This window comes from Streptomyces sp. JJ66 (assembly GCF_019303495.1).
In the GTDB taxonomy this organism is placed as follows: Bacteria; Actinomycetota; Actinomycetes; order Streptomycetales; family Streptomycetaceae; genus Streptomyces.
Genome location: NZ_JAEVFI010000015.1, coordinates 81,659 through 139,329 on the forward strand (window position 1 = coordinate 81,659; position 57,671 = coordinate 139,329).

Genomic DNA, 57,671 nt, shown 5'->3' on the forward strand with positions numbered 1-57,671 from the left:
CCGGCGCCTGCGGCCGTATGCGCAGCACCTCCTGGCGGATCTGGGCGAGCAGGTCCTCCTCACGGTTCTCCTCCAGGGCCTGCTCGACGGCCTCGTGCTCGGCCCGCTCCACCCGGGCCCGCTCGGCCCGGTCCCGCTTGGCCCCGGAGGCCGCCGCGGGCTGGGCCTCCTCTGCCTGGGTGTCTGTCTGCGCGTCCCGCGCCTCGCGGTGCGCCCTGGCCACCTCCAGTACCAGCTCCCGCTCCCGCTCGGCACGCTCGCGGGCCCGCTGCTTGAGGATCTGCCGGGTGCCCCGGCTGAGCGCGAGCGGCTGGAGCAGCGGCAGGCTGTCGGCCACGGCGTCCGGCCCCAGCACCCCCACCGCCGCCCGCACCGCCCGCTCGGCGCCGGCGCGGAGCCCGAACGTCGTCAGCAGCTGGGCGACGTCCATGCGCAGGCTGATGTCCCCGGCCGCGATCTCCCCGCCACGCAGGTCGGTCAGGAAGACGGCGCCACCGCCGTCCACCAGCAGCGCCGAGCCGCCCAGCCTGCGGTGCGCGATACGCCGCGACTGCAACGCCCGCACCTGCTCCCACGCGGCCCGCATCAGCGCGTCGGTGACCTCCTCGTCTGGCAACCCGTCCAGCGGACGGCCGCCGATGTGCTCGTAGACGAGCATCACCGCGTCCGGTCCCAGCTCGGAGGTGGCGATCAGCTTGGGCGCGTTCGCCCCGGCCGCGATCGCCGCGTAGGCCAGCAGTGCCTCCTGCTCCAGCGCCTGCCGCAGCGACTGGAGCTGCCGCCGCTGGGTGATGCCGCGCAGCGCCAGCCGCCGCCAGGCCCGGTAGAAGTAGCCGTGCGCCTGCTGCTCGCGATCGACGATCGTGACGTCCAGCGGCGGGCCGGTCTCCAGCGTCACCAGGTAACGGCGACCCCGGTCGCTGTCGGTCACCCCGTCCTCGGCGCGCACCGCCGACACCGGCGCGAACCCGACCCGGCGCAGGCCCGCGAGCAGGTTCTGCCCCGTCGGCCGGACGTTGGGCGAACCGACGGCGTACACCGTCCCGTAGGCCACGCTCCAGCCGATCAGCACCGTCAGCACGATGGCCAGCGAGGTGGTGTAGCCGCTGATCAGCACCGCGAGCGCGTCGGTCAGCAGCACCACCCACAGCAGCACCCGCCAGCGCGGGCGGCGCGCCATGCCGACGGCCGTCATGTAGGCGATGACCGGGCCGAGGTAGTTGTGCACCGGGTCGGTCAGACCGCCACCGGGCGCCACCTTGGTGAACGCGTCCTGGATCGGCGCCGGAGCCGCCTCGGCGATCCACAGCGCGGCGGTGAGCGAGACGCCGTGTGCCAGGACGGCGGCCAGCACGCCGTCAGCGATGCGCAGTCCGTCGCGTTTGATCAGCCGCTCGATGGCGAAGGCGACGGGCACCAGCAGCACCGCGATGCTGGAGACCACCCCGGCGATGCTGATCACCAGCGGCGGTGCCTGGTCGGCGCCCTTGCCGATGTCCTGCTCGATCCCGGCGGTCGTCGCGTGCGCGAAGTAGGCGATGCCCAGGACGACGACGATGCCGAACGCGCCGAGCAGCATGCGCAACAGGTCCGAGGGGCGGTGCACGCGGGCCGACAGCAGCGGCTCGTCGCTCTCCAGCTGCTCGGCCTGGTCCGGATCGTCTGCCTCGTGCGGGCGTACCGCCGTGCGCAGCCGCCGTCTGCGGGCGAGCGGGCTGTGCCGGGGTCCGTCCACCGGGGCGGGCTGCTGGGCGGGGCGTTCGCCGGGGCGGCCTTCGGCTCCGGACGCGGCGGGCTGGTCGGCGCTCTCGCAGACGTCCCCCGGGGCCTCACCGGGAGACGCGGCGCCGGTGGGCGCGGGAGGCTCAGCCGGTGACGGGGCCGGAGCAGGGCCGTCGGCCGGGGTGCGGGGAGTGTCGCCGTCCGCCGTGTCGGGGTGCGCGGCACCGGCCGGGGGACTCTCCCCCTGAGGGGACGTTCCGCCCGGCTGATGCCCGGATTGCTCTTCTCGATCCCGTATCACGCGTCACCGCCCGAACGATGGTGGCATGCGTGCGCCGTCCGGGGCCGCATCAGGGTCCCCCTCCCGCCGGGGGTGTGATGTTCCCGACGTCCGGGTACCCCGCTGCGGCTGGCTCCGGTGCGGTGGGCGGGGCGCGGATGTCCGAGGCGTGCGGCACGATGACCGCCATGGATGACGCGGCTGAGGACCACCAGGCGGCGGGCGGCCACGAGGGGCGCGGCCGGGCGGCGGTACGCCGCCAGGCGGCGGTACGCGGCCACGACGCGGCGTCCGGCGTCGAGCGGCTGCCGGAGTACGCCGAGCGGGTGCTGGAGCTCGCGGAGCTGATCCCGCCCGGCCGGGTGCTGACCTACGGCGACGTCGCCCGGCTGCTGCGCGAGGAGCAGGCCGAGCGGGACGGCACGCCGTACATACCCGGCGCCCCCGTGCCCCCCGGCTCCGGCGGGCCGCGCCAGGTCGGCACCGTCATGGCCCGCTACGGCTCCGCGGCGCCGTGGTGGCGCGTGGTGCGGGCCGACGGCGTGCTGTTGCCCGGCAGCGAACAGCGGGCGCTTGGCCACTACCGCGCCGAGGGCACCCCGCTGCGCGCCGCCGCCGTCCACGGCGCACCGCCCCGGCTCGATCTGCGCCGGGCCCGCTGGCAGGGCGCGCACGCGGGCGCGCCGGAGCGGGGCCGCCGCTGAGCGCACCGCACGGCGGAGCGCGCGTCGGCCACGGGGGCAGGAGCCGTTCACACTGACCAGCTTCCGTCATGGCGCGCCGGAGCCTGCGGCGCGCGGGCGGCGTGGGAGACCCAGCAGGAGGCCCAGGGGGCCACGGAGACCACCGGGACCGCCTGCGGCTCGGGTGCCCCGTGGCGTACCGTCTGCACCACCCAGCACAGACCCCAGGACCGGCCATCCACGTGAGTTCCTCCCACAAGTCCGATACGTACCGTCTGGTGCGCACCCCGCCGGGCCGGGTGCGTGTCCCTGCCTTGGACGCAGGCCAGCGCGGCGTGGTTGACCACGACCGGGGCCCGCTGCTGGTCCTGGCCGGGCCGGGCACGGGCAAGACGACGACGCTGGTGGAAGCCGTCGCCGAACGCGTGCGCCGTGGCGCCGACCCCGAACGCGTCCTGGTGCTCACCTTCAGCCGCAAGGCCGCCGTCGAGCTGCGCGACCGCATGGCCGCCCGGCTGCCCGGCACCGCGCCCCAGGCCACCACCTTCCACTCCTACTGCTACGCCCTCGTCCGCGCCCACCAGGACGCCGAACTGTTCTCCCAGCCGCCGCGCCTGCTCACCGGCCCGGAGCAGGACCTGCACATCCGCGACCTGCTGGCCGGGCACGCGGAGGGGCTGGTACCCGGACCGGGCTGGCCGCGGGAGCTGCGCGCCTGCCTGACGACGCGCGGCTTCGCCGACGAGGTGCGCGCCGTGCTCGCCCGCAGCCGCGAACTGGGCCTGGGACCCGCCGCGCTGGCCGCCTTCGCCGAGCGTGCGGGCCGCCCCGACTGGTCCGCCGCCGCCCGCTTCCTCGCCGAGTACCTCGACGTGCTCGACCACCAGGGTGTCCTGGACTACGCCGAACTGGTGCACCGCGCCGTCCTGCTCGCCGAGGACACCGGCCCGCAGGGCGCCGCCGCCCACCTCGCCGGTGCCTACGACGCCGTGTTCGTCGACGAGTACCAGGACACCGACCCGGCGCAGGTCCGGCTGCTGCGCGCGCTCGCCCCGCCCGGCAGCCCGCGCACGCTCGTCGCCTTCGGCGACCCCGACCAGTCGATCTACGCCTTCCGTGGCGCCGACGTGAACGGCATCCTCGACTTCGCCGCCGCCTTCCCCGGTGCCCGTACCGCCGTGCTGCGCACCAACCGCCGCAGTGGCGCCGACCTGCTCGCCGCCACCCGCCACGTCACCGCCCGCATGCCGCTGCCCCGGCTGCCCGCCGCCGCCGTCCGCGCCCACCGCGAACCCGTGGCCGCACGCCCCGGCGGCCGGGTGGAGGCCCACGCCTACGGCACCCCGGGCGCGCAGACCGCGGGCATCGCCGACCTGCTGCGCCGCGCCCACCTGGCGGACGGCGTGCGGTGGTCGGACATGGCCGTCCTGGTACGGGCCGGTGCCGCGCTGCCCGGTCTGCGCCGCGCGCTCACCTCGGCCGGTGTCCCGGTCGATGTCTCCGGCGACGATCTGCCCCTGCGCCGGGAACCAGCCGTCGCCCCCCTGCTGACCGCCCTCCGCACCGTCGCCACCACCCCGGCGCCGGGGACGGCTGCTACCGCGCCTGACACCTCCGGAGCGTCCGGCGAGGGCGCGTTTGACGACGGCACCTTCAACGCCGACGCGTCCGGCGAGGCCGCCTGGCGGCTGGACCCCGACACCGCACTCACCCTGCTCAGCTCACCGCTGGGGGGCATGGACGCCGCCGACCTGCGCCGCCTGGGCCGCGCCCTGCGCGAGGAGGAACGCGCGGCAGGCCGTGCGGTGCCGCGACCCTCCGGCGTGCTGCTCGCCGAGGCGCTGGCCGAACCGCAGCGCCTGGTCGCCCACGACCCCGCCTACGCCGCCGGTGCCCAGCGGCTCGGCCTGCTGCTGCGCAAGACGCGCGAACTGCTCGCCGGAGGCGGCACCGCCGAGGCCGCCCTGTGGGAGCTGTGGGACGGAACGCCGTGGCCGCAGCGGCTGGAACGCGCCGCCCAGCGCGGTGGCGCCGCGGGCCGCCACGCCGACCGTGACCTGGACGCGGTGTGCGCCCTGTTCGACGCCGCCGCCCGCGCCGAGGAACGCACCGGCGGCCGGGGCGCGCTGAACTTCCTCGCCGAACTGGAGTCCCACGACATCGCGGCCGACACCCTCGCCGGCCGCGCCGTCCGCCCCGACGCCGTGCGCCTGATGACCGCGCACCGCAGCAAGGGCCTGGAGTGGCGGCTCGTCGTGGTCGCCGGTCTCCAGGAAAGGCTCTGGCCCGACCTGCGGCGGCGTGGCTCCCTGCTGGAGGCCGACCGCATCGGCCGCGACGGCCTGGCCGAACCGCTCCCGCCCGGCGCGCTGCTCGCGGAGGAGCGGCGGCTGTTCTACGTCGCCGCCACCCGCGCGAAGGAACGCCTGGTGGTCACCGCCGTCCAGTCCGCCACCGACGATGGCGACCAGCCGTCCCGGTTCCTCACCGAACTCGGCGTCACCCCGCGCGAGATCCAGGGCCGCCCCCGGCGCCCGCTGTCGGTCGCCGGGCTTGTCGCCGAGCTGCGCGCCACCACCGTCGATCCGGCCGCGAGCCCCGCCCTGCGGGAGGCCGCCGCCCGCCGCCTGGCCCACCTGGCGTCGCTGCGGGACGACGACGGCGCCCCCCTCGTGCCCGCCGCGCACCCCCAGCGCTGGTGGGGCCTGGCCGAGCCGACCCACTCCCCGGTGCCGCTGCGCGACCCGGAGCAGCCCGTCGCCCTGTCCGGCAGCGCGCTCGGCCAGCTCGCCGACGGCTGCTCCCTGCAGTGGTTCCTCGGCCGCGAGGTGAAGGCCGACGCTCCCGCCACCGCCGCGCAGGGCTTCGGCAACGTGCTGCACGTCCTGGCCGACGAGGTCGCCTCCGGCACCACGCCCGCCGACCTGGACGTGCTGCTCGCACGCCTGGACTCGGTGTGGGACGCGCTGGCCTTCGAGGCCCCGTGGAAGTCGCGCCAGGAGAAGGACCACGCCCGCGCCGCGCTGGAACGCTTCCTGCGCTGGCACGTACTCGACCGTGGCGGGCGGACACCGGTCGCCAGCGAACACGGCTTCGACGTCACCCTCGGCGCCGGGGACATCCGCGTCCGGGTGCGCGGCAGCGTGGACCGCGTCGAGCAGGACGCCGAAGGCCGCCTCTACGTCGTTGACTTCAAAACCGGCCGCGCCAAGCCGACCGGCCGCGAGGTCGAGCGGCACCCGCAGCTGGCCGTGTACCAGCTCGCGCTCGGCGAGACCGGTACCCCCGGCGGGGCGGAACTGGTGCACCTGCGCCTGGGCGCGCCCCAGGCGCAGGGCGGCGAGGCCCTGCCCACCGTCCAGCGCCAGCAGCCCCTGCCAGAGCCGGCGCCCGACACCTGGATCGCCGACCTCCTGGCCACCGCCGCCGGACGCGTCCTGGACGAGCGCTTCACCCCGTCCCCCGGCCGCCACTGCACCACCTGCGCTTTCCGCCCCGCCTGCACCGCCCACCCCGAAGGCCGCCACCTCGTGGAGTGAGCCGCACGCCAGGATGCCCGTGGCCCCCACGCCCCACAGGGCGGGAGCGGGCGCCCGGCGGGTCAGCGGCAACCGCTAGCGTTCTCCTCCGTGACCGCACGGCTCGACCACCCCACCCAGCTCACCGACCTGCTCGGCATCCCCTTCACCGCCGAGCAGCTGGCGTGCGCCACCGCGCCCCTGGCCCCGCAGGTCATCGTTGCCGGAGCCGGCTCCGGCAAGACGACGGTGATGGCCGCCCGCGTCGTCTGGCTGGTCGGGACCGGCCAGGTCGCACCCGACCGCGTGCTGGGCCTGACATTCACCAACAAGGCCGCCGGTGAGCTGGCCGACCGCGTCCGCCGCGCCCTGACCCGCGCCGGTGTCCTGGACCCCGACCCCGCCACCGGTGCGGACGACCCGGGCGAGCCGGACATCTCCACCTACCACGCCTTCGCGGGCCGCCTGCTGACCGAGCACGGCCTGCGCCTGGGCGTCGAACCCACCGCGCGCCTGCTCGCCGACGCCACCCGCTTCCAGCTCGCCGCCTCCGTCCTGCGCGCCGCGCCCGGCCCGTTCCACGCGCTCACCCAGAGCCTCAGCGCACTCGTGGAAGGCGTGCTCGCGCTGGACGCCGAACTGTGCGAACACCTCCTGCCGCCCGAGCGGCTGCGCGCACACGACACCGGACTGCTCGCCCGCCTCGACGGCGTCCCGCTGACGAACGCCGCGCTGCGCGCCGTCCCGCAGGCCGCCCGCGGACGCCTGGAGCTGCTGGACGTGGTGGAGGCGTACCGCGCCCGCAAGCGCGAGCGCGACCTCGTTGACTTCGGCGACCAGATCGCCCTCGCCGCCCGCCTGGCCCGCGACTTCCCCGAGGTCGGCCGGGCGCTGCGCGAGAGTTACGCGGTGGTGCTGCTGGACGAGTACCAGGACACCTCCGTCGCCCAGCGCGTGCTGCTCGCGGGCCTGTTCGGCGGCGGCACCGGGCACCCCGTCACCGCCGTCGGCGATCCGTGCCAGGCCATCTACGGCTGGCGCGGCGCGTCCGTCGCCAACCTCGACGACTTCCCCGAGCACTTCCCGCACCCCGACGGCCGCCCGGCCGCCCGGTACGCGCTGAGCGAGAACCGGCGCAGCGGCGGCCGGCTGCTGACGCTCGCCAACACCCTGGCCGCCCCGCTCCGCGCCCGGCACGACGGCGTCCACGCGCTGCGTCCGGCCCCCGGCGCCGAGCTGGCGGGCCGCGTGCGCTGCGCCCTGCTGGACACCCACGCCGGGGAACTGACCTGGCTGGCCGACTCCCTCGCCCACCTGGTCGCCACCGGTACCCCGCCCGGCGAGATCGCCGTACTGTGCCGCGGCGCCGCCGACTTCGCCCCGCTGCACGCCGCGCTCGTCGCCCGGGAGCTGCCGGTGGAGGTCGTGGGCCTGTCCGGCCTGCTGCACCTGCCGGAGATCGCCGACCTCGTCGCCACCTGCGAAGTGCTCCAGGACCCCACGGCCAACGCCGCGCTCGTCCGCCTGCTCACCGGCCCGCGCTGGCGCATCGGCCACCGCGACCTGGCGCTGCTGGGCCGCCGCGCCCGCCTGCTGACCGGCCGGGGCCGTCCCCCCGGGGAGGGTGACGCCGACGCCCGGCTGGCCGCCGCCGTCGAAGGCACCGACCCGGCCGAGACCATCTCCCTGGCCGACGCGCTCGACACCTTCCTCGACTCCGGCGGCACCGACGACGGCCAGCCGTTCTCCGCCGAGGCCCGGGTGCGCTTCGCCCGGCTCGCCGCCGAGATCCGCGACCTGCGCCGCTCGCTCGCCGACCCGCTGATGGACGTGCTGCACCGGGTGCTGGCCGTCACCGGTCTGGAGGTGGAACTGGCGGCGTCCCCCACGGCGCTGGCCGCCCGCCGCCGCGAGACGCTGGGCACCTTCCTCGACCTGGCCGCGGGCTTCGTCTCCCCGGACGGTGAGACGACGCTGCTGGCCTTCCTCGCCTTCCTGCGCACCGCCGTCCAGTACGAGAAGGGGCTGGACAGCTCGCTGCCGGGCGGCGAGAACACGGTGAAGGTGCTCACCGCGCACAAGTCCAAGGGGCTGGAGTGGGACGTCGTCGCCGTGCCGGGCCTGGTCAAGGGCCAGTTCCCCAGCGAACGCGGCCAGGACTCCTGGCTCACCCAGCCAGCCGTGCTGCCCCACCCCCTGCGCGGCGACGCTGCCACCCTGCCCCAGCTCACCGGCTGGACGGCCAAGGACCGTACCGCCTACGACGCCGCCGCCAAGGATCACCAGGCCACCGAGGAACTGCGCCTGGGCTACGTCACCTTCACCCGGCCCCGCTCGCTGCTGCTGGCCTCCGGACACTGGTGGGGGCCCAGCCAGAAGAAGCCCCGCGGCCCGTCGCGGTTCCTGAGCGCCGTCCGCGAGCACGTGGAGGCCGACCCGGCGCACGGCGAGGTGGAGGCGTGGGCACCGCCGCCCCAGGACGGCGCGCAGAACCCGGCGCTGGCCGCACCGCAGGAGGACCTGGTGTGGCCGCTGCCGCTGGACGAGGCCGCACTGGCCCGCCGCCGCGCCGCGGCCGACACCGTGCGCGCCCACCTCACCGGCTCCCCGGCCGTCCCCGCCCAGGCCACCGCGCCCCCACCCGGGGACGGCGCACCCCCCCGCCCCGTCCCCGCCCAGCCCGGGCCGCCCGAGCCCGAGGCCGGGCTGACGCCGCAGGAGCGGCGGCTGGCCGCGTCCTGGGACCGCGACGCGGCCGCGCTCACCGAAGAACTGCGCCGCGCCCGCCGCACCGTGCGCGAGGTGGAACTGCCCGCCACGCTCACCGCCTCCCAGCTGCTGCGCCTGGCCGCCGACCCCGCCCAGTTCGCCCGCGACCTGGTGCGTCCCATGCCGCACCCGCCCCGGCCCGCCGCCGCCCGGCGCGGCACCCGCTTCCACGCCTGGGTCGAGTCCCGGTTCGAGTCCCGGTTCGAGGAGCAGGCGCTGCCGATGCTGGGCCCCGAGGACCTTCCGGGCACGGGCGACGAACCGGGCGCCGAGATCACCGACGAGCGCGACCTGGCCGCGCTGAAGGAAGCCTTCGACCGCACCCCCTACGCCCGGCGCACCCCCCACCGGGTGGAGGCACCGTTCCAGCTGGAGCTGGGCGGGCGCGTCATCCGGGGCCGCATCGACGCCGTCTACCAGGACGCCGACGGCTTCGAGATCATCGACTGGAAGACCGGCCGCAGCCCGGACGCCGACCCACTCCAGCTCGCCCTCTACCGCCTGGCCTGGGCCGAACAGCACGGCCTGCCACCCGACGCCGTACGGGCCGCGTTCCTGCACGTGCGCACCGGCCGCATCGTTCGCCCCCACCCGCTGCCCGGCCGGGCCGAGCTGGAACGCCTGCTCCTGAGCGACGACGTCTCCCGGGAGGCGTCCGCGCGGGCCGGTGAGCGGCCTCGATAGGCTCGTAGGCATGAGTCCCGCCCCGGACAGCGCCGTCCGCGATCACGTCGCAGCTCACGCCACCGCCTTCCTGGCCGACCTCACCGACTGGCTGCGCATCCCGTCGGTCTCCGCCGAGCCCGAGCGGGCCGGGGACGTGCGGCGCAGCGCCCAGTGGCTGGCCGAGCGCCTGCGCGCGACGGGTTTCCCCGTGGCAGAGGTGTGGGAAACCCCGGGCCTCCCGGCCGTCTTCGCCCAGTGGCCCTCCGCCGACCCCGACGCCCCCACCGTGCTCGTCTACGGCCACCACGACGTGCAGCCCGCCGACCGCGCCGACGGCTGGACCCACGACCCCTTCGACCCCACCGAACGCGACGGCCGCCTCTACGCACGCGGCGCCGCCGACGACAAGGGCCAGGTGTGGATGCACACCCTGGGACTGCGCGCGCACCTCGCCGCCACCGGCCGCACCGCCCCGGCCGCCGACCTGCGCGACGTCCTGGACGCCCCGGTCCTCTTCCTCGGCGTTTCCGTACCCTCGGACGGCTGGCACGCCCCGAACGAGAAGGCCGAGCTGGCCCTGCTGCGCAAGGGCGCCGAAGCCGTCGCCCACCTGTGGGACGACCTCCCGCGCCACTGGCAGCCCGCCCGCACCGGGCCTACCGGGGCAGCCTGACCCACCGGGCACGGCCCCGCCCACGCCGACACCGTCTTCAACCCCAAGGAGCACCGAGCAGCGTGACGATCTGGACCGAGCAGCAGGCCGAGCGCCCCGTGACGCTTTCCGCCACCGGCGGCCTCGACCGTGGCGCGCACCACCGGCTCGATGAGGCGTGGCTCGCCGTCGCGTGGAGCCACCCTTCCACGCGCTGCTTCGTGGTCTGCGGCGGCCAGGCGCTCGTGGTGGACACCGACGACGGCCGCACCGAACTGGTCACCATGCCGACGTTCGACGCCCCCATCACCGAGGCCCACCGCTACTTCCTCGGCACCGACACCGAAGGCGTGCGCTACTTCGCGCTGCAAAAGGACGCCCTGCCCGGCCGCATGGACGACCTGGCCCGCCCCGCCGGACTGCGCGAGGCCGGCGCCCTGCTCGGCGAGCGCGACGCCGCGCTGCTGGTGCACGCCGTGGCACTGGAGAACTGGCAGCGCCTGCACCGCTTTTGCTCCCGCTGCGGAGAACGCACGGTGATCGCCGCCGCCGGGCACATCCGGCGCTGCCCGGCCTGCGGAGCCGAGCACTACCCGCGCACCGACCCGGCCGTCATCATGCTCGTCACCGACGACCAGGACCGGGCGCTGCTCGGCCGCCAGGTGCACTGGCCCAAGGGCCGCTTCTCCACCCTCGCGGGCTTCGTCGAACCCGGGGAGTCGCTGGAGAACGCGGTGCGCCGCGAGGTCTTCGAGGAAGCGGGCCTGCCCGTCGGCGAGGTGGAGTACCTCGCCAGCCAGCCGTGGCCCTTCCCCTCCAGCCTCATGCTCGGCTTCACCGCGCAGGCCACCACCTCACGGCTTCAGGTGGACGGCGAGGAGATCGAGGAGGCCCGCTGGTTCTCGCGCGAGGAGCTGCGGGCCGCCATCGAGGCAGGGGAGGTGCTGCCCCTCACCGGCATCTTCATCGCGACCCGCCTCGTCGAACGCTGGTACGGCGGCCCCCTCCCGAAGGCCCCCGCAGCCTGACACACCGCGCCCCGGCACCAGCGCGCCCAGCGCCAGCGTGCCACAGCGCCAGCGCCCGCCACGGCACCGCACCTCACGGCGTCAACGCACCGCGCGCTGACGCCTCACGCGGCGAGTGCCTGCTTGACCTGCGCCAGGCTCGGGTTCGTCATGACGACCTCCGAGCCGCCACCCTCGGGCACCACCAGCACCGTCGGCACCGTCTGGTTGCCGCCGTTCGCCTTCTCCACGAAGGCAGCCGACTGAGGGTCCTGCTCGATGTTGATCTCGGTGTACGCGATGCCCTCGCGGTCCATCTGCCCCTTCAGACGGCGGCAGTAGCCACACCAGGTGGTGCTGTACATCGTCACGGTTCCCGCCATGGGCCCGGCGCTCCTTCACGTAGTCGGACGTTGCCACCCTGACCAACGCGACCGGCCCCACCCAGATTCCCGGCCCCGGTATGACGATTCGCACGCCCTGTGGACCACCAGCACCAGCCCCACGCGGGGACCTGGCAGCATGGCGGGGTGACAGCGACGCACTCCACCCTCTTCCCGCCGGTGCCCGACACGGCCGACGCGGTGCTTGACGGGCTTGACCCCGAGCAGCGCGAGGTCGCCACCGCCTTGCACGGCCCGGTGTGCGTCCTGGCCGGGGCGGGCACGGGCAAAACGCGCGCGATCACCCACCGCATCGCCTACGGGGTCCGCTCCGGCGTGCTGCCCCCGGCCGCCGTGCTCGCCGTCACCTTCACCAACCGCGCCGCCGGAGAGATGCGCGGACGGCTGCGCCAGCTCGGCGCCGACGGCGTCCAGGCCCGCACCTTCCACTCCGCCGCCCTGCGCCAGCTCCAGTACTTCTGGCCCCGCGCCGTCGGCGGCGAGCTGCCCCAGCTGGTGGACCGCAAAGCCTCGCTCGTCGCCGAGGCAGCCACCCGCACCGGCCTGCGGCTGGACCGCGCCGAACTGCGCGACGTCACCAGCGAGATCGAGTGGGCCAAGGTCACCCAGATCATCCCCGACGACTACCCGGCCGCAGCGGCCCGCGCCGCCCGCCAGCTGCCCCGCGACGCCGCCGAGACCTCCGGCGTCTACGCCGCCTACGAGGACCTCAAACGCGAGACGGGCCGGATCGACTTCGAAGACGTACTCCTGCTGACCGTCGGCATCCTCCAGGACCGTCCGGACGTCGCCGAGCGCGTCCGCGCCCAGTACCAGCACTTCGTGGTGGACGAATACCAGGACGTCAGCCCCCTCCAGCAACGCCTGCTGGAGCTGTGGCTGGGGGAGCGCGACACCCTGTGCGTCGTGGGCGACGCCAGCCAGACGATCTACTCCTTTACCGGCGCCAGCCCCGACCACCTGCTCGACTTCCGCACCCGCCACCCGGCCGCCACCGTGGTGCGCCTGGTACGCGACTACCGCTCCACGCCCCAGGTGGTTCACCTGGCCAACGGCCTGCTGGCTCACGCTACCGGCCGCGCCGCCCAGCACCGGCTGGAGCTGGTCTCCCAGCGCGAACCGGGCCCCGAACCCACCTACGCCGAGTACACCGACGAGCCGGGTGAGGCCCAGGACACCGCGCGCCACATCCGCGACCTCATCGCCTCCGGCGTCCCCGCCAGCCAGATCGCCATCCTCTACCGCATCAACGCCCAGTCCGAGGTCTACGAGCAGGCCCTCACCGACGCTGGCGTGCCCTACCAGGTACACGGAGCCGAGCGCTTCTTCGACCGGCCGGAAATCCGCCAGGCCGGAGTGCTGCTGCGCGGCGCCGCCCGGGCGGGGGCCAACGACCCGCGGCTGGCCGCGGCCGAGGGCCTGGCCGCCCAGGTGCGCGCAGTGCTCGGCGGGGCCGGCTGGGAACCGAGGCCGCCAGCGGGCTCGGGCACCGCCCGGGACCGCTGGGAGTCGCTGGCCGCCCTGGTCCGGCTGGCCGAGGAGGTGGCCAAGGCCCGCCCGAGCGCCACCCTGACCGACTTCGTCGCCGAACTGTCCCAGCGCGCCGCCGCCCAGCACGCCCCGACCGTGGAGGGCGTCACCCTGGCCTCCCTGCACGCCGCCAAGGGCCTGGAGTGGGACGCCGTCTTCCTCGTCGGCCTGGCCGACGGGGTGCTGCCGATCAGCCACGCCCGCACGCCCGCGCAGGTGGAGGAGGAACGGCGGCTGCTGTACGTCGGCGTCACCCGGGCCCGGCGGCTGCTGCGGCTGTCGTGGCCGCTGGCCCGCACCCCCGGCGGCCGCCCCCCGCGCGAGCCCAGCCGCTTCCTGGCAGGGCTGCGCCCGGGCTCGGCGGCGGCCCACCCCCGCCCGGGCACCGCGCCGGGCAGCGGCGGGGTGGAGCGCGGCCCGGTGCCCCGCCCGGCGCGGCGCCGCTCGGTGGTGCGCTGCCGGGTATGTGGCCGCACGCTGACGGACGCGGGCGAGGTCAAGCTGACCCGCTGCGAGAGCTGCCCGTCCGACCTCGATGAGGAGCTGTACGAGCGGCTGCGCGCCTGGCGCGCCCGCCAGGGCCGGCTCATCGGCCAGCCCGAGTACTGCGTTTTCACCGACAAGACACTCATGGCCATCGCCGAGGCCGTGCCCGGTGACGCGTCCGGGCTGCGCGCCATCGCCGGGGTCACCGCCCGCAAGATCCGTGCCTTCGGCCCCGAGGTCCTGGCCCTGTGCGCGGGCGAGACCATCGGCGGGGAACCGGACGCCGGGACTGACGCTGCGGCCCCCACCGGGACCGAGGTCAAGCCGGGTGCCGGCCCGGACGGCGGCCAGGGTGCGGAACCGGCAGGCCAGGACGAGGACGCGGCCTGAGCGGGAAACGGAAGGAAAGCCTCCGGGCGAGCCCTCAGCCACCGCCCCAAAACTTCCCACAGAACTTCCCGGAAAATAGTTTGCGCGCGCTGCCACCAGCGCCATAGCCTTCCAGACGTGGAGAGACGGGGCTTCCCGCTCCAGTCGCTTCATGCTGCACTCAACCCTGAACATGTTCGGGCCCGGCTCTGCCGGATCACCCGACCGAGACGCCGAGAGGAGGCGAGACCAGTGATCGGAACGCTCAACACCACCAACGCAGTGACCGAGCGCTCGGTCGTTGCCTCCTGCCTGCTCGGCGGCTCGCTGTGCGGCACCGGCCTGTCCGGCGTCCGCATCAGCGATGAGCGACCGACCCAGGCACCCGCAGTAGCAGCGACGGCACAGGCCAACGCCTATGTCTTCACCGCCGCGGCAGCGGGTGCCGGCCTTGGTCGCCAGAAGAAGCAGCACCACACGATGTGGGCCTTCCGTGGGCCTGAACCCTGGAGAGATCCAGCCTGATCGGCGATCAGGTCGGCACCTTCCAGGGCCGCGGAACCCACACCGGGTACCGCGGCCCTTCTGTTTGCCCAAGCAGCCCGGTCACCAGCCGGACCGACAACGACAGACGAGGAAGTCACCCGTGCAGACGCAGACGCACACCCCGTCACAGACCGACCTGAACCCGCCCGATACCCCGGAGGACTCCTTGTTCCCCCTCACCACCCTCACCGAGCTGGACGACGCCATCGACCGGCTCGGCGCCGCCGTACCGTGCCGCTCGTACGACCCGGAGGTCTTCTTCGCCGAGGCCCCGGCCGACGTCGAGTACGCCAAGTCCCTGTGCCAGACCTGCCCGCTGCGGGAGGCATGCCTCGCCGGCGCCAAGGACCGGCGTGAGCCCTGGGGCGTGTGGGGCGGCGAGCTGTTCGTCCAGGGGGTCGTCGTCCCTCGCAAGCGGCCGCGTGGCCGCCCGCGCAAGAACCCGGTCACGGCATGAACACGCCAGGCACGATCGACCGTCCGTCCGCACACGGACCCGCCCAGCAGGACTCCATGACCGCCACACTCTTTCCCGTGGCCCGGCCCGGCACGCCCGAACGCTCGGCCACACCGCAGAACAGGAACCGAGACATGCAACTCATGCCAGAAACCCTGAGCCGTGCCCGAATGCAGGATTTCCTGCGCGAGGTGGACTCCGAGCGGGTCGCCCGCCGAGTGGTGACCGCCCGGCGGATGCAGCGCAAGGCCGAACGCGCCTCGTTGCGCGCCCGGCGCGCCCTGGCCAGGACCGTCATGTACTAGAAGAGAGCAGGAGATGTTCGTGATCCGGCGCCGTCGCAACGGTGACGACGGCCACGCGACCTGACCGCAGCCGCGACCTCACCACACCCATCCACTCAGGAGCCGGGGCCCCGCGCCCCGGCTCCACCGTGTGCGGCCACCTGTTCCGCCTGCTCCTCCCCGGCCGTGAATCCCGGGAGCCAGCCCGCCAGTTCGTGCCGCATGCGCACCCGGGCGCCGAGCTGGCACAGCACACCGATAGTGCTCAGCGTGACCCGGTGGATCAGCAGGTAGGAGGGCGGCAGATTGAGCTGCTTGCCCAACTGGTGTGCTGGCGAGCGCGGGTCGGCTATCCGTGCGCCCTGCTCCCGTATCCACTCCCGGGAGAAGTGGAACTCCTCCTCCTGGGCCGGTTCGATCATCGGCAGCAGGTACTCAAGTACCGCTCCCGGCTCCAGCTCGGTGTCCGGCTTGATGAACCCCTCCTCGCACAGCAGGGTGTACACGTCGTCGGCTTGTCCCTCCAGCGTCATCCGCAGCGTGACGCCGATGGGCTCCGGCAACCCGTCCGGCAACCGGTTCACCGTGCCGAAGTCCATGACCCCCAGCCGGCCGTCGGCCAGCATCCTGAAGTTCCCGGGGTGCGGGTCGGCGTGCAGCAGGCCGGTGCGGGAGGTGCCGCTGAACAGGAACCGGGCCAGCAGCTGCCCCGCGCGGTCCCGCTCGCTCTGGCTGCCGTCGCGTATGACCTCGGCCAGCGGTGTGCCCGTCATCCACTCGGTGACCAGCACCCGCTCGTACTGGTGCACCACCTGCGGCACCCGCACGTCCGGGTCGTCGGCGAACTCCGTGGCGTAGACGCGCTGCGCCGTGGCCTCCAGACCGTAATCCAGTTCCTCGGCCACCCGGTCGCGCAGCTCGGTGATGAGCGGCTTGACGTCCATACCGGGGACCAGCGGACCCAGCACTCTCGCGAACCGGCTCAGCTGGGCCAGGTCCGACAGCAGTGCCTCGCCGGCGCCCGGGTACTGGACCTTCACCGCCACCTCGCGGCCGTCATGCCACACCGCACGGTGCACCTGGCCTATGGACGCCGCGGCGGCGGGCTTATCACTGAACTCGGTGAACAGCTCGCGCCAGCCCTCGCCCAGCTGCTCGGTGAGCACTTGGTGCACCGTGGCCGACGGCATCGGGGGAGCGGCGTCCTGCAGCTTGGTGAGCGCCGCCCGGTACGGCCCCGCCACCTCCTCCGGCAACGCCGACTCGAACACCGACAGCGCCTGTCCGAACTTCATCGCCCCGCCCTTGAGGGACCCCAGCGTGGCGAACAGCTGCTCGGCCGTGCGCTGTTGCAGCTCGCTGGCGATCATCTCGGCCGGACGGCCGCCGATGCGTTTACCGATGCCGAGCGCCGTCCGGCCCGCGAAGCCCAGGGGCAGCGCGGCCAGCTTGGCCGTCCGGGTCACGGCCTTGCGCGGAAGATCCGACATGCACCCCTCCAACTTGCGGACAACTCACCTGGCTCCACGCCGACGCAGCTAGGACGCCACGGTCGCCGGCGAGGCGGACCCCGACGGCGTCCGTGCGCCGGGTCCACCGGCAGCGGCACCGCACGGACACGTGCTATACGGTCGCACAGCCTCCTCTTCCCGGCGCAGCCCGGGGAGGACGAAGGAGGTGCGCACACCGGCCTGCGCCGCACCGTCCCCGTCGAGAAAACTCAGTACCAACGACGCCGTGGCCCCGGCCACCACCGCGGCCAGCGCACCGTCGCACGCGACCGCACCCGTGCGCCGGGCCTGCCGCCACTGCCCCACCATCAGCGGCCACGCCGGCTCCCGCACGGTGCGCTCCAGCAGCGCGCACTCCGCGCAGGCCGAGACCCCCGGGAGGACCAGCGGCCCCACGAACCCGGTGGCCTCCACCACCCCGGTGTACAGGTGCGGCCGGCCGGCACGGACCAGCTCGCGCGTCGCCTCCGGGTCGGGAGCGTAGGCGGCGAGCCCGTCCCGTGGGGCGAACACCACCAGGCCCGGGTCCTCGCCGGCCGCACGAGGCGGGGCCGCCGGGCGCCGCGCCCACGGTCTGACCCGGCGCACCACCTTGCGCAGCGCCGCGTCCCGGCGTTCCCCGACCTGGTCACCGCGCAGGCCGCCCGGTGCCGTGTCCGCCGCTGTCACACAGCCGCCATCGACCGTCTCCACCGTGCCCACCCCGGCCGCCGAGAGCAGGGCCGCCAGCGTTCCACCCACGCGCCCGGCACCGCGGACCTGCACCCGCGCCGCACGGCGCGCCGCGAGGATACGGGCCGCGGCACCGGGTTCGGGGTGCAGGACCGACAGCGAGCCCAGGTCGGGACGGAGCCGCTCGCCCGCCGCGGAGACCACCGACCGCTGTGCCGTGACGTCGTCCACCAGGCCCGCCCGGCTCAGCTGCCGCACCAGCCGGTCGGCCGTCGCGGCGCCGAGGCCGATGACGTGGGCCGCCTCCCGCAGCTGCGCCATGCTGCGCGTGCCGTCCAGCAGGTCGAAGAAGCTGCCCGTCGGTTCGTCCACCGGGCCCAGGAGCACCGCGTGCGCGGGCGCCACCCCGTACTGCACGGTGTCCCGGTCCCGCCAGCTCCGGCGCAGCGCCGGTTTGATCGTCGGATGCATGTCCGAGCCCCCTCGGGTCGTGAAACGTCTCGTGTGGAACCTCGCGCGCCGGGCGCGACGCGGCTCAGCCGCCACAGGCGGTGATGGTGTGGTCACCGGCGACGGACCAAGCATCGGGGAAATCCGCGCGCCGTGCGTTGAGTTGTCCACAGGGGGTGGGTGATCGTCGGATGAGCGGACTGCGTGGTGCCGCTGGGCCTCTCGGCAGTCCACCCCGCGGGCCGGTACCGTCATGCCGTGTCCGCCGAATCCCTGAACAGCGCTCCGCCCTCCGCCCCGACGAGCACGCCGGGTGCCGGGGCCGCCGATGCCGGGCTTCCTGCCCGGTCCGTTCCGCCCACGGCCGACGCCGGGCCGGGACGGCACGGACCGGTCGAGGTGCGGCGCAGCGCCCGGCGTCGCCGCACCGTCTCCGCCTACCGGGAGAACGGGCGGACGATCGTGCTCCTCCCGGAGCGCATGTCGGCCGCGGACGAACGGCACTGGGTGGGCGTGATGCTGGACAAACTCGCCGCGCAGGAGAGCCGCCGCCTGCTGGCGCGGGGCGAGCTGGCGGACCGCGCCGTGCGGCTGTCGCAGGAGTACCTTCAGGGCCACGCCCGTCCCGCGTCGGTGCGCTGGGTCACCAACCAGAACACCCGCTGGGGTTCGTGCACCCCGGCCGACGGCACCATCCGGCTCTCCCACCGGTTGCAGGGCATGCCGGACTACGTGATCGACTACGTCCTGCTGCACGAGTTGGCGCACCTGCTCGTGCCCGGTCACGGCCCGGACTTCTGGCGCCTGCTGGAGTCCTACCCGCGCACCGAACGGGCCCGCGGGTACCTCGAAGGAGTGGCGTCGGCACCGCGACTGCCACCGACCCGTGACCCCCGCGGCGGCTGACTTCCCTCCCCCAGCCGTTAGCCTGACGCGCAGCAAGCTCCAGCCACGGATGGGGGACGTGCGTCACGTATGGCCAGGCAATTCCAGCGCGGTCACAAGGCCAAGCTCAGCGACCTCACAGCAGGAACGGATCTGTACGTCGGCGTGCGGATCGGCGGACCCACACTGACCTTCGACATCAGCTGTTTCGGGCTCGACGCCGACGAGAAGCTCTCCGACGACCGCTACTTCGTCTTCTACAACCAGCCGAAGTCCCCCGAGGAGGCGATCCAGCAACTCGGTGCCCAGGCGGGCGACACCGAGTCGTTCCGGGTCACCTTCGACCGCGTGCCCCAGCACGTGCACCGGCTGTCCTTCACCGCGACGCTTGACGGCGAGGGGCAGATGTCGCAGATCGGTCCCGGCTACCTGCGCATCGTGGCCGGTGGCGAAGAGGTCGCGCGCTACACCTTCGACGGGTCGGAGTTCACCACCGAGCGCGCCGTGATGCTCGGGGACTTCTACGTCAAGGACGGCTGGCGGTTCGCCGCGATCGGGCAGGGCTTCGACGGCGGTCTGGCCGCGCTGCTGCGGCACTTCGGCGGCGAGGTCGCCGAGGAGGAGACGCCACCGGCCGCGCCACCGGCCCCCGCTGCCCCGGGGTTCGCCCCGCCCGCCGACGCGCCGCCCGCTTTCGCGCCTCCCGCGTTCTCGCCCCCCGGCGGACAGCCGCCACCCCCCACCGCCCCGCACGCTCCGCCCCCGGCGCCCCAGCCGACGCACTCCGCGCCGACCATGGCCGCACCGCTGAGCCCTCCGGCGGCCCCGCCCGCCCCGCCGCAGCAGCCGCCCGGCCCCTACGCCCCGCCCCCCGTGCCGCAGCAGACGGCCCCGCCCGGCTACACCCAGCCGCCCGGTGCCCCGTTCGGCGCCCCGCACGCTCCCGGCGCACCGCCTGCCCCGGGTGGCGGCCCGGCCTACGGCGTGCCGCAACAGGGCGGGAGCGGCCTGCGCGTCAGCCTGGAGAAGTACCGTGAGGCCCCGGTGGGGCAGCGCTGGACGGCGCAGAACCACCAGCTGGTGCGCGCGGACCTCGGCACCGGCCAGCAGCCCGTGCTGGCCCGCCAGGGCAGCATGGTGCTCTACCAGGGCGAGGTGGACTTCGGCTACAAGGGCGCCGGGCTCGTCGGCCGCGTCGTCGGCAACGCCACCGGTCAAGAGATGCGGCTCATGCGCTGCACGGGCCGTGGCCAGGTGTTCTTCGCCGACCAGAGCAGCTACCTGCACCCCATCGAGCTGCAGGGCGACGCGATCTGCGTGTCCGCCCAGAACGTGCTCGCCTTCGACGAGTCGCTGAGCTACGAGGTGCGCCGCATCGAAGGGCACGGCATCCCCGGCGGTGTGATGTTCACGTTGCGGTTCCAGGGCACCGGCACCGTCGTCGTCACCACGCGGGGCACCCCCGTGGTGCTGCCGGTCACGCCGATGACCTTCGCCGACGCGCAGGCCGTGGTCGCCTGGTCGGCGGCCGCGCAGGTCATCGTCTCCACGCAGGTGCGGTTGCGGCGTCACGCCTACCCGGGGCACAGCGGAGAGAGCGTGAACCTCCAGTTCCGTGGCGCCCCGGGAAACTTCATCGTCGTCCAGCCCTACGAGGTTTGAGGGAGCCCGTCATGAACCAGTCACCGCTCGCGGGTTTCGCCCCGACCGCCCCGGCCACGCGCATGGAGAACCACGGCGCGCACATGGTGAAGATCGCCATGGCCAGTGGCCAGGACGTTCTCGCCCGCACCGGATCGATGATCGCCTACGAGGGCTTCGTGCAGTACGAGCCCAACCCGCCGGCCGTGCGGCAACAGGCCGCGCAGTGGCTCACCGGAGAGGGCGCGCCGCTGATGCGCTGCCACGGCGACGGACTGCTGTACCTCGCCGACTACGGAGCCGACGTCGTCATCCTGCACCTGGCCGAGGACTCCCTGTCGGTCAACGGCACCAACGTGCTCGCCTTCGACGCGCACCTGAGGTGGGGTGTCGAGCGGGTCAAGGGCCTGGCCAAGTTCTCCGGACAGGGCCTGTTCAACGTCACCCTCGCCGGTACCGGCTGGGTGGCGCTCACCTCGCGCGGGCTGCCCGTCGTCGTTGACTGCGGCCGGGGCGAGGACGAGACGTACGTGGACCCGGACGCACTCGTGGCCTGGTCAACCCAGCTGAAGGTCAAGGGCAAGCGCAGCTTCACCGCGTCCGCACTGATCGGGCGCGGCAGCGGTGAGGCGTACCAGCTCGGCTTCTCGGGGCAGGGCTTCGTCGTCGTCCAGCCCAGCGAGGACAGCGCCGACCGGCTGCGCGTGCGCGGCTGAAGGGGAGAAACACCATGCAGAGCCCACTTTTCGCCCACACCGAGGCGCAGACGGCCGAGCCGTTCGCGCTGCAGAACGACCAGCTGCTGCGCGTACAGCTCAGCGGTCACCGCGACGTGCTGGCCCGCAAGGGCGCCATGGTCGCCTACCAGGGCCGGGTCGGCTTCGACGCCGAGTACCGGCCGCGCGGCTCCCGCGCCCGGGGCGGCCACGACGCGCTGGACCTGATGCGCTGCACCGGGGAGGGCACCGTCTTCCTCGCCAACCTCGCCCAGGACGTGCACATCGTCGATGTCCCCCACGAAGGGCTGACCGTTGACAGCGCGTACGTGCTGGCGCTGGACTCCGCGCTGCACTGGGAAGTCATCAGCGTTGACAGCCAGTACGGCATCTCCGGCACCGGCAAGTACAGCCTGCTGATCACCGGGCAGGGGCAGATCGCGCTCATGACCTCCGGCAAGCCGCTGATGCTGCGGGTGACGCCCGAACGCTACGTCAGCGTGGACTCCGACGCCGTCGTCGCCTGGTCCACCGGCCTCACCGTGCAGCTGCAGGCGCAGACCTCCAGCTCCGGCGTGTGGCGCAGGCGCGGCAACACCGGCGAGGGCTGGGAGCTGAACTTCATGGGCACCGGCTTCGCCCTCGTCCAGCCCAGCGAGCTGCTGCCGCCGCAGAACGCGCAGCTCGGCGGCGGGGTGCGGGGCCAGTTCGGGATGGACCGGCCCACCGGTGGCACCATCTTCACCAACTGAAGACCGGCAACACGGCCGGACTCAAGCCGGGTCGCGGCTACAGCAGCGCCCGGGCCCGCTCCGCCAGCCGCACCACCGAGGCGTCGGCGACGTCGGCCACCTGCCCGAAGCCGAACCAGCGCACCTCAAGCGACTCCTCACTGGCCGCTTCCACCGCGTTTGGCGGCGCCAGCGCCACGTACTGGGCGTCCAGGTGCCACGCGCACGGAGTGAGGTGCTGGTCCAGCCGGGCCGGGCCGCCCGGCAGCAGCTCCAGGCCGACGACGCCGGACTCCTCGGTGGCCTCCCGCAGCGCGGCCCCGGCGAGCGTGGCGTCCTGCGGCTCACAGTGGCCGCCGGTCTGCAGCCACCTGCGCAGCTTGCGGTGCAGCGTCAGCAGTACGCGCCCGCCAGCGGGGTCCACGACCAGGGCACTGGCGGTCAGGTGGCCCGGTGCGCAGCTGCGCCACATCGCGTCGCGGTGGCCCAAGAGGTGGTCGAGGTAGGCGTGGCGCAGGGCGTCCTGGCCAGGGTGCGGTGCGGACCACTGCCGGAGCGACCGCACCGCGTCCGCGTGCAGGCTCACGCGTCCCCGTCCCGGCCGCCACGGCCCCGGTCGTCGTCCCGGCCGCCACGGCCCCCCTCGTCGTCCCGGCCGCCGTCGCCGGGCACGGAGCCGTCCGCTGGGGAGCCCTCCGCTGGGGAGCCGCCCTCCCGGGAGCTGTCCGGCGCGGCACCGTCCTGCGCGTCACCGCGTCCGGCGGCGGCCCCGGGGGCGTCATCCCCCAAGGCCCCGGGGCGCTTCCCGCCCTGGGCCGCGTCACCGAGCATCCTGTCCAGCTCCGAGAAGTCCACCTCCTGCTCGCGGTGGACGAAGCCGTCCGGATCGTCCAGGTCGGCGGCCGTCGGCAGCATGTCCGGGTGCTCCCACAGGCCGTCGCGGCCCTCGGCGCCCCGGGCGTCGGCCAGCGACGCCCACAGCCGCGAGGCGTCCCGCAGGCGGCGCGGACGCAGCTCCAGGCCGATCAGCGTGGCGAACGTCTGCTCCGCGGGACCGCCGGTCGCCCGGCGGCGGCGCAGCGTCTCGCGCAGCGCGTCGGCCGACGGCAGGTGCGGCGCGGCGGCGGCGTGCACCACCGCGTCCACCCAGCCCTCGACCAGCGCGAGCGCCGTCTCCAGCCGGGCGAGGGCGGCCTTCTGCTCCGGGGTGTCCTCCGGCTGGAACATGCCCTGTTGCAGCTTCTCCTGCAGCTCCTCCGGCCGCGTCGGATCGAGCTGCCCGACGACGTCCTCCAGCTTCGCGGTGTCCACCGCGATGCCCCGCGCGTAACCCTCGACCGCGCCGAACAGGTGCGAGCGCAGCCACGGCACGTGCGTGAACAGCCGCTGGTGCGCGGCCTCGCGCAGCGCCAGGTACAGCCGCACCTCCTCCTGCGGCACCCCCAGACCCTCACCGAACACCGCGATGTTGCGCGGCAGCAGCGCGGCCTTGCCCGCCGGGCCGAGCGGCAGACCAACGTCGGTGGAGCCGACGACCTCGCCGGCCAGCACACCGAGCGCCTGCCCGATCTGCGTGCCGAACATCGCGCCGCCCATCGAGCGCATCATGCCCAGCAGCGGCCCGGCCATGGCCTGCATCTCCTCGGGCAGCACCTCGCCCATGGCAGCGCCCACCCGCTCGGCCACCGGGTCCACCAGCTCCTGCCACACCGGCAGCGTCGCCTCGACCCACTCCGCGCGGCTCCACGCCACCGTCGCGGCGGCGCCGGAGGGCAGTGAGGTGGCGCCGTCCAGCCACAGGTCGGCCAGGCGCAGCGCCTCCTCGACCTGCGCCCGCTCCTGCGCGCCGACGCTGGCGTCCTTGGTGCCCCCGGGCGTGCCCTGCGCCACCGTCTGCCGCGCGATGTCCTTGGCCATGTCCCAGTTGACCGGGCCGCCCTCGAAACTGAGCATCTGGCCCAGGCGCTGGAAGGCCGCGCCCAGGTCGCCGGGGTTCATCCCGCCGGGGCCGCCGCCCAGCGAGCCGAACATCGCGGCCAGCGGGTTGTCCGCGCCGCCCGCCCCGCCGAAGCCGAACGGGTCGCCCCCGCCGCCGTGGCGCTTTTGCTGGGCCTCGTCGCCGTCCTCCGGCTCCTCCGGCGGAAGGCCGAATCCGAATGGGGTGTCACTCACGGAAATTCCTCGGCTCTGTCGGTGGGCGGATGGTCTGACGGGGCGCCGCGCCGGACGGTACGGACCGTTATCGGCCGACTCGCGCCGGTACGGAACGGACCTGCCCGTTTTCCGGGCGCTTCCCCCAGCCTAGACACCGGTCAGGCAGGATGGGGCACTGCGCATCCGTACCTGAGACAACCACTGGAGCAGCCCGGTGAGTTCCCCCGAGCCGAACGTTCGCGCAGCGCGAAACGGCGCTGCGGGCCCCGTCGTCGCCGTCACCGGCGCCGCGAGCGGGATCGGCGCGCTGCTCACCGCGCGCCTGGCCGCGTCCCCCGAGATCCGGCAGGTCATCGGGCTCGACGAGGAACGCGGCGACGTGGACGGCGTCCAGTGGCACACGCTGGACGTGCGCGACCCGGCGCTCGCCGAGCGGCTGCGCCCGGTGAGCGAGACCGCCGCCCCCGTCGAGGTCGTCGTGCACCTCGCCCTCGACCTGGACCTGGAGTCCGACGCCGCCGCCCGCACCGCCTACAACGTGCGCGGCACCCAGACGGTGCTCACCGCGGCGGCGGCCGCCGGGGTGCGCCGCGTCGTGCTGTGCACCTCGGCGATGGTCTACGGGGCCCTGCCCGACAACGACGTGCCGCTGGCCGAGGACGCGGAACTGCGCGCCACCGAGGAGGCCACCGGCGTCGGTGACCTGCTGGAGATCGAGCGGCTGGCCGAGCGTGCCCCGCGCGCCCACCCCGGGCTCAATGTCACCGTCGTCCGCCCGGCCGTGCTCGTCGGCGGCATGGACACCGCGCTGACCCGCTATTTCGAGTCACCGCGCCTGCTGGTGGTGTCCGGCTCGCGGCCGTGCTGGCAGTTCTGCCACGTGGAGGACCTGGTCAGCGCGCTGGAGTTCGCCGCGCTGGAGAAGGCCGACGGGGAGCTGGCCGTGGGCTGCGACGGCTGGCTGGAACAGGAGGAGGTCGAGGAATTGTCCGGCATCCGGCGCATGGAGCTGCCCTCGGCCGTCGCGCTCGGCGCCGCGTCCCGGCTGCACCGGCTGGGCCTGACGCCCTCCCCGGCCGGAGACCTCGCGTACACCATGCACCCCTGGGTGGTCAGCGGCTCGCGGCTGCACGACGCGGGCTGGCGGCCGAAGTGGACCAACGAGGAGGTGCTCGCCGAACTGCTCGCCGAGGCCGAGGGCCGCCACACCGTCGCCGGACGCCGGCTGGGGCGCAAGGACGCCGCCACCACGCTCGGAGCGGCCGGGGCCACCGTCGCCCTCGTCGGCACCGCCGCCCTCGTCCGCCGGGCGCGCAGACGGCGCGGCCGGTAACGGCACCCTGGCCGACCCGGCACACCGGACGGGGCCACGGGGTGGAAGGAGCTTTCCGAAACCGCCCCCGTGCGGCAGCATGAGAGCCATGGCACAGACGCACGACAGGCCGGACCACCCCGGCGAGCAGGGCGCCGCCGACCCGATCCGGCTGCTGGCGGTCCGCGACACCCCGCTTTCCCTCGACGAGGTCTTCACCGCCGTCGGTGACGACGCGGCCGGCGGCACCGCCCTGTTCGTCGGCACCGTGCGCGACCACGACGTCGGCACCGACGTCGCCCGCCTCGGCTACTCCGCGCACCCCACGGTGGAGGCGGAGATGCGCCGCGTCGCGCGGCAGGTGGCCGCCGACTTCCCCGTCCGCGCGCTCGCCGCCGTCCACCGCGTCGGCGACCTCGCCGTCGGTGACCTGGCCGTGGTCGCCGCCGTCTCCTGCCCGCACCGGGCGGAAGCCTTCGCCGCCTGCCGCCGCCTGATCGACGACCTCAAACACGCGGTACCGATCTGGAAGCACCAGACCTTCGCCGACGGCACGGACGAATGGGTCGGCACGTAACCCCCGCCGCGCCGAACTCCCGAGCCGCCGCGCCCCGCGGGTCGGGCGGGACCCCCGCCGCGCCGAACGCCCGGCCCGGCCGCGCATCCGGCGGTACCACCGCGTGCCGTGGCGTTCGCGTCGGGGACGCCCCGACCCTGACGGCCCGATGGCCCCGCGAATAGCGGTACGCATGCGATCACGCGGCGTGGGCAAGCGAGGAGATACGCCGCTCCCCACCCGGCCGCCCTGACCCGGCTGCCCCGGACGGGCGGCGCCCGGTTGCGTGACCCGGGGGGTCATCCGACCGTTGATATCGCCGGAAGGTCATCTTTTCCCGACGCGTCCGCGCGCGGGGTCAGGAGGTCGGACATGGCGGCGCTCGCCTGGCTCGTCATACCCCTGCTGGGGACGATATGCGCAGTCACCTGGGCCCTGTGGGCGGCCCGGCAGAGCAGCGAGAAAGGGACGGGGGACGCGGCCGGTGTCGCCGGGTACGACGCCTTCCGCGCCGCGATGGAGAAGCAGGGCACGCGGCGCCTGCGGACGGCCACGCAGACGACGGCCCACATAGCCCCGGACGGACCGTCCCGAGGGGCTGAGTGACAGCCCCATCCCGTAGTGTCAAGGCATGTCTCGCCGCCACGCCACGATCCTGGCATCCGTGCTGCTCCTGATAGGCATGCTCAGCGCGGTGGCAGTGGTCCGCATCCCCTACTCCGAGCTGTCCCCGGGGCCCACGGTGAACACGCTCGGTGAGTATGGCGGCGAGCCGGTGCTCAGCATCGACGGCCGCGAGTCGTTCGACACCACCGGCCATCTCAACATGACGACCGTGCGCGTCACCAGCGCGGACTACCGCATGACGCTCGGTGAGGCGCTGTACGGCTGGCTGGCGGACGACGCCGCCGTCGTCCCGCACGACTCCCTCTACCCCGACGGCACGACGGCCGAGGAGGCGGAGGAGGAGAACGCCGAGGAGTTCAGCCGGTCCCAGGAGAGTGCCAAGGTGGCCGCCCTGGGCGAGCTGGACATCCCGGTGGAGACGCGCACCGTGGTGCAGGCCGTGATCAAGGACGGCCCGGCGGAGGGCACCCTGCGCGCGGGGGACGTGATCAAGACCGTGGACGGCACCCCGGTCCAGGCACCGGCGGACGTGGCCAAGCTGGTCACGGAGCACGAACCGGGCGAGCAGGTGATCTTCACCGTCGTGCCGGTCAAGACGGCGACGGCCGCGGAGGAGGCCGGGGAGGACCCGGCGGAAGGCGCCACGCGCGAGGTCACCGTCACCACGACGGCCGCCGAAGAGGACGGGCGGGCCCTCGTCGGTATCCAGGCCGGGACGGCGCACACCTTCCCCTTCGACATCGACATCCAGCTCGCCGACGTCGGCGGTCCCAGCGCCGGGCTGATGTTCGCCCTCGGCATCGTGGACAAGCTGACCCCCGAGGACCTGACGGGCGGCACGTTCGTCGCGGGCACGGGCACGATCAACGGCCAGGGTGAGGTCGGCCCGATCGGCGGCATCACGATGAAGACGCGGGCAGCCGAGGAAGCCGGCGCACGCTACTTCCTGACGCCCGCCGCGAACTGCGCCACGGCCGCGGCCGACCGGCCGGGGAACCTGACGCTGGTCAAGGTCGGCAGCATGGACGACGCGATGGCCGCGCTCAAGGACATCCGCGAGGACACCACGGACGCCCTGCCCCGGTGCGCGGCGAACTGACCCTGCGGTCTCCCGGCCGGGCCGCCTGTCGTCACCCGGATTACCGCAGCTACCGGGCCCACGCCGCTGCCCGTCCCGCTGCCCGGCCAACCCGCCCGCGTCGCGTGAGCCGCGGGCGTGCGGCCCACGCGCGTCCGGGCGCGTCAGCCGGAGAACGTCGCGGCCAGCGCCTGGGCCAGCCCGGGCACCAGATCGGGGCCGGTGAGCACCTCGGTCGCCGCGTCCTTCTCCCGCAGCCGCAGAGCCGACTCGCGCGCGCCGTCGCGCAGCACGCCGACCGTCATGCGCACCTCCTGCCGCTGGGGATGCCGCGCGACCCACTCGGTGAGCCGCTCGTCCGTCAGCCCCTTTGGAAGCTGGGACTCCGCGTCCGGCGGCAGCATCTGGCGCTCCAGGGTGAGCGCACAGCCCGACACCGCCTCCGGCCACGCGATCGTGCCCAGAAACTCGTCCAGCGGTACGCCGCCGGGCAGCTCGTCCTGCTCGACGGGGGTGAGGGCGGCGGGCTGCGCGTCACCGTCAGCGCCGAGACCGAGCTGCTCAGCCAGCTCCGGCTCCTCAGCCCGCAGTCGGGCGGTATCGACCAGCGCGAACAGCCGGGCCGGCTGGTCCCAGCCCAGGCCGGCGGTGTACTCGTCGATCTCCAGTACGGCACGGGTCAGGGGAGAGGCGGCCAGGGGCGCGCCGTCAAGGGGGAGGTTGCTCATCCCCATATCGTGCCTTCAACGACCCCGGAAACGGGAACTGGGTAAAGCTTGGTTAAGTTGACTAGGTGAGCCCTGCGGTGCGGGGCATGCTCTGTCCCTGCGATATTCGAGGTGCGCACCTTGGCTTTCCAGATGCCGGAACGGGGCTCGGGAGGTCCCTCCGGGCCACGCGTCAGAGTCGGCCAGCCGTCGCGGCGCGCCAAGACGCTGTTGATCACGGCGGGCGTGCTGGCGGTTCTGGCCATGTTGTTCGTCATGTTCGCCGGGTTCTGGACCGACTGGCTCTGGTACCGCTCGGTGGGCTTCACCAACGTGTTCTCCACCCAGCTGTGGACGAAGATCGTCTTGTTCGCCGTCTTCGGCGTGTTCATGGCGCTCGTGGTCGGGTTCAACATCTGGCTGGCGCACCGGCTGCGGCCGCCGCTGAGCGCCATGTCGATGGAGCAGCAGAGCCTGGACCGCTACCGCATGGGCATCGCCCCGTACAAGAAGTGGCTGCTGCTGGGCGTCACCGCGCTCGTCGGCCTCATCGCGGGCGCCTCGGCCTCCGGCCAGTGGCGTACCTGGCTGATGTGGGTCAACGGCACGCCGTTCGGGGAGACGGACGCGCAGTTCGGCAAGGACATCTCGTTCTTCACCTTCGACCTGCCGTTCTACCGCTTCCTGCTGAGCTTCGGCTTCGCGGCCACGGTGCTGGCGCTGATCGCCGCCGCGCTGGTGCACTACCTGTACGGCGGGCTGCGCGTGACGACGCCGGGCGCGCGCGCCACGGCGCAGGCCACCGGACACCTGTCGGTGCTGCTCGGCGTCTTCGTGGCGCTCAAGGCCGTCGCCTACTGGCTGGACCGCTACGGCCTGGCGGTGAAGTCCAGCGACATCCGCGGCCAGGAAGACTGGACGGGGCTGCGCTTCACTGACGCCAACGCCTACCTGCCGGCGAAGACGATCCTGTTCTTCATCGCGATCATCTGCGCCGTCCTGTTCTTCGCGGCCCTGTGGCGGCGCACCTGGCAGCTGCCGGTGATCGGCCTCGGCCTGCTGGTGCTGTCGGCCATCCTGATCGGCGGGCTGTACCCGGCGATCGTGGAGCGCTTCCAGGTGCAGCCGAACCAGCAGGCCAAGGAGACGCCGTACATCGAGAAGAACATAAACGCCACCCGCCAGGCGTACGGCATCGACGACGCGGAGATCACCAACTACGAGGGCGCGGGCGACGAGGAGGGCGACGACGCGGCCGAGGCCCCGAAGAAGGAGTTGCAGGCCGCGCGCGACTCGGTGAACGACGCCGCCAGCATCCGCCTGCTCGACCCGAACGTCGTCTCCCCGGCGTTCCGGCAGACGCAGCAGGTGCGCGGCTACTACACCTTCCCGGACAACCTGGACGTGGACCGCTACGCGGACGCCGACGGCGTCGAGCGGGACACCGTGATCGGTCTGCGCGAGATCAACGTCGAGGGCGTGCCCGAGCGCAACTGGATCAACGACCACTTCAAGTACACCCACGGTTTCGGCGTGGTCACCGCGCTGGGCACCGAGGTGGACTACGAGGAGGGCGGCGGCACCCCGGTCTTCACCGAGTCCGACCTGCCGCCCAAGGGCACGCTCCCGGACTACCAGCCGCGGGTCTACTACGGCGAGGAGACGACCCGGTACTCGATCGTGGGCGGCCCGCAGCAGGAGCTGGACTACGTCGCCAACGACGAGGAGAAGCTGTACACCTACGAGGGCGACAGCGGCGTCGCGATCTCCGGCACGGTCAACCGGGCCGCGTACGCGCTGGCCTTCGGCGAGCCGAAGATCCTCTACTCCGGCGCGATCGGCGAGGGCTCGCGCATCCTGTACAACCGGACGCCCAAGGAGCGCGTCGAGGCGGTCGCCCCGTGGCTGACGATCGACGGTGACCCCTACCCGGCCGCCGTGGACGGCAAGATCCAGTGGATCGTGGACGCCTACACCACCTCCAACGGCTACCCGTACTCCTCGCGCACCACGCTGGGGGACACCACGCAGGACGCGCTGACCGACGGCCAGCGCGCGGTGCTCGCCCAGCAGGACCAGGTCAACTACATCCGCAACTCGGTCAAGGCCACGGTGGACGCCTACACCGGTGAGGTGAAGCTCTACCAGTGGGACACCAAGGACCCGGTGCTGAAGACCTGGATGAAGGCGTTCCCCGGAACCGTCGAGCCGCGCGGCGAGATCAGTGACACCCTGCTGGACCACCTGCGCTACCCGCAGGACCTGTTCAAGGTGCAGCGGGAGCTGCTGACCCGCTACCACGTCACCGACCCGGGCCAGTTCTACAGCGGCAGTGAGCGCTGGGAGGTCCCGGGGGACCCGACGAGCGCGGAGGACGAGCCGGTTCCGCCGTACTACCTGAGCCTGAAGATGCCGGGGCAGGACGAGAAGTCCTTCTCGCTCACCACCACCTTCACGCCGAACAACCGGCAGACACTGGGCGCGTTCATGGCGGTGGAGTCCGACGCCACGGCCGAGGACTACGGGACGATCCGCCTGCTGAACGTCCCGGCGAGCAACTCGGTCTCCGGTCCGCAACAGGTGCAGAGCCGCTTCAACTCCGACCCCAGGATCGCCGAGTCCATCAACCTGCTGGAACGCGGCGACTCCGAGGTGGAGTACGGCAACCTGCTGACGATCCCGCTGGACGGCGGCATGCTCTACGTCGAGCCGCTGTACGTCCGTGGTGCCGACACCAACTACCCGCGCATGCGCAAGGTGCTGGCGTCCTACGGCGGTGAGATCGCCTACGAGGACACGCTGCAAGACGCGCTCAACGTCGTCTTCCAGATGGAGGAGTCGCAGGACCCGCCGGCTCAGGAGCCCCCGGGCGAGGAGCCGCAGGAGCCGCCGGCCGACCAGCCGGAGGAGGACCAGCCGGAGGAGGAGCAGCCCGATCTGAAGGAGCTTGAGGATGCCCTGCGGGACGCGCAGGATGCCCTCTCCGAGCTCCAGGACGCCCTGCGCCGCGCCGAGGAGTCCCAGGCCGACGGCGGCGGAGGGGAGTGAACCGAGCCCACCCCGCGCCGTGCTAGAGTGGTGCACACAACGGCGCGGGGTGGAGCAGCTCGGTAGCTCGCTGGGCTCATAACCCAGAGGTCGCAGGTTCAAATCCTGTCCCCGCTACTGAAGACGAAGGGCCCGGAGTATTCAACTCCGGGTCCTTCGTGCTGTCTGCGCCAACTCCCCCTCGAACGAACGAGTTTGAGCACCCGCCAGGTCGGGAAGTCGATAAAACGCCGAAGAGACCTCACGGGCTGCGGTATACCAGGTGTACCCGGGTGGCAGGTGGTGCGACGATGGACCTTATGGGGGAGATGACAACCATTGACGACGCCACGTACCGGGATGCCCGAGATCGCCGTGTCCCGGGGAAAGGGCCGGAGGACGAACACAGCCAGGCCCAGGGGTGGGGGCAGGACACCGCGGCGCTCAGCCGCCTGGGCGCCTCGCTGCTGCGCCGGGGGGACCTGGAGGGCGCCGAGCCGTACCTGCGCACCGCCGCTGCCGCCGGTGACCGGGCGGCGGCCAACAACCTGGGTGTCCTGCTGTACCAGCTCCAGCGGCCCGAAGAGGCTGCCCAGTGGTGGCGCACCGCGGCCGTGGCCGGCTCCGCCTCGGCGGCGCACGCGCTCGGCCGCCACCACCGCGAGCGCGGTGACGAGACGGCGGCGGTTTACTGGCTGCGGCAGTCCGCCGAGGCCGGGCACACCCTTGGCGCCCACGCGCTGGCCGACCTGCTCGATCACCGCGGCGAGGCCGGGGCCGAGCAGTGGTTCCGCGCCGCGGCCGACGGCGGGCACCGGGAAGCCGCCTACCGGCTCGGCCTGCTGACGCTGCGGCGGACCGGGGACGGCACGCCCCAGGCGGCCGAGCGCTGGTTCCGGCAGGCCGCTGCCCGGGGCCACCAGAAAGCCGCGCTGCGGCTGGGTGCCCTGCTGGAGGAGCGCGGCGAGCTGCGCGAGGCCGGACGCTGGTACCTGATCGCCGCCAACGCGGGGGACGCGCGGGCCGCCTGCGCCCTGGGCTTCCTGCTGCGCGACGCCGGGAACACGGAGGCCGCCGAGCAGTGGTGGCTGCGCGCCGCCCGCGTTGGCGACGGCAACGCCGCCAACGCGCTCGGCGCGCTGCACGCCGACCGGGGTGAGCGGCAGACCGCCGAGCGCTGGTACCGGGCCGCCCTGGACGCGGGCGACATCAACGGCGCCTTCAACCTGGGCCTGCTGTGCGCCGCGCGGGACCGTACCGCGCAGGCGGAGCAGTGGTACCGCAAGGCCGCCTACGCCGGTCACACCGAGGCCGCCAACGCGCTCGCCGTTCTCCTGCTCCAGCGCGGGGACGCACAGGGGGCCGAGCCCTGGTTCTCCAAGGCCGCCGAAGGGGGCAGCGTGGACGCCGCGTTCAACCTCGGCATCCTCCACGCGGGCCGGGGCGCGCAGGCCGAGGCGCTGACCTGGTACCGCCGGGCCGCTGAGGCCGGTCACCCCGAGGCCGCGCTCCAGGTCGGCAGCGCACTGCTGCGCGAGGGCTCCGAGGAGGCCGCCGAGCGCGTCCTGCGCCGCGCGGCCGAGGGCGGCAGCGTGGAGGGGGCCTTCCGGCTGGCCTCCTGCCTGGGGCGCCACAGCGCGACCGCGCCTAAGGAGCCGGGGTCGGACGGCGAGGTATCGGAGGCCGAGCACTGGTACCTGGTCGCGGCCCGCGCCGGACACCGGCGGGCCCAGGTGCGGGCGGGCATGTGCGCGGCCGCGCGCGGTGAGGTCGTCGAGGCCGCCCGCTGGTACCGGACGGCGGCCGAGGCGGGCAGCGGCAACGGCGCTTTCAACCTTGGCCTCCTGCTGGCCCGGGAGGGCGCCGAACCCGAGGCGGCACTGTGGTGGACGCAGGCGGCCGAGGCCGGACACGGCCGCGCCGCCCTGCACCTGGCCCTGCTCGCCTCCCGCCGCAACGAGCTGGCCGAGGCCCAGCACTGGTGTGCCCGCGCGGTGGACCTCGGTCCCGAGGCTGTGACCGAGCGCGCGTCCCGCCTGAGCGAGGCCCTGCACGCCGAGCTCACGGCGTGAGGCCCGCCCCGCGTCGCGTAAGGATTTGCGCTGGTCGGCGCGGTGCGTCTACAGTGGTGCACACAACGGCGCGGGGTGGAGCAGCTCGGTAGCTCGCTGGGCTCATAACCCAGAGGTCGCAGGTTCAAATCCTGTCCCCGCTACTGAAACCCGAAGGTCCCCGGAGTCCAAGACTCCGGGGACCTTCGGCGTCCGCGCACACCTATCGTCCGGTCCGGGAGTGCGGGCTGGGGGAACCCGGCCCGCACTCCCGGAGCTTTTTACCGGCCGTCACCCTGCTGGCAGGCCGCGCACAGCCCCCGGTAGATCACCGACGCCTCCGCCACGGAGAACCCGTACCGCTCGCTCTCCGGCAGCGAGGCCAGTGGATCAGCCGTGGGCCGGACGTCCCGGATCGTGCCGCACCGCGAACACACCAGGTGCTGGTGGCTGTGGTGCGCGTTGGGGTCGTAGCGCTTGGCCCGCCCGTCCGTGCTCACCTCGATGACCTCGCCGAGGGCGACGAGTTCGCTGAGCGTGTTGTAGACGGTCGCCCTGGCGATTTCCGGCAGCCGCGCGGCCGCGCGCGCGTGCACTTCGTCGGCGGTGTAGTGCACGTGGTCACCGTCGAGGACCTCGGCGACGACGCGGCGCTGCGCGGTCAGCCGCCAGCCGCGGTCACGCAGTCGTTCCAGCAGGTCGCTCATTCGTTCCACCCATCGTTACCGGTAGCGCCAGCCTAACAAGCGACGCTTCCCGGCCAGATCGTGTACGGGGTTCGTTCTCATCTTGACTTGGACTAAGTCTAATGTAGGGTCGGCTGTGGCGACAGCCCATGGACAGGACACCCAGCAGGAGGCGAACGTGACTGCTCAGCCCGAGACGACCGGTCCGCTGACCACGGAAGCCGGTGCTCCGGTAGCGGACAACCAGAACAGCGAGACGGCGGGAGTCGGCGGTCCGGTCCTCGTTCAGGACCAGCTCCTGCTGGAGAAGCTCGCCCACTTCAACCGGGAGCGCATTCCGGAGCGCATCGTGCACGCGCGCGGCGCCGGGGCGTACGGCACGTTCACCGTCACTGCCGACGTGACCCCCTACACCCGCGCCGCGTTCCTCTCCGAGATCGGCAAGGAGACCGAGGTCTTCCTGCGCTTCTCCACGGTGGCCGGCAACCTCGGTTCGGCCGACGCCGTGCGGGACCCGCGCGGGTTCGCGCTGAAGTTCTACACCGAGGAGGGCAACTACGACCTCGTCGGCAACAACACCCCGGTGTTCTTCATCAAGGACGCCATCAAGTTCCCCGACTTCATCCACACCCAAAAGCGCGACCCGTACACCGGCTCGCAGGAGGCCGACAACGTCTGGGACTTCTGGGGCCTGTCGCCAGAGGCCACCCACCAGGTGACCTGGCTGTTCGGTGACCGTGGCATCCCGGCGTCCTACCGCCACATGGACGGTTTCGGCTCGCACACCTTCCAGTGGAACAACGAGGACGGCGAGGTCTTCTGGGTCAAGTACCACTTCAAGACCGACCAGGGCGTCAAATGCCTGACCCAGGACGAGGCCGACAGCCTGGCGGGCCAGGACCCCGACAGCCACCAGCGTGACTTGCGCGAGTCCATCGAGCGCGGCGACTTCCCGACGTGGACGGTGTACGTCCAGATCATGCCGGCGGCCGAGGCGGCGAACTACCGCTTCAACCCGTTCGACCTCACCAAGGTGTGGCCGCACGCGGACTACCCGCGTATCGAGATCGGCAAGCTGGAACTCAACCGCAACCCGGAGAACATCTTCGCCGAGGTCGAGCAATCGATCTTCTCCCCGCACCACTTCGTGCCGGGGATCGGCCCCTCCCCGGACAAGATGCTCCAGGGCCGCCTCTTCGGCTACGGCGACGCACACCGCTACCGCGTCGGCATCAACGCCGACCACCTGCCGGTGAACCAGCCGAAGGCGGGCCAGGCACGCACCCACGGCCGCGACGGCGTGATGTACGACGGCCGCCACGGGCGGGCGAAGAACTACGAGCCGAACAGTTTCGGCGGTCCGGCCGAGACCGGCCGCCCGCTGTGGCAGCCGCTGCCGGTTTCCGGCCCCACCGGTGACCACGAGACGCCCCGGCACGCCGAGGACGACGACTTCGTCCAGGCGGGCAACCTCTACCGCCTGATGTCGGAGGAGGAGAAGGAGCGCCTGATCGCCAACCTGTCCGGGTTCATCGCCAAGGTCTCGCGGGACGACATCGCCCAGCGCGCGATCGAGAACTTCCGCAAGGCGGACGCGGACTACGGCAAGCGCCTGGAGGCCGCCGTCCAGGCTCTGCGCGGCTGACGGCCGCCCCGCTCTTCCCGGGGAGGGCGGGCCACCTGGAAAAGCTGCGGTGGGCGGTTCATCCGCCGCGGTCAAGGCCCTGCGCGGCCGATGACCGCCCGCCGCGACGGACCCCGCAGGGGCCGGACGCCGACAGGGCTCCGGCCCCTGCGGCGCGTTCGGCGCCGGGCACCCGGCGCGGGGGCGCGCCGGGCCACGCCCCCGCTACCGAACTCTTGCTCAGTGCTCCACCCTTCAGGGTGGAGGTGCAGGGCATCCTTGCGTCGGCGGCCCGGAGGGGCGCAGCGCCACTGCTAACTTGTCCGACAACAAAGTTGTCGGACCTACCGCCGGACGGGCGGGAGGTAAAGCCTGTGGAGACCTGGTAAGGCCGCTTCTCACCGAGCGGCACGGGTCCGTGAAGCAGGAACCCGCGGTGGCACCGCGTAGCGGTGCGGACCGGAATCGTCGCCCCTTCAGGGCGACGAGGACGTCAAACGGTGACGGCTCCGGTGCCGCGCGGCGCGGGCGGGACGCCGGTGAGCGTCCAGCAGCGCACGATGTCGCGGACGGAGACGATGCCGACCGGTTCCCGGTCGTCGAGCACGATCAGGTGACGGAAGCCGCCGTGCGTCATCGCCGCGGCGGCCTCCAGCAGCGTCCAGTCGGGAGCGGCGAAGACCACGTCGGTGGTGGTGTGGGCGTGCGCGGTCTCCCGGTCCGGGTCCTGGCCGCTGCCGAGGGAGTTCAGCACGTCGCGCTCGGTGAGGATGCCGAGGCCGCTGGTGTCGGCGTCGAGGACGACGGCCGCGCCGACGCGGCGGGCCGCCATGAGGCAGGCCGCCTGCCGCAGGGTGTGGGTGGGGCCGATGGTGAGGACCACGGTGGACATGGCGTCGCGTACGAGTTCCGGGCGTCGGGGCTCGGGCATGTCAGGTGCCACCTCCTTAGGTGAACCAGTGAAAGGCTTCACAAGCTCACAAGCGGGTGAGTCTCCATCGTCACACGCGTCCGCTGCGGAGGGTAGACCGCGTGCGGAGCCCTCCCGTCCCCTTCCCGGCGCGGGCCCGGGCTTCGCCTACGCGCGGGCCGGGGCCGAGGGGGCCGGATCGCCGACGTAGCCCAGCAGGGCCTCGTGCAGCAGGCCGTTGGACGCCGCCGCGTTGCCGCTGTGCGGGCCGGGGCGGCCGTCAAGACCGGTGAACGTGCCGCCCGCCTCCTGGACCACGAGGGCACAGGCGGCCATGTCCCACAGGGACAGCTCCGGCTCGGCGCAGAGGTCCACCGCGCCCTCGGCCACCATCATGTACGGCCAGAAGTCGCCGTAGGCCCGGGTGCGCCAGACGTTGCGGGTGAGGTCGAGGAAGCCGCCGAGCTTGCCTTGCTCCTCCCAGCCGGTGAGGGAGGAGTAGGCGAAGGAGGCGTCCTGGAGGCGGGAGACGCGCGAGACGTGCAGCCGGGTCGCCGAGGACAGGCTGCGGCCGGTGTAGGCGCCGCTGCCGAGCCCGGCCCACCAGCGCCGGTTCAGCGCGGGCGCGGAGACCACGCCGACGACCGGGCGGTCGCCGTCTGGGCCGCGTTCCATCAGCGCGATGAGGGTCGCCCAGACCGGCACGCCGCGGACGTAGTTCTTGGTGCCGTCAATCGGGTCGATGATCCAGCGCCGTGGGCCGTGGCCCTCGGTGCCGTACTCCTCGCCGAGTACGGCGTCACGCGGCCGGGCCCGCCGCAGCGAGGTCCGGATCACGTCCTCGGCGTTCTTGTCGGCCTCGCTCACCGGAGTCATGTCGGGCTTGGTCTCGACCTTCAGGTCGAGCGCCTTGAACCGCTCCATGGTCGCGGCGTCGGCGGCGTCGGCCAGTACGTGGGCGAGACGCAGATCATCGTGGTAGTCCGGCATGATCAGACAGTATCCACCGGGTCCGGCACTGGCCACATGAGCGGGCCGCCGCTGGTATGCGCGAGTGTATTTTTTCATACGAACGGACTTGACAGACTTCTCCATCCCCTCGATCCTGTGCCGCACACCTGTCGGGCCGTCAGGCGCACGGCGCGGGGGAGGAGCGCATGCCCACCGCACGCGAGGCCCTGCTGAGCGCCGCCCGTCAGGCGCTGACGGGCCAGCCCTGGGCGACCGTGCGCATGGTGGAGGTAGCCGCGGCGGCCAAAGTGTCCCGGCAGACCCTCTACAACGAGTTCGGCTCCAAGGAGGGCCTGGGCGCCGCGCTGGTGGTGCGGCAGGTCGAGGACTTCGTCGCCGGAGCGGCCGCCTCCGCCACCGCCGCGCGCGACGGCGGAGGCGGCCCGGGGGTGTGCTGCGCGGCGGCCGCGCGGTGGGTGCTGTGCCGGGCGCGGGAGGAACCGCTGGTACGGGCCGCGCTGACCGGCACCTGGAACACCCGGCTGCCGACGCCACCGCCCGGACGTCCGCCCCGCTACGTTCTCGACCGGCTGTGCGCCCAGGTGGGGGCCGCCGTGCCCGGCGGGGAGAGCGTCCAGGTACGGCGCGCCTGCGAGGTGGGGTTGCGGCTGGCCCTGTCCTACGCCCTCGCGCCGCCCGGGGAGGACGATATCCCGGCCCGCCTCGTACACGTCGTGGAAGCGCTGCTGGCCGCGCGGCCCGGCACCGGCTGAACGCTCAGTCGCCCTCGCGGCGTTCGCGGGTGGCCAGCAGGCGGCGCAGGGAGTCCAGGCGGGCGGGGTCGGCGTGGCCGCTGGTGACCCAGGTGTCCAGCGCGCAGTCCGGCTCGTCGTGGCCGCACGCGCGCGGACACTCCACGGTGCCCGGCTCCAGGTCGGGGAAGGCATGGATGACGCGGCCCGGATCGACGTGGTGCAGACCGAAGGAGCGCACGCCCGGGGTGTCGATGACCCAGCCGTCGCCGTCCGGCAGCGGCACCGCCAGCGCGGAGGTGGTGGTGTGCCGCCCGCGTCCGGTGACGGTGTTGACGTGGCCGGTGGCCCGGCTGCGCTCCGGCACCAGCGCGTTGACCAGCGTCGTCTTGCCCACCCCGGAGTGGCCGACGAACGCCGTGGTGTGCCCGGCCAGCAGGTCGCGCACGGCGGCCACCGGCTCGTCGTGCCGGGCGGCGACCGCGCGCACCCCCAGCGGCGCGTACCGCTGAAGCAGCGGCTCGGCCGGGGAGAGGTCGGCCTTGGTGAGGACGAGCAGCGGCTCCAGCCCGCCGTCGTAGGCGGCCACCAGGCAGCGGTCGATCAACCGTGGCCGGGGCTCGGGGTCAGCGAGCGCGGTGACGATGGCGAGCTGGTCCGCGTTGGCGACGACGACGCGCTCGTAGGGGTCGTCGTCGTCCGCGGTGCGGCGCAGCACCGAGGTGCGCTCCTCGACGCGGACGACGCGCGCGAGCGTGTCCTTCTCCCCGGAGAGGTCACCGACCACGGCGACCCGGTCGCCCACCACCACGCCCTTGCGGCCCAGCTCGCGGGCCTTCATAGCCAGCACGGTACGGCCCTCGACCAGCGTGGTGATCCGGCCTCGGTCCACGGTGAGGACGAAGCCTTCGGCCGCGTCGTCGTGCTTGGGGCGGTTGCGGGTGCGCGGGCGGCTGCCCCGGCGTCCGGGTCGGATGCGGATGTCGTCCTCGTCGGTGTGCTTGCCGTAGCGGCGCATGAGGACGCTCTCAGGACTCCGTGCCGAGCATGGCCTGCCACAGTTCGGGGAAGTCTGGCAGCGTCTTGGCCGTCGTCGCGACGTTCTCCACCTCCACGCCGGGCACGGCCAGGCCCAGCACGGCACCGGCGGTGGCCAGCCGGTGGTCGTCGTAGGTGTGGAAGACGCCGCGCTGGAGCGGGCGCGGGCGGATGCGCAGACCGTCGGCGGTCTCGGTGACGTCGCCGCCGAGGCCGTTGATCTCCTTGGTGAGCGCCGCCAGCCGGTCCGTCTCGTGCAGCCGCAGGTGGGCCACGCCGCGCAGCACCGACTCGGAGTCGGCGAGCGCCGCGACGGCGGCGATGCCGGGCGTCAGCTCGCCGACGTCGCCGAGATCGACGTCGATGCCGCGCACGCGGCCGGTGCCGGTGAGCGTCAGGCCACGCTCGTCCAGCTCGCAGCTGCCGCCCATGGCGGTGAAGATCTCCCGCAGCGCGTCACCCGGCTGGGTGGTCTGCCGTGGCCAGTCCGGGATGGTGACGCGGCCGCCGGTGATCAGGGCGGCGGCCAGGAAGGGCTGGGCGTTGGACAGGTCCGGCTCCACCACCAGATCCCGTCCCAGCAGGGCGCCGGGCGTCACCCGCCACACGTTCGGCTCGCCGCCGGCCTCCGGGGTGTCCACCTGCGCCCCGGCCGCGCGCAGCATGTCCACCGTCATCCGGATGTGCGGCATCGAGGGCAGCGTGGCACCGGTGTGGCGCACCTCCACGCCCTGGTTGAAGCGCGGCCCGGACAGCAGCAGGGCGCTGACGAACTGGCTGGAGGAGGAGGCGTCCACCTCCACCGGGCCGCCGGTCAGGGAGCCGCCGCCGTGCACGGTCAGCGGCAGCGCGCCGCGCCCGTCGTCGTCGATGCGGGCGCCCAGGCCGCGCAGCGCGTCGATGACGCCGTGCAGCGGGCGCTCGTGGGAGCGGGGGTCGCCGTCGAAGCGGACCGGTCCGTCGGCCAGCGCCGCGACCGGCGGCAGGAAGCGCATCACCGTGCCCGCGTTACCGACGTCCACCGCCGCCGGGCCGTGCAGCCCGGCCGGGATGACGCGCCACGCCTCACCGGTGCCGTCGGGGCCGACGCCCTCCTCGATGCCCACGCCCAGCGCCCGCAGCGCGTCGGCCATGAGCACGGTGTCGCGGGACCGCAGCGGCCGGCGCAGCCAGCCGGGCTCAAAGGCCAGCGCGGCGAGGACGAGCGCGCGGTTGGTGACCGACTTGGAACCGGGCACGGTGACGGTCGCGTCGATGGGTCCGGACGCGGTGGGAGCCGGCCAGTGGGCAGCGGTGGCGGTCATGGCTCTCACTGTAGTGCGTGGCCGCCCGCCACCGGATCGCGGCGGAAGGCGCCGCGAACGCCCGGTGCCGCCGCCCGCGCCGTGTGCGCGTCACAGCCCGAGCAGGCGGCTGCCGCCGCCGATCAGCGAGCACAGCGTGACGGCGTGGAAGAGCAGCAGCCAGCCCAGCGGCGGCACGTTGGTGAGCCGGTACAGCTGGTCCGCGTCGCTGTCCGGGGCCTCGCCCGTGCGCCGCTTGCGCTGGAGCTCGAAGACCGGCCGCACCCCGCCCAGCAGCAGGAACCACACCACCGCGTAGGCGAACAGCGCCTGCACCTCGGCGGGCGTCAGCCAGGAGACGAGGAGGAACGCCGCTCCGGTCACCACCACGCTGAGTACGCCGTAGGCGTTGCGCACCATCACCAGCAGCGCGAGCAGCAGTGCCGTCGCACCCCACAGCAGCGCCGTGATGTGCCCGGCCGCCAGCAGCCAGGCCCCGCCCAGACCCAGCAGCGAGGGCGCCGGATAGCCGGCGGCGGCGGTGAGGACCATGCCCACCCCGGTGGGTTTGCCGCGCGAGACGGTCAGCCCGGAGGTGTCGGAATGCAGCCTGATGCCGTCGAGTTGACGCCCGGTTACCAGGGCGGTCAGGCCGTGCCCGCCCTCGTGGGCGATCGTTATCGCGTTGCGGGCCAGCCGCCAGGGCGCGCGCAGCGCCACCACGGCGCACGCCAGCACGCCGGTCGCGATGATCAGCCACAGCCCGGGCCCCGGCTGGGTCCCGGTGACCCGGTCCCACACGTCGGTGATGTCGTCAGTGCCCATGCGTTCCTGCCGTTTGGGTGAGCGTACAACCATGGCATGCCGATGTGAGTCTGGGGTGAGAGAGGTGCGGGGCGCGAAGGGGTGCCCGTGCCGGTATGCACTTTTTGGGGCGGGTACGATGATCCGTCGACCATCAGTGTGCGCTTGGCCGGGAGCTGTCCGTGAGGGCCCGCAGCAGCCACTCAGGAAAGGTGTGACGTGAATATCGCGTTCTTGTTGTACAACGCGTACGGGATCGGGGGGACGATCCGGTCAACGGCCAACCTCAGCGCGGCCCTGGCGGCGGCGGGTCACTCGGTCCAGATCACGTCGGTGTACCGCTCCCGGGACGAACCACGCCTCAGCTTCGGCCGCGGAGTGAGGATCCACTCGCTCATCGACTGGCGCAAGAACTCTCCGGGATACGACGGCGCTCACCCCCACCAGGCCGAGGACAGCGTCCTGTGGGAGGACCACGGGGTGAGCAAGAGCGAGATCGCGCCGACCCGGCTGACGGACGAGCGGGTGGCCGCGTACCTGCGGGAGACCGACGCGGACGTGGTGATCGGCACCCGGCCCATCCTCAACGGCTACCTCGACCGCTACGGGGAGAACCGTTACCTGCGCCTGGGCCAGGAGCACGTCAGTCTCGCCACGCACAACGCCGAGCTGGCCGCCGACCAGAACGCGGCGCTCGCCAGCCTGGACGCCTTCGTCACCGTCTCCGAGGCGGACGCGCGGCACTACCGCGCGACCCTGCCCGAGGTGACCACGCGCATCCTGTGCATCCCCAACGCCGTGCCAGCGCCGGAGGTCAGGGCCTCCGACCAGTCCTCGAAGACCATCGTCGCCGCCGGCCGCCTCATCCCCATCAAGCGCTACGACCGCCTCATCCGGGCCTTCGCCAAGGTGGCGGCCGAGCGCCCCGACTGGAACCTGCGCCTGTACGGCCGGGGCCGCAAGAGCGAGGAGCTGCGGCAGCTGATCGAGGAGCTGGGCCTGTACAACCGGGCCCGGCTCATGGGGGCCGTCACGCCGATCGAGACCGAGTGGGCCAAGGGCGCCATCGCCGCCGTCTCCTCCGACAAGGAGTCCTTCGGCATGACGATCGTTGAGGCCATGCACTGCGGCGTGCCGGTGGTGGCCACCGACTGCCCCTACGGTCCCGGCGAGATCATCACGCACGGCGAGGACGGGCTGCTGGTGCCGCTGGAGGGCGGCGAGGACGCCTTCGCCGACGCTCTGATCCGGCTCATCGACGACGAGGAGCGCCGCCGGGAGATGGGGCGCGCGGCCCTGCGGACCGTCCGGCAGTACGAGCCCGCCACGATCGCCGAGCGCTACCTCAGCCTGATCGCGGAACTCGCCGCCGCCCGCGGAATGAGCCTGACGAGCGTTCCGCGCGAGCAGCCGGGGCAGCGCGAGCAGCCGAAGACGCTGGGGGAGCGGCTGCGGGCGGCGCTGCGCCGCAGACTGCGTCCGGGCCGCCGAGGGTCCGCCCCCACGGCCGGGGCAGCGAAGCCCCGGCCGCGCTGGGTGCCCCGCGCGCACGCGGAGGCCACCGGCGACGGCGGCCTTGCGGTGCGCATCGACGCCACGGGCATGCCGAACCGGGCGCACGAACTGGTGCTGCGGCTGCGTAACGACGAGGAGCGCCGCGCCGTCCGGGTGCCCCTGCCGGACAAGGCGCAGGCGGTCGGCGGGCGCGTCGAGACCGTCGTGGAACGCGCCGCGCACACCCTCGCCGAAGGCCGCTGGGACGCGTACGTGGTGCCCAGCGGCGGCCAGGGCCGGGGCCGCCGGGTCGCCGCCGACCTGGTGGAGACCGCCGCGCTGGTGACGCTGCCGCCGCAGCCGGGCGCCGGGGGCACCACGTCCTGGGTGCCCTACACGACCGCCGAGGGCAACCTCAGCCTGCGCACCTGGCTGCGGCCGCGGCATGCCGAGGTGGACCAGGTGGTGGTGGGGGAGGCCGCGGCGACCGTCACCGCGATCCTGTACGGCGTCGAGGTGGGGCCCGAGGCCGTTGTCGTCGCCGTCTCCCGCGAGAACGCGGCCCACGACGTGGAGGTGCCGGCCCAGACCCTGCCGGACGGCCGGCTGACCGCGACGGTGCCCTACGCCGAGCTGATGGCGCGGCGCACCGTGGAGCACGACCTGTGGGACCTGTGCCTGGTGGCGGCCCCCGGAGCCGGACGGGTCCCGCTGGCCCGGATCGGCGGAGACGTGGCCGACCGCCGCAAGTCCGACAAGTTCCCGCCGCTGGTGCTGGCCCACCCCGAGCGCGGCGCCACCCGCGTCGTGCCCTACCTCACGTTCCGGAGCGAACTGGCCCTCAGCGCCCGCGACCTGGCCGCGCGGGAGGACGAGGACTGAACCGCCGTACCCCCACCGCACCGGAACCCTGCCGCGCCGTACCGGCTGTCAGCGCGGCGTGGCAGGGTGGCACTCATGTGCGGTAGGTACGCGTCCAGCCGGAGCCCCGAGGACCTGGTGGGGCTGTTCGATGTGCACACGTGGGAGCCCAGGGAGACGCTGGCACCCGACTACAACGTGGCACCGACCAAAGACGTCTTCGCGGTGCTGGACCGGCCGCTGAAGGGGGAAGAGCGCACCGAGCCGGTGCGGCAACTGCGCGTGCTGCGCTGGGGTCTGGTGCCGTCGTGGGCGAAGTCGCCGGAGCTGGGCGTGAAGATGATCAACGCCCGGGCGGAGACGGCGCACGAGAAGGCCGCTTTCCGCCGCGCCTTCACCTCCCGGCGCTGCCTGCTCCCCGCCGACGGCTACTTCGAGTGGGTGACGGGCAAGGGCGAGCTGGACCTGGAGCAGCGGGGGCGCCGCAAGCGCGCCCGCAAGCAGCCCTACTTCGTCACGCCCGCCGACGGCTCGGTGATGGCGCTGGCCGGGCTGTACGAGTTCTGGCGCGATGGCACCCGTCCCGAGGGGGACCCGCGCGCCTGGTGGGTGACGTGCACGGTGCTCACCACCGAGGCCGAGACGGCCGCGCTGCCGGACGCGGGCGCGCACGGCGCGGACGGGCCGCGTTCGCTGGCCGACATCCACCCGCGCATGCCCATCGCGCTGCCCCCCGAGCGCTGGGACGCCTGGCTCGACCCGGCGCGCACGGACGAGGGCGAACTGCGCGACCTGCTCAGCGGCCTGCCCACCGGGCGGCACCGCGCGTACCCGGTCAGCACCGAGGTGAGCAACGTGCGCAACAACTCCCCGCAGCTGCTGCGGGAACTGGCGGAGCCGGAGGAGAAGACGCTGTTCTGACGCCGGGCCCGCCCGCGTTCTCTGGCAGCCTGACGTCCATGAGCAGCCCCACACCGCAGACCGTCCCCACCCCAGCCGGCGACGCCCGCGTCACCTGGCATTCCGCGCCCGGCGCCCGCGCCGTCCTCGCCCTCGGCCACGGCGCCGGCGGCGGCATCGAGGCCCGCGACCTGATGGCGCTGGCCGCCGCGCTGCCCGCGCACGGCGTCACCGTCGCCCTCGTCGAGCAGCCCTGGCGGGTGGCCGGACGCAAGGTGGCGCCCGCGCCGAAGACGCTGGACGCCGCCTGGCGGGCGCTGTGGCCCGCGCTCACCGCGCCCGGGGTGCCGGTGGTCGCCGGGGGGCGCAGCGCGGGGGCCCGGGTGGCCTGCCGCACCGCCGCCGAGCTGGGCGCCGCGGGCGTGCTCGCGCTGGCGTTCCCGCTGCACCCGCCGGGGCGGCCCGCCTCGTCGCGGGCGGCGGAGCTGGCGGGGGCCGGGGTGCCGGTCCGTGTCGTCCAGGGCGGCCGGGACCCCTTCGGGCGGCCCGGCGAGTTCCCGTCCGGCACTGACCTGGTGCCCGTACCGGACGCCGACCACGGCTTCGCCGTGCCCCAGCGCGCCGACACCACCCAGGAGGCGGCGCTGGCGGCGGTCGTGGCCGCCGTCACGCACTGGGTGCCACGCCTGGGGCTGGCGCGGGAATGAATGCGCGGGTGCGGCTGTTGTGCATCGGTGCCGGGGGCTGAACGCATGACGCACCGGCCGCACGAGCATACGGATGACGACACGACGCACACGCGTGACGAAAGGGAGCCGCCCCATGGGTTCTGTCGCCTGCCCGCAGCGTCCCCGGGCCATTGACGTGGACTGGGCCACGCTCGCGCTGGCCGGTGCCCGGACGATGGACGCGGCGGATGAGGTGCGATCCGGTCCGGGTCGTCTATCCTCCGGTTCGAGTGGGCCCGGCCCCGGGCCCACCGCCGCAACGCAGGAGGTGGGTCCGGTCACCGGCACCGAGGACAGTCAGCAGCGCGCATCGCGGGAGACCGACGCCGAGCGCACCGCACGCTTTGAGCGCGACGCCCTCGGCTACCTGGACCAGATGTACTCGGCCGCCCTGCGCATGACGCGCAACCCGGCCGACGCCGAAGACCTGGTGCAGGAGACGTACGCCAAGGCGTATGGCTCGTTCCACCAGTTCCGCGAGGGCACCAACCTCAAGGCGTGGCTCTACCGCATCCTGACCAACACGTTCATCAACTCCTACCGCAAGAAGCAGCGCGAACCGCAGCGCAGCGCGGCGGAGGAGATCGAGGACTGGCAGCTGGCCCGCGCCGAGTCGCACATGTCAACCGGCCTGCGCTCCGCGGAGTCGCAGGCGCTGGACCACCTGCCGGACACCGACGTGAAGGAGGCCCTGCAGGCGATCCCCGAGGAGTTCCGCATCGCGGTCTACCTCGCGGACGTCGAGGGGTTTGCCTACAAGGAGATCGCCGACATCATGGGGACGCCGATCGGCACCGTGATGTCACGGCTGCACCGAGGCCGCCGCCAGCTGCGCGGCATGCTGGAGGACTACGCCCGCGAGCGCGGGCTCGTCCCGGCAGGCGCGGCGGCCAATGCGGCCAGTTCCGGGGGGTTCGACGAGGCGCACGACCGGAAGGGCTCGGACTGATGAGCTGCGGAGAGCCGCACGAGACAGACTGCTCCGAGGTCCTGGACCACCTGTACGAATACCTGGACCAGGAGATGCCCGAAACAGACCGCGAAAAGCTCGCGGAGCACTTCGACGAGTGCTCGCCCTGCCTGGAGAAGTACGGGCTGGAGCAGGCGGTGAAGAAGCTGGTCAAGCGGTGCTGCGGGCACGACGACGTCCCCACGGACCTGCGTTCGAAGGTGATGGGGCGCATCGACCTCATCCGCGCGGGGGAGCAGGTGCCCGACCAGGCGGTGCTGGACACCTCCGGCTACTCCCACGGCGACCCGTCCGCACAGCCCGGGCAGGCCCCGGCCACCGCCGCCGCCCCCCCGCCGCCGTCCGCCGAGGAGCCCGGCGGCTCCGGCCCGGCGGCCTCCGTTCGCCGTACCGTCCGCTGAGCGGGCTCCCGCCACCGCCGCCCCGTTCAGCCCGGTCCCCATGCCACCGCCCCGCCCCCTGCCCGTCCGCCCCCGGGTCCCGTCGTGTCGCGCCCTGCGGGCGCCTGTCGCAAGCTGACCCTGTAAGGGGCTGGTACAGCCGCACGGAACGGTCCGGCACCCGGGTCTTGAGCACACCCGGGAGCGGGCATGGTTGGATGCGAGGGCAGAGCACGGTAAGCGGACCCCCAGGGCACCCCCACGCGCCGCAGACGGCGCGCTCGACCGGGTACACGCCACCATCGACAGGCGGGAATCAGGCGGGAGCATCGTGAGGATCTTCGGCAAGGCACGGCACCGGCCGTCCACCGACTGGCGGCTGGCCACCGATCGGGCCTTCACCCTGATCGGCGACGGACGGTACGAGGACGCCGGAGAGCTGCTGACGCGGGCCGCGGACCTGGAGCCATGGCGCTCGGAGTCCTGGTTCAACCTGGCGCTGCTGCACAAGTTCCGCCACGACTGGGAGCAGGCGCGCACTACCGGGCTGCGGGCCGTCGCCCTGCTGGAGCGCGCCGCCGGGGCTCCCGACTGGTGGAACGTCGGCATCGCCGCCACCGCCCTGCAGGACTGGCCGCTGGCCCGCCGCGCCTGGCAGGCGTACGGGCTGAAGGTGCCCACCGACGCCGCGGGCGGCACCGGCACGGGTGAGCCGCTGGGGATGCGGCTGGGCAGCGCCGCCGTCCGGCTGTCCCCGGAGGGCGAGTCCGAGGTGGTCTGGGGCCGTCGGCTGGACCCGGCCCGCATAGCCGTGCAGTCCATCCCGCTGCCGTCCTCCGGGCGCCGCTGGGGCGAGGTGGTCCTGCACGACGGCGTCCCGCACGGCGAGCGCACGGTCTCCGGCGGGTCGCGGCCCGCCGCCTTCCCCGTCTTCGACGAGATAGAACTCTGGGCGCCCTCGCCGGTGCCGACCTGGGTGGTGCTGCTGGAGGCCGCCACCGAGAGCGACCGCGAGGCGCTGGAACACCTGGCGGCCGAGGCGGGCTTCGCCGCCGAGGACTGGTCCTCCTCGGTGCGGCTGCTGTGCCGCTCCTGCTCGGAGTCCCGGATGCCCAGCGACGAGGGCGACGGCACCGCGCCCCGGCACGACCCGCACGATCACAGTGAACCCGGCCAGCCCGGGCCGCTGGGCCACATGACCGCGGGCGGCGGCCCGGACCAGGTGTGGACGCCCGAGCGGGAGTGCGGACTGGCCGCGCCCGCCTCGCTGGTCCGCGGCCTGCTGGACGGCTGGGTCGCCGACAGCCCCGACACCCGCGAGTGGCGGGATCTGGAAGAGGTCTGCTGACCCGCGCCCGTCTCCCGGCGCCTGGCCACCGGCCCCGGGCCGTCGCCGCCGCCCGGAGCCTTACCCTGTAGGGCGACCCCCAGCAGCAGTCGAGGAAGGCGTACGGCGGCATGGCCCAGCAGCAACAGACCGGTGAGGCGCGCACCGACGCGGCCGACGCGGAGTTCATCCTCGACACCGAGGACTGCGAGGCACGCGAGAGCGCGCACCGGGAGCGCGGCACCGCCCGCCCCATCACCGTGGTGGGCAACCCGGTGCTGCACCGCGAGTGCCGGGACGTCACCGAGTTCGGCCCCGAGCTGGCGGCCCTGGTGGACGACATGTTCGCCTCGCAGCGTGCCGCCGAGGGCGTCGGGCTCGCCGCCAACCAGATCGGCATCGACCTGAAGGTGTTCGTCTACGACTGTCCGGACGACGACGGTGTGCGGCACGTCGGCGTGGTGTGCAACCCGGTGCTGGAGGAACTGCCCGCCGAGCGCCGCGTGCTGGACGACAGCAACGAGGGCTGCCTGTCCGTCCCCGGCGCCTACTGCGAACTCGCCCGGCCCGACTACGCCGTCGTCACCGGCCAGGACACCGACGGCAAGCCGATCAGGGTGCGCGGCACCGGCTACTTCGCCCGCTGCCTCCAGCACGAGACGGACCACCTGTACGGGCGGCTGTACATCGACCGCCTGTCCAAGCGGGAGCGCAAGGACGTCCTGCGGCAGATGGCCGAGTCCACCCCGCGCTATGAGACGGTGCCAGGCCCCCAGTCTTGAGTTCCGTGCCCTAGCAGCAGCGGAAGCCCTCGCGGGGGTCCGCCTCGCGGGCGTCGGTGCGACGGCGTTCGAACGCGCGGCGGCTGAGCACCGGCGCCGCCTGGTCGTGGCGGCGGGCGTGTGCCACGTACCGGTCGTAGGCGGCCTCGCCCGTCGCCTCGCGCCACAGCCAGCGCACGCGGGCGGCGGCCGTGCGGAGTCGGCGGCCCCGCGTCACGACCGCACACCGGCTGACGGCTCGGGGCTCTCGCCGTCGCGCCCGGCGGTGAGAGCGGCCAGTTCCGCCTTCTCCTCCTTCGTCGGGATGAGCCCGGCCGGTGCGACCAGCTTCGAGCGCTCGTAGGGTGCCTCGTGCAGCGTGACCGTCTGCGGCGCGTGTACGGCCTTCCAGCACATCCGGCCCGCGTCCGCGATGACGATGATGATGAGCGCGGCGAACAGGGCGGCGAGCACACCGTCCACGGTGGAGTTGGTGACGACGGTGTGCATCTCGCCCATGGTGCTCGCCGGTGCCAGGACCTCGCCGCGTTCGATCGCCTCCTGGTAGACGCGGCGCTGGGTGAAGAAGCCCAGGGCCGGGTCGGAGGAGAAGATCTTCTGCCAGCTCGCCGTGAGCGTCACGGCGACGTCCCAGGCCAGCGGTACCGCTGTCACCCAGGCCCACTTCAGGCGTCCGGACTTCACCAGCAGCGTGGTGCACACCGCCAGCGCGACGGCCGCCAGCAGCTGGTTGGCGATGCCGAACAGCGGGAACAGCTGGTTGATGCCGCCGAGTGGGTCGTGCACCCCGACCCACAGGAAGTAGCTCCAGCCGCCCACCACCAGCGCGCTGGCCAGCCACACGCCGGGCTTCCAGCTGACGTCCTTCATCGGCTTGAAGACGTTGCCGAGGGTGTCCTGGAGCATGAAGCGGCCGACGCGGGTTCCGGCGTCCAGGGTGGTGAGGATGAACAGTGCCTCGAACATGATCGCGAAGTGATACCAGAACGCCTTCATGGCGGCGCCGCCGATCACCGCCGAGAAGATCTCGGACATGCCCAGGGCGAAGGTCGGCGCGCCACCGGTGCGGGAGAGCAGGCTCTCCTCCTCCACGGAGGCGGCCGCGGCGGCCAGCGTCTCCGGGGAGATGGAGAACCCGAGGTCGGCCACCGCCCGGGACGCCGACTCCACCGTCTCGCCGAGGACGCCGGCCGGGGAGTTGACCGCGAAGAACAGGCCCGGGTCGATGATGCAGGCGGTGATCATCGCCATCACGGCGACGAACGACTCCGTCAGCATCGCGCCGTAGCCGACCATGCGGACCTGTGTCTCCTTCTGGATCATCTTCGGCGTGGTGCCGGAGGAGACCAGGGCGTGGAAGCCGGAGAGCGCCCCGCAGGCGATGGTGATGAAGACGAACGGGAAGAGCGAACCGGCGAAGACGGGGCCGTCGCCGCGCGCGGCGAACTCGGTGACGGCGGGCATCTTCAGCGTCGGCAGCGCGATGACCACGCCGAGGGCGAGCAGCGCGATCGTGCCGACCTTCATGAACGTGGACAGGTAGTCGCGCGGCGCCAGCAGCATCCACACCGGCAGCACCGAGGCGACGAAGCCGTAGGCCGCCATCCACACCACCAGCGTGCCCGGCGCCAGGGTGAAGGCGTCGGCGTAGGCAGACTCCGCCACCCAGCCCCCCGCCACGATCGCGAGCAGCAGCAGCGCGACGCCGATGACGGACACCTCGGTCACCCGGCCAGGCCGCAGCACCCGCAGGTAGAAGCCCATGAACAGGGCGATCGGGATCGTCATCGCGATCGAGAACACGCCCCACGGGGAGTGCGCGAGGGCGTTGACGATCACCAGTGCCAGCACCGCGAGCAGGATGATCATGATGGCGAAGACGGCGACGAGCGCGGCGGCGCCGCCGAACGGCCCGATCTCATCGCGCGCCATCTGCCCCAGCGAGCGGCCGTTGCGCCGGGTGGAGAAGAACAGCGTGACCATGTCCTGCACAGCCCCGGCGAAGATGACGCCGACGATGATCCAGATCGTCCCGGGCAGATAGCCCATCTGCGCGGCGAGCACCGGGCCGACGAGGGGCCCCGCCCCGGCGACCGCGGCGAAGTGGTGCCCGAACAGCACGCGCCGGTCGGTGGGGTGGAAGTCGACGCCGTTGTCGAGCCGTTCGGCGGGGGTGGCGCGGGTCTTGTCCACCCGCAGGACGCGGTAGGCGATGAAGCGCGCGTAGAAGCGGTGGCCGATCGCGTAGCTGCCGAGTGCGGCGGCCACCATCCAGGCGGCGGAGACTTCCTCGCCCCGGGAGAGCGCGAGCACGGCCCAGCTGACGGCACCGACGAGGGCCACGGCCGTCCACACCGCGATCGTCTTCGGCGACGGGCCGCCGCGTCCCGTCCGGCCCCCGGTTCCGGCTGCTGCTGCGGGTTCGGTCATGCCCGACTCACTCCGTTCCTGCAGGTGGTTGCTCTGCCGCGCGGAGGAAATCTAGGTCAGCGGTGCGGTGGGCGTCACTTGGTGTCAAGAACGCGGGAGGCCGAACGGTCGAGTTCTGCGGTGAACGGCCGTGGGCGGGCGCCCGGGGTCAGTCCGCCGGGCGGCGGAGGCGGGCTACGAACTTGTAGCGGTCGCCACGGTAGACGGAACGGACCCACTCGACGGGCTCGCCGTCGCGGTCGTAGGAGTGGCGGGAGAGCATCAGCATCGGCAGGCCGACGTCGGTACCGAGCAGGCCCGCCTCACGGGGCGAGGCGAGCGCGGTCTCGATCGTCTCCTCGGCCTCCGCCAGCTGGACGTCGTAGACCTCCGACAGCGCCGTGTAGAGCGAGGCGTACTTCATCAGGCTGCGCCGCAGCGCCGGGAAGCGCTTCTGGGACAGGTGCGTGGTCTCGATGGCCATCGGCTCGCCGCTGGCCAGCCGCAGCCGCTCGATGCGCAGCACGCGCCCGCCCGCTGGCACGTCCAGCAGACCGGCCAGCCGGTCGTCGGCGGTAACGTAGCCGATGTCGAGCAGCTGGGACGTCGGCTCCAGCCCCTGCGCGCGCATGTCCTCGGTGTAGGAGGTCAGCTGCAGCGCCTGCGAGACCTTCGGCTTGGCGACGAAGGTGCCCTTGCCCTGGATGCGTTCGAGCCGTCCCTCGACGACCAGCTCCTGCAGCGCCTGCCGCACGGTGGTGCGCGAGGTGTCGAACTCGGTGGCCAGCGTGCGCTCCGGCGGCACGGGGGTACCGGGGGGCATGGTTTCGGTCATCTCCAGCAGGTGGCGCTTGAGACGGTAATACTTGGGTACACGCGCCGTCCGCGACGCGGCCCCGCCCGAGCCGTTGTCGCTGACACCCTCGGGTGTGCTCACGTGTCGTCCTGCTGCCGTCACCGGCTTCCTCCGACTCCCTTAGCGTGACCTGTCCGGCCGACCGGCTGGGCACTTTCGGCCCCACATCCTGGCACGGGGCGCGCGGGCGGCTGCCGTCCGGTACAGATGTCGGTCCGGTAACGGACGGGGCCGCCCCTCTTATACACCCTTGACACCCCTATAGGTCTAGGCCAAGCTGCGGGAACTGGTCTAAACCATTAAAGGCCAATCCCAGTCCCACGGGCACTACTTCGCACGTATGTCCTCGCGGTGGGCGGGAGGTTTCTGCATCCCGAGGAGGGTGACGTGAGGCGCAAGCTCATAGCGGCCATCGGTGTGGCGGCGATGATGGGAGTCGCGGCGTGCGGTTCCGGCGGCGAGGACACGCTGAGTACCGACGGTGACCAGAAGCTCACCGTGTGGGTAATGGACGGCTCCGCTCCCGAGGAGTGGGTCACCGAGCTCAACAAGGAGTTCGAGGCGGCCCACGAGGGCGTGACCGTGGACGTCCAGGAACAGCAGTGGAACGGCATCCAGGAGAGGATCACCACCTCGCTGTCCGAGGACGCGCCGCCGGACATCCTGGAACTCGGCAACACCCAGACCGCCGGTTACGCGGTCACCGGCGGCCTGGCCGACCTCACCGGCCTGAAGGACGAGCTGGGCTATGACAGCTGGAACGAGGGCATGCTGCCCTCGGCCGAGCTGGACGGCAAGCTCTACGCCGCCCCGTGGTACGCGGCCAACCGCGCCGTGATCTACGACAAGAGCATCTTCGAGGACGCCGGGGTCGAGGTGCCCCAGACCCGCGAGGAGTGGGTCGAGGGGCTGCGGAAGATCGACGAGAAGACCGACGCCCAGCCCATCTACCTGCCGGGCCAGAGCTGGTACGTCTACGCCGGTTTCCTGTGGGACGAGGGCGGGAAGCTCGCGGTGGAGGACGGCGACCAGTGGAAGGGCACGCTGGCCACCCCGGAGGGCGAGGCGGCCATGAACTTCTACGAGGAGCTGCAGTCCTTCTCCACCGCGCCCAAGGACACCGACGAGGCCACCCCGCAGCAGTCCACCGACATCGTGCCCAAGGGTGACGTCGCCTCCTGGATCGGGCTCGGCTGGGAAGCGGGCGGCGCCATCGCCGCGATCGAGGAGGCCGGCGGCGAGGCCGACTTCGGCTACTTCCCGATCCCCGGCAAGACCGCCGACCAGCCCGGCCACGTCTTCTTCGGCGGCTCCAACCTCGCCGTCTCCGAGCGGTCCCAGAACAAGGAGCTGGCGCAGGAGTGGCTGAAGCTGGCCACCTCCGAGAAGTGGATGAAGAAGTACGCCGAGGCCACCGGCGGCGCGCTGCTGCCCAACTCGGAGGCCGCGCAGGTCACCCCGGAACCCGGCTCGTTCGCCGAGGCCATGGTCAAGGCAGCCGACGTCGGCCGCATCACCCCCGTCACCCCGGGCTGGGCCAACGTCGAGACCGACCCGAACCCGATCAAGCAGTACCTGACCAACGCGCTGAACGGAACGGACCCGCAGAAAGCCGGTGACCAGGCCGACGAGGTCATCACCGAGCGCATCAACCAGGGCTGAGCCCCCGGGCGTGCCCGCCCCGGCCCGCGTCACCAGGGCCGGGGCGGGCCCCGCCACCCCCGCCGGTACGGCACCGGCCCGTGGCCGTGCCGTACGGCTCGGCGAAGGCTCGACGAAGGTCCGAGGAAGAAGACCATGACCGTGCAGACCACCGAGGGCGCGACCCCGGTCCCCAAGGAGCCGCCGCCCAGCGGCCCGGACTTCCGCCCCCCGGCGCCGGCCGCCCCCCACGGCAGACGGTCCCTGCCCACCGGCTGGCTGCCGTACCTGCTGATCGCCCCCGCCGTGTTCGCGCTGGCGGTGTTCCTGGGCTATCCGCTGGTCCGCAACGTGCTGGTCTCCTTCCAGCAGCTCGGCCGGACCGAGATGATCTCCCGGGCCACCGTGTGGACCGGCTTCGACAACTACCTCGAACTCCTCCGCGACGACGCCTTCTGGGCCGTCGTCGTGCGCACCTTCGTCTTCATGGCGGTCAACGTCGCACTGATCATGGTGTGCGGCACCCTCATCGGGCTGCTGCTGAACCGGCTCGGCAAGAAGATGCGGCTGGTGCTCTCGCTGTCCCTGGTGATGGCCTGGGCCATGCCGATCGTCGCCTCCGCGACCGTCTTCCGCTGGCTGTTCGACACCCAGTTCGGCGTCATGAACTGGGTGATGCGCAGCCTCGGCTTCGCCGGGTACGAGCAGCACAACTGGTTCGAGACCGGCTTCTCGACGCTGGCCATCGTCACGCTGCTCGTCGTCTGGGCGTCCATCCCGTTCGTCGCGCTGAACATGTACGCCGGTCTGACGATGATCAGCGGAGAGCTGTACGAGGCCGCGCGCATGGACGGCGCCTCGAACTGGCGGATCTTCCGCTCGGTGGTCTTCCCGCTGCTCAAGCCGTTCTTCCTGATCACCACGTTCCTGGAGATCATCTGGGTCTTCAAGGCGTTCGCGCAGATCTACGCCCTCAACCAGGGCGGCCCGAACCGCGCATCCGAGACGCTGCCGGTCTTCGCCTACGTCGAGGGCATGAGCCAGATGCAGTTCGGCATCGCGGCCGCCGCGTCCGTGCTGACGATCCTCGCCTTGCTGATCGCGATGTCGTTCTACTTCCGCCTGATCCTCAAGCAGGAGGACGAGCAGTGAGCAACACCACCCTGGCCGGACCGGCCGGCGCGCCGAACGCCGTCGCACCCCGCCCCCCGCGCGCCCCCGACCGTGCCGCGAGCCGGGCCAGACGCCGCCGCACGCTCGGGCGGATCTGGCCGAACGTCCTCGCCCTCGCGCTCGTCGCGTTCTTCGTCTTCCCCGTCTACTGGATGTTCTCCACGTCCTTCAAACCGGCGGCCGAGGTCCTGACCAAGACGCCCACCTTCCTCTTCACGCCCACCTTCGAGCACTACGGCACAGCCACCGAGGTCGAGCTGTTCTGGACGTTCGTGCGCAACAGCGTGACCGCCACCGTGGGCGCGGTGCTCATCGCGCTCGCGGTGGCCCTCGCGGCGAGCTTCGCCATCGTCCGGATGAAGTTCAAGGGCCGCAAGGGGCTCGTGCTCGCGGTGATGATGGCCCAGCTCGCGCCCTGGGAAGTCATGGTCATCGTGATGTACCTGATCGCCCGGGACGCGCAGGTGCTCAACAGCATCGGCTTTTTGACCCTCATCTACTTCGTCATGGTCCTGCCCTTCACCATCTGGACACTGCGAGGCTTCATCGCCGCCGTGCCCAAGGAACTGGAGGAGGCGGCCATGATCGACGGCTGCACCCGCACCCAGGCGTTCTTCCGGGTGATCTTCCCGCTGCTCGCGCCGGGCCTGATGTCCACCTCGCTGTTCGGGTTCATCACCGCGTGGAACGAGTTCGCCATGGTGCTGGTCCTCAACAAGGAGCCCGAGGCGTACACGCTCCCGCTGTGGCTGACCCAGTTCCAGTCCGCCTTCGGCAACGACTGGGGCGCCACCATGGCCGCCTCCTCGCTCTTCGCGATCCCCGTCCTGCTGCTGTTCCTCTTCCTCCAGCGTCGTGCCGTCGGCGGCCTCAGCGCCGGCGCGGTGAAGGGATGACGTAACCGATGACCACGCTCGCGCACGAGTCCGGCACGCTGGTGCGGGACGCCCTGGCCGTGCTCCAGCCCGGCTTCACCGGCACCGCCGCCCCCGCGTGGCTGCTGCGCCAGCTCGACCAGGGGCTGACGTCCGTCGGCCTGTTCGGGCGCAACATCGCCTCCGCTGACCAGCTCGCCGCGCTCACCGCAGAACTGCGCGTGGTACGGCCCGGCGTGCTGGTCGCCGTCGATGAGGAGGGCGGCGACGTCACCCGGCTGGAGGCGCGCACCGGCTCCTCCTTCCCCGGCAACCTGGCGCTCGGCACCATCGACGACCCCACGCTCACCCGCGCCGTCGCCCGCGAGCTGGGCCGGCGGCTGGCCGCGTGCGGCGTCAACCTCAACTGGGCGCCGTCCGCCGACGTCAACTCCAACCCGGCCAACCCCGTGATCGGGGTGCGCTCCTTCGGCCCCGAACCCGAGCGCGTCGCCCGGCACACCGCCGCCTACGTCGAGGGCCTTCAGGCCGCCGGGGTGGCCGCCTGCACCAAGCACTTCCCCGGGCACGGCGACACCTGCGTTGACTCCCACCACGCGCTGCCGCGCATCGACGTCGATCTCGACACCCTCGCCGCGCGCGAACTCGTCCCGTTCCGCGCGGCGGTCGCGGCCGGGAGCAAGGTCGTCATGAGCGCGCACATCCTGCTGCCCGCGCTCGACGCGAAGCTGCCTGCCACGCTCAGCCCCGCCGCCCTCACCGGCCTGCTGCGGGCACCCGTCGCCGCGGGCGGGCTCGGCTTCGACGGGCTGATCGTCACCGACGCCGTGGAGATGAAGGCCATCGCGCAGACCCACGGCATCGAGCGCGGCGCGGTGCTGGGCATCGCGGCCGGGGCGGACGCCGTGTGCGTCGGCGGCGGCCTCGCGGACGAGGACACCGTGCTGCGGCTGCGCGACGCGCTGGTACGGGCGGTGCGCGACGGCGAGCTGTCCGCCGAGCGGCTGGGCGACGCCGCCGAGCGGGTCCGCGCGCTGGCCCGCTGGACGGCTGAGCAGGCCGACGCGGTGCGCGGCGCCCCGGGAGACGAGGGCGTCGGCCTGGCCGCCGCCCGCCGCGCCCTGCGCGTCACCCCGGCCGACGGGTCCTACCAGCCGCCTGCCACGCCGCCGTACGTGGCCGCCCTCACCCCGGTGGCGAACATCGCCGTCGGCGACGAGACACCCTGGGGCGTGGGCGCCGAACTGGCCCGCCTGCTGCCCGGCACCACCACCGGCTCCTTTGGCCGCACCGACGCCGAGACGGACGGCGCCGCCGCCCTGAGCGCGCGGGTGCTCGCCGAGGCGGGGGACCGTAGGATCGTCGCCGTGGTCCGCGACGTGCACCGGCACCCGTGGATGGCCGCCGCGCTGGACGCCCTGCTCGCCGCCCGCCCGGACACCGTGGTGGTGGAGATGGGGCTGCCGCAGGCGCCGCCCGCCGGGTCGCCGCACATCGCGACCCACGGTGCCGCACGCGTCTGCGGCCGAGCCGCGGCCGAAGTCATCGCCGGCCGGCGTACCGACGGCTGAGCGCAGCCCTAGCACACCCGTATCCTGGAGGCCCCCAGCATGACCGCCCCGACCGGTCAGATCATGTCCGGCGAGATGGCTGAACAGCCCGCCGTCTGGCGCCGCATCCTCGCCGAGGGTGCGCCGCGCATCCGTGAGGTCGCCGAGCAGATCGCCGCGCGGCAG

The 57,671-nt window shown here is 73.2% G+C and carries 48 protein-coding genes, 2 tRNA genes and 1 pseudogene (2 of these 51 running past the window's edge); 35 read left to right on the top strand and 16 right to left on the bottom strand.

The genetic code is table 11. The features are described 5' to 3' along the window. Window positions 1-2,023: the 5' portion of a lysylphosphatidylglycerol synthase domain-containing protein gene (locus JJV70_RS12855; protein ID WP_374227289.1), read on the bottom strand. 944 nt of this gene lie to the left of the window's left edge; the window shows 2,023 of its 2,967 coding nt (coding positions 1-2,023); the start codon lies at window positions 2,021-2,023; its stop codon lies off the left edge, out of view. 167 nt (window positions 2,024-2,190) lie between these two features. Between JJV70_RS12855 and JJV70_RS12860 the strand changes: the two genes are divergently transcribed. From JJV70_RS12860 to nudC, 5 genes and pseudogenes are all read left to right on the top strand, one after another. Then, complete coding sequence (locus tag JJV70_RS12860; RefSeq protein WP_219048006.1) at window positions 2,191-2,706, top strand: MGMT family protein; 516 nt, start codon at window positions 2,191-2,193, stop codon at window positions 2,704-2,706. Window positions 2,707-2,927: 221 nt separating this feature from the next. Continuing rightward, entirely contained in the window at window positions 2,928-6,224 is a 3,297-nt protein-coding gene (locus tag JJV70_RS12865) for an ATP-dependent helicase (protein ID WP_374227290.1), read from the top strand. A 90-nt stretch (window positions 6,225-6,314) separates the two neighbouring features. After that, window positions 6,315-9,656, top strand: coding sequence for an ATP-dependent DNA helicase (locus tag JJV70_RS12870; RefSeq protein WP_219048008.1), 3,342 nt, complete (start codon window positions 6,315-6,317; stop codon window positions 9,654-9,656). 10 nt (window positions 9,657-9,666) lie between these two features. After that, a pseudogene (locus JJV70_RS12875) lies at window positions 9,667-10,140 on the top strand (M20/M25/M40 family metallo-hydrolase); the annotation flags it as partial. Window positions 10,141-10,373: 233 nt separating this feature from the next. Next, entirely contained in the window at window positions 10,374-11,318 is a 945-nt protein-coding gene (nudC, locus tag JJV70_RS12880; RefSeq protein ID WP_219048010.1) for an NAD(+) diphosphatase, read from the top strand. Window positions 11,319-11,422: 104 nt separating this feature from the next. Here nudC and JJV70_RS12885 read toward each other — a convergent pair whose 3' ends face one another. Beyond that, window positions 11,423-11,680, bottom strand: a complete 258-nt coding sequence (locus tag JJV70_RS12885) for a mycoredoxin (protein WP_219048011.1) — start codon at window positions 11,678-11,680, stop codon at window positions 11,423-11,425. A 147-nt stretch (window positions 11,681-11,827) separates the two neighbouring features. Between JJV70_RS12885 and JJV70_RS12890 the strand changes: the two genes are divergently transcribed. The 4 genes from JJV70_RS12890 to JJV70_RS23260 all read left to right on the top strand — a co-directional run bounded on the left by JJV70_RS12890 (window position 11,828) and on the right by JJV70_RS23260 (window position 15,394). Beyond that, window positions 11,828-14,107 (top strand): ATP-dependent DNA helicase UvrD2, encoded by a 2,280-nt coding sequence (locus JJV70_RS12890; protein WP_308294803.1) that lies wholly within the window; start codon window positions 11,828-11,830, stop codon window positions 14,105-14,107. A 231-nt stretch (window positions 14,108-14,338) separates the two neighbouring features. Continuing rightward, window positions 14,339-14,611: a hypothetical protein gene (locus JJV70_RS12895; RefSeq protein WP_308294804.1), complete on the top strand. Its 273-nt coding sequence runs from the start codon at window positions 14,339-14,341 to the stop codon at window positions 14,609-14,611. 121 nt (window positions 14,612-14,732) lie between these two features. Next, window positions 14,733-15,089 (top strand): WhiB family transcriptional regulator, encoded by a 357-nt coding sequence (locus JJV70_RS23255; RefSeq protein ID WP_219048012.1) that lies wholly within the window; start codon window positions 14,733-14,735, stop codon window positions 15,087-15,089. Between the two features lie 134 nt (window positions 15,090-15,223). Next, the gene (locus JJV70_RS23260) at window positions 15,224-15,394 is read left to right on the top strand and encodes a hypothetical protein (RefSeq protein ID WP_306823454.1); all 171 of its coding nucleotides are present in this window, start codon (window positions 15,224-15,226) and stop codon (window positions 15,392-15,394) included. A gap of 95 nt (window positions 15,395-15,489) precedes the next feature. On the opposite strand, the gene JJV70_RS12910 is transcribed toward JJV70_RS23260, so the two are convergent. Together JJV70_RS12910 and JJV70_RS12915 are read right to left on the bottom strand one after the other, a co-directional pair. Then, entirely contained in the window at window positions 15,490-16,863 is a 1,374-nt protein-coding gene (locus JJV70_RS12910; RefSeq protein WP_219048014.1) for an AarF/ABC1/UbiB kinase family protein, read from the bottom strand. A 48-nt stretch (window positions 16,864-16,911) separates the two neighbouring features. Further along, window positions 16,912-18,027, bottom strand: coding sequence for a ThiF family adenylyltransferase (locus tag JJV70_RS12915; protein WP_219048015.1), 1,116 nt, complete (start codon window positions 18,025-18,027; stop codon window positions 16,912-16,914). A gap of 252 nt (window positions 18,028-18,279) precedes the next feature. On the opposite strand from JJV70_RS12915, the gene JJV70_RS12920 reads away from it, so the two are divergent. The 4 genes from JJV70_RS12920 (at window position 18,280) to JJV70_RS12935 (ending at window position 22,000) form a co-directional block, all read left to right on the top strand. Further along, window positions 18,280-18,912 (top strand): M48 family metallopeptidase, encoded by a 633-nt coding sequence (locus JJV70_RS12920; protein WP_219048082.1) that lies wholly within the window; start codon window positions 18,280-18,282, stop codon window positions 18,910-18,912. 69 nt (window positions 18,913-18,981) lie between these two features. Further along, the gene (locus tag JJV70_RS12925) at window positions 18,982-20,553 is read left to right on the top strand and encodes a TerD family protein (RefSeq protein ID WP_219048016.1); all 1,572 of its coding nucleotides are present in this window, start codon (window positions 18,982-18,984) and stop codon (window positions 20,551-20,553) included. Between the two features lie 11 nt (window positions 20,554-20,564). Continuing rightward, complete coding sequence (locus tag JJV70_RS12930; RefSeq protein ID WP_219048017.1) at window positions 20,565-21,248, top strand: AIM24 family protein; 684 nt, start codon at window positions 20,565-20,567, stop codon at window positions 21,246-21,248. A 14-nt stretch (window positions 21,249-21,262) separates the two neighbouring features. Next, window positions 21,263-22,000: an AIM24 family protein gene (locus JJV70_RS12935; protein WP_219048018.1), complete on the top strand. Its 738-nt coding sequence runs from the start codon at window positions 21,263-21,265 to the stop codon at window positions 21,998-22,000. 37 nt (window positions 22,001-22,037) lie between these two features. On the opposite strand, the gene JJV70_RS12940 is transcribed toward JJV70_RS12935, so the two are convergent. Together JJV70_RS12940 and JJV70_RS12945 are read right to left on the bottom strand one after the other, a co-directional pair. Continuing rightward, window positions 22,038-22,565 (bottom strand): NUDIX hydrolase, encoded by a 528-nt coding sequence (locus JJV70_RS12940; protein WP_219048019.1) that lies wholly within the window; start codon window positions 22,563-22,565, stop codon window positions 22,038-22,040. Continuing rightward, window positions 22,562-24,151, bottom strand: coding sequence for a zinc-dependent metalloprotease (locus JJV70_RS12945; protein ID WP_219048020.1), 1,590 nt, complete (start codon window positions 24,149-24,151; stop codon window positions 22,562-22,564). The genes JJV70_RS12940 and JJV70_RS12945 overlap by 4 nt, the downstream gene beginning before the upstream one ends. Window positions 24,152-24,347: 196 nt before the next feature. Between JJV70_RS12945 and JJV70_RS12950 the strand changes: the two genes are divergently transcribed. From JJV70_RS12950 to JJV70_RS12965, 4 genes are all read left to right on the top strand, one after another. Further along, the gene (locus JJV70_RS12950; protein WP_219048021.1) at window positions 24,348-25,466 is read left to right on the top strand and encodes an SDR family oxidoreductase; all 1,119 of its coding nucleotides are present in this window, start codon (window positions 24,348-24,350) and stop codon (window positions 25,464-25,466) included. 88 nt (window positions 25,467-25,554) lie between these two features. Further along, window positions 25,555-26,022, top strand: a complete 468-nt coding sequence (locus JJV70_RS12955) for a molybdenum cofactor biosynthesis protein MoaE (protein WP_219048022.1) — start codon at window positions 25,555-25,557, stop codon at window positions 26,020-26,022. A gap of 351 nt (window positions 26,023-26,373) precedes the next feature. Then, complete coding sequence (locus JJV70_RS12960; RefSeq protein ID WP_219048095.1) at window positions 26,374-26,607, top strand: hypothetical protein; 234 nt, start codon at window positions 26,374-26,376, stop codon at window positions 26,605-26,607. A 25-nt stretch (window positions 26,608-26,632) separates the two neighbouring features. Continuing rightward, complete coding sequence (locus JJV70_RS12965) at window positions 26,633-27,727, top strand: PDZ domain-containing protein (RefSeq protein WP_219048023.1); 1,095 nt, start codon at window positions 26,633-26,635, stop codon at window positions 27,725-27,727. A gap of 143 nt (window positions 27,728-27,870) precedes the next feature. Here the strand turns inward: JJV70_RS12965 and JJV70_RS12970 are convergent, their stop codons facing one another. Continuing rightward, a complete protein-coding gene (locus tag JJV70_RS12970) occupies window positions 27,871-28,434 on the bottom strand; it encodes a PPA1309 family protein (RefSeq protein ID WP_219048024.1) in 564 nt (187 codons plus the stop codon). Window positions 28,435-28,545: 111 nt separating this feature from the next. On the opposite strand from JJV70_RS12970, the gene JJV70_RS12975 reads away from it, so the two are divergent. From JJV70_RS12975 to JJV70_RS12990, 4 genes are all read left to right on the top strand, one after another. Next, window positions 28,546-31,461 carry a UPF0182 family protein gene (locus JJV70_RS12975; protein ID WP_219048025.1) on the top strand — a complete coding sequence of 972 codons (2,916 nt, stop codon included), beginning with the start codon at window positions 28,546-28,548 and terminating at the stop codon, window positions 31,459-31,461. 43 nt (window positions 31,462-31,504) lie between these two features. After that, window positions 31,505-31,578: transfer RNA gene (locus tag JJV70_RS12980), tRNA-Met, on the top strand. A 182-nt stretch (window positions 31,579-31,760) separates the two neighbouring features. Continuing rightward, on the top strand, window positions 31,761-33,512 hold the full coding sequence (locus JJV70_RS12985) for a tetratricopeptide repeat protein (protein ID WP_219048026.1): 1,752 nt from the start codon (window positions 31,761-31,763) through the stop codon (window positions 33,510-33,512). A 69-nt stretch (window positions 33,513-33,581) separates the two neighbouring features. Further along, window positions 33,582-33,655: transfer RNA gene (locus JJV70_RS12990), tRNA-Met, on the top strand. 117 nt (window positions 33,656-33,772) lie between these two features. Here JJV70_RS12990 and JJV70_RS12995 read toward each other — a convergent pair. Continuing rightward, window positions 33,773-34,198: a Fur family transcriptional regulator gene (locus JJV70_RS12995; protein WP_219048027.1), complete on the bottom strand. Its 426-nt coding sequence runs from the start codon at window positions 34,196-34,198 to the stop codon at window positions 33,773-33,775. A gap of 157 nt (window positions 34,199-34,355) precedes the next feature. Between JJV70_RS12995 and JJV70_RS13000 the strand changes: the two genes are divergently transcribed. Further along, a complete protein-coding gene (locus JJV70_RS13000; protein ID WP_219048028.1) occupies window positions 34,356-35,822 on the top strand; it encodes a catalase in 1,467 nt (488 codons plus the stop codon). Window positions 35,823-36,294: 472 nt separating this feature from the next. On the opposite strand, the gene JJV70_RS13005 is transcribed toward JJV70_RS13000, so the two are convergent. Together JJV70_RS13005 and hisN are read right to left on the bottom strand one after the other, a co-directional pair. Beyond that, entirely contained in the window at window positions 36,295-36,732 is a 438-nt protein-coding gene (locus JJV70_RS13005) for a cyclic nucleotide-binding/CBS domain-containing protein (protein WP_219048029.1), read from the bottom strand. A gap of 147 nt (window positions 36,733-36,879) precedes the next feature. Next, entirely contained in the window at window positions 36,880-37,701 is an 822-nt protein-coding gene (hisN, locus tag JJV70_RS13010; RefSeq protein WP_219048030.1) for a histidinol-phosphatase, read from the bottom strand. A 167-nt stretch (window positions 37,702-37,868) separates the two neighbouring features. On the opposite strand from hisN, the gene JJV70_RS13015 reads away from it, so the two are divergent. Next, entirely contained in the window at window positions 37,869-38,435 is a 567-nt protein-coding gene (locus tag JJV70_RS13015) for a TetR/AcrR family transcriptional regulator (RefSeq protein ID WP_219048031.1), read from the top strand. A gap of 4 nt (window positions 38,436-38,439) precedes the next feature. On the opposite strand, the gene rsgA is transcribed toward JJV70_RS13015, so the two are convergent. The 3 genes from rsgA to JJV70_RS13030 form a co-directional block, all read right to left on the bottom strand. After that, complete coding sequence (rsgA, locus tag JJV70_RS13020; RefSeq protein ID WP_219048032.1) at window positions 38,440-39,432, bottom strand: ribosome small subunit-dependent GTPase A; 993 nt, start codon at window positions 39,430-39,432, stop codon at window positions 38,440-38,442. Between the two features lie 10 nt (window positions 39,433-39,442). Next, window positions 39,443-40,756, bottom strand: coding sequence for a 3-phosphoshikimate 1-carboxyvinyltransferase (gene aroA, locus JJV70_RS13025; protein ID WP_219048033.1), 1,314 nt, complete (start codon window positions 40,754-40,756; stop codon window positions 39,443-39,445). Between the two features lie 90 nt (window positions 40,757-40,846). Further along, window positions 40,847-41,560, bottom strand: a complete 714-nt coding sequence (locus tag JJV70_RS13030) for a M50 family metallopeptidase (protein WP_219048034.1) — start codon at window positions 41,558-41,560, stop codon at window positions 40,847-40,849. A gap of 198 nt (window positions 41,561-41,758) precedes the next feature. Between JJV70_RS13030 and JJV70_RS13035 the strand changes: the two genes are divergently transcribed. From JJV70_RS13035 to def, 7 genes are all read left to right on the top strand, one after another. After that, window positions 41,759-43,915, top strand: a complete 2,157-nt coding sequence (locus tag JJV70_RS13035; RefSeq protein ID WP_219048035.1) for a glycosyltransferase — start codon at window positions 41,759-41,761, stop codon at window positions 43,913-43,915. 75 nt (window positions 43,916-43,990) lie between these two features. Continuing rightward, window positions 43,991-44,815: an SOS response-associated peptidase gene (locus tag JJV70_RS13040; RefSeq protein ID WP_219048036.1), complete on the top strand. Its 825-nt coding sequence runs from the start codon at window positions 43,991-43,993 to the stop codon at window positions 44,813-44,815. A 38-nt stretch (window positions 44,816-44,853) separates the two neighbouring features. Beyond that, a complete protein-coding gene (locus JJV70_RS13045; protein WP_219048037.1) occupies window positions 44,854-45,501 on the top strand; it encodes an alpha/beta family hydrolase in 648 nt (215 codons plus the stop codon). Window positions 45,502-45,790: 289 nt separating this feature from the next. Continuing rightward, window positions 45,791-46,471 (top strand): sigma-70 family RNA polymerase sigma factor, encoded by a 681-nt coding sequence (locus tag JJV70_RS13050; protein WP_374227295.1) that lies wholly within the window; start codon window positions 45,791-45,793, stop codon window positions 46,469-46,471. Further along, window positions 46,471-46,893 carry a mycothiol system anti-sigma-R factor gene (gene rsrA, locus JJV70_RS13055; protein WP_219048039.1) on the top strand — a complete coding sequence of 141 codons (423 nt, stop codon included), beginning with the start codon at window positions 46,471-46,473 and terminating at the stop codon, window positions 46,891-46,893. Before JJV70_RS13050 ends, rsrA begins: the two co-directional genes overlap by 1 nt. A 310-nt stretch (window positions 46,894-47,203) precedes the next feature. After that, entirely contained in the window at window positions 47,204-48,220 is a 1,017-nt protein-coding gene (locus tag JJV70_RS13060; protein ID WP_219048040.1) for a tetratricopeptide repeat protein, read from the top strand. Between the two features lie 110 nt (window positions 48,221-48,330). Then, window positions 48,331-48,981, top strand: coding sequence for a peptide deformylase (def, locus tag JJV70_RS13065; protein WP_219048041.1), 651 nt, complete (start codon window positions 48,331-48,333; stop codon window positions 48,979-48,981). Window positions 48,982-48,991: 10 nt separating this feature from the next. On the opposite strand, the gene JJV70_RS13070 is transcribed toward def, so the two are convergent. The 3 genes from JJV70_RS13070 to JJV70_RS13080 form a co-directional block, all read right to left on the bottom strand. Further along, complete coding sequence (locus JJV70_RS13070; protein WP_219048042.1) at window positions 48,992-49,198, bottom strand: YbdD/YjiX family protein; 207 nt, start codon at window positions 49,196-49,198, stop codon at window positions 48,992-48,994. Beyond that, complete coding sequence (locus tag JJV70_RS13075; RefSeq protein ID WP_219048043.1) at window positions 49,195-51,411, bottom strand: carbon starvation CstA family protein; 2,217 nt, start codon at window positions 51,409-51,411, stop codon at window positions 49,195-49,197. Before JJV70_RS13075 ends, JJV70_RS13070 begins: the two co-directional genes overlap by 4 nt. 148 nt (window positions 51,412-51,559) lie before the next feature. Beyond that, entirely contained in the window at window positions 51,560-52,327 is a 768-nt protein-coding gene (locus JJV70_RS13080) for a GntR family transcriptional regulator (RefSeq protein WP_219048044.1), read from the bottom strand. Window positions 52,328-52,633: 306 nt separating this feature from the next. On the opposite strand from JJV70_RS13080, the gene JJV70_RS13085 reads away from it, so the two are divergent. The 5 genes from JJV70_RS13085 to JJV70_RS13105 form a co-directional block, all read left to right on the top strand. Beyond that, complete coding sequence (locus JJV70_RS13085) at window positions 52,634-53,908, top strand: extracellular solute-binding protein (protein ID WP_219048045.1); 1,275 nt, start codon at window positions 52,634-52,636, stop codon at window positions 53,906-53,908. Window positions 53,909-54,043: 135 nt separating this feature from the next. Beyond that, complete coding sequence (locus JJV70_RS13090; RefSeq protein ID WP_219048046.1) at window positions 54,044-55,039, top strand: carbohydrate ABC transporter permease; 996 nt, start codon at window positions 54,044-54,046, stop codon at window positions 55,037-55,039. 113 nt (window positions 55,040-55,152) lie between these two features. Further along, the gene (locus tag JJV70_RS13095) at window positions 55,153-55,956 is read left to right on the top strand and encodes a carbohydrate ABC transporter permease (protein ID WP_308294809.1); all 804 of its coding nucleotides are present in this window, start codon (window positions 55,153-55,155) and stop codon (window positions 55,954-55,956) included. An 8-nt stretch (window positions 55,957-55,964) separates the two neighbouring features. Then, the gene (locus JJV70_RS13100; protein WP_219048047.1) at window positions 55,965-57,506 is read left to right on the top strand and encodes a glycoside hydrolase family 3 protein; all 1,542 of its coding nucleotides are present in this window, start codon (window positions 55,965-55,967) and stop codon (window positions 57,504-57,506) included. A 39-nt stretch (window positions 57,507-57,545) separates the two neighbouring features. Further along, window positions 57,546-57,671, top strand: the 5' portion of a protein-coding gene (locus JJV70_RS13105) for an SIS domain-containing protein (protein ID WP_219048048.1). 924 nt of this gene lie beyond the right edge of the window; only the first 126 of its 1,050 coding nucleotides appear in the window; it begins with the start codon at window positions 57,546-57,548; the stop codon falls past the right edge of the window.

What these genes read in the sequence shown, in the direction of transcription:
- JJV70_RS12935 (WP_219048018.1), top strand. Translation starts at nt 21,263, where the DNA reads ATGCAGAGCCCACTTTTCGCCCACACCGAGGCGCAGACGGCCGAGCCG.
- JJV70_RS13030 (WP_219048034.1), bottom strand. Translation starts at nt 41,560, where the DNA reads ATGGGCACTGACGACATCACCGACGTGTGGGACCGGGTCACCGGGACC.
- JJV70_RS13100 (WP_219048047.1), top strand. Translation starts at nt 55,965, where the DNA reads ATGACCACGCTCGCGCACGAGTCCGGCACGCTGGTGCGGGACGCCCTG.
- JJV70_RS12985 (WP_219048026.1), top strand. Translation starts at nt 31,761, where the DNA reads ATGGGGGAGATGACAACCATTGACGACGCCACGTACCGGGATGCCCGA.
- JJV70_RS13005 (WP_219048029.1), bottom strand. Translation starts at nt 36,732, where the DNA reads ATGCCCGAGCCCCGACGCCCGGAACTCGTACGCGACGCCATGTCCACC.
- JJV70_RS12970 (WP_219048024.1), bottom strand. Translation starts at nt 28,434, where the DNA reads ATGAGCAACCTCCCCCTTGACGGCGCGCCCCTGGCCGCCTCTCCCCTG.
- JJV70_RS12885 (WP_219048011.1), bottom strand. Translation starts at nt 11,680, where the DNA reads ATGGCGGGAACCGTGACGATGTACAGCACCACCTGGTGTGGCTACTGC.
- hisN (WP_219048030.1), bottom strand. Translation starts at nt 37,701, where the DNA reads ATGCCGGACTACCACGATGATCTGCGTCTCGCCCACGTACTGGCCGAC.
- JJV70_RS13090 (WP_219048046.1), top strand. Translation starts at nt 54,044, where the DNA reads ATGACCGTGCAGACCACCGAGGGCGCGACCCCGGTCCCCAAGGAGCCG.
- JJV70_RS23260 (WP_306823454.1), top strand. Translation starts at nt 15,224, where the DNA reads ATGCAACTCATGCCAGAAACCCTGAGCCGTGCCCGAATGCAGGATTTC.
- JJV70_RS13040 (WP_219048036.1), top strand. Translation starts at nt 43,991, where the DNA reads ATGTGCGGTAGGTACGCGTCCAGCCGGAGCCCCGAGGACCTGGTGGGG.
- JJV70_RS12860 (WP_219048006.1), top strand. Translation starts at nt 2,191, where the DNA reads ATGGATGACGCGGCTGAGGACCACCAGGCGGCGGGCGGCCACGAGGGG.
- JJV70_RS13015 (WP_219048031.1), top strand. Translation starts at nt 37,869, where the DNA reads ATGCCCACCGCACGCGAGGCCCTGCTGAGCGCCGCCCGTCAGGCGCTG.
- JJV70_RS13045 (WP_219048037.1), top strand. Translation starts at nt 44,854, where the DNA reads ATGAGCAGCCCCACACCGCAGACCGTCCCCACCCCAGCCGGCGACGCC.
- rsrA (WP_219048039.1), top strand. Translation starts at nt 46,471, where the DNA reads ATGAGCTGCGGAGAGCCGCACGAGACAGACTGCTCCGAGGTCCTGGAC.
- JJV70_RS12960 (WP_219048095.1), top strand. Translation starts at nt 26,374, where the DNA reads ATGGCGGCGCTCGCCTGGCTCGTCATACCCCTGCTGGGGACGATATGC.
- JJV70_RS12915 (WP_219048015.1), bottom strand. Translation starts at nt 18,027, where the DNA reads ATGCATCCGACGATCAAACCGGCGCTGCGCCGGAGCTGGCGGGACCGG.
- aroA (WP_219048033.1), bottom strand. Translation starts at nt 40,756, where the DNA reads ATGACCGCCACCGCTGCCCACTGGCCGGCTCCCACCGCGTCCGGACCC.
- JJV70_RS12955 (WP_219048022.1), top strand. Translation starts at nt 25,555, where the DNA reads ATGGCACAGACGCACGACAGGCCGGACCACCCCGGCGAGCAGGGCGCC.
- rsgA (WP_219048032.1), bottom strand. Translation starts at nt 39,432, where the DNA reads ATGCGCCGCTACGGCAAGCACACCGACGAGGACGACATCCGCATCCGA.
- JJV70_RS12925 (WP_219048016.1), top strand. Translation starts at nt 18,982, where the DNA reads ATGGCCAGGCAATTCCAGCGCGGTCACAAGGCCAAGCTCAGCGACCTC.
- def (WP_219048041.1), top strand. Translation starts at nt 48,331, where the DNA reads ATGGCCCAGCAGCAACAGACCGGTGAGGCGCGCACCGACGCGGCCGAC.
- JJV70_RS13075 (WP_219048043.1), bottom strand. Translation starts at nt 51,411, where the DNA reads ATGACCGAACCCGCAGCAGCAGCCGGAACCGGGGGCCGGACGGGACGC.
- JJV70_RS12910 (WP_219048014.1), bottom strand. Translation starts at nt 16,863, where the DNA reads ATGTCGGATCTTCCGCGCAAGGCCGTGACCCGGACGGCCAAGCTGGCC.
- JJV70_RS12965 (WP_219048023.1), top strand. Translation starts at nt 26,633, where the DNA reads ATGTCTCGCCGCCACGCCACGATCCTGGCATCCGTGCTGCTCCTGATA.
- JJV70_RS12995 (WP_219048027.1), bottom strand. Translation starts at nt 34,198, where the DNA reads ATGAGCGACCTGCTGGAACGACTGCGTGACCGCGGCTGGCGGCTGACC.
- JJV70_RS12930 (WP_219048017.1), top strand. Translation starts at nt 20,565, where the DNA reads ATGAACCAGTCACCGCTCGCGGGTTTCGCCCCGACCGCCCCGGCCACG.